Annotated in this window: 50 protein-coding genes and 1 riboswitch (1 of these 51 running past the window's edge); of the genes, 13 read left to right on the forward strand and 37 right to left on the reverse strand. The window is 74.8% G+C overall.

Annotated elements, in window-relative coordinates; all coding sequences use genetic code 11:
- Positions 1–463: 463 nt before the first annotated feature.
- Together D5H75_RS19960 and D5H75_RS19965 are read right to left on the reverse strand one after the other, a co-directional pair.
- Positions 464–949: an anthrone oxygenase family protein gene (locus tag D5H75_RS19960; RefSeq protein ID WP_119928008.1), complete on the reverse strand. Its 486-nt coding sequence runs from the start codon at positions 947–949 to the stop codon at positions 464–466.
- 29 nt (positions 950–978) lie between these two features.
- Positions 979–1,803 carry a Rossmann-fold NAD(P)-binding domain-containing protein gene (locus D5H75_RS19965; RefSeq protein ID WP_202638327.1) on the reverse strand — a complete coding sequence of 275 codons (825 nt, stop codon included), beginning with the start codon at positions 1,801–1,803 and terminating at the stop codon, positions 979–981.
- A gap of 80 nt (positions 1,804–1,883) precedes the next feature.
- Here D5H75_RS19965 and D5H75_RS19970 point away from each other — a divergent pair, with 80 nt between their 5' ends.
- Positions 1,884–2,828, forward strand: coding sequence for an AraC family transcriptional regulator (locus D5H75_RS19970; protein WP_119928010.1), 945 nt, complete (start codon positions 1,884–1,886; stop codon positions 2,826–2,828).
- A gap of 102 nt (positions 2,829–2,930) precedes the next feature.
- On the opposite strand, the gene cutA is transcribed toward D5H75_RS19970, so the two are convergent.
- From cutA to D5H75_RS19995, 4 genes are all read right to left on the reverse strand, one after another.
- Complete coding sequence (cutA, locus tag D5H75_RS19975; protein WP_119928011.1) at positions 2,931–5,288, reverse strand: aerobic carbon-monoxide dehydrogenase large subunit; 2,358 nt, start codon at positions 5,286–5,288, stop codon at positions 2,931–2,933.
- A complete protein-coding gene (locus D5H75_RS43260) occupies positions 5,289–6,836 on the reverse strand; it encodes an FAD binding domain-containing protein (RefSeq protein ID WP_242454376.1) in 1,548 nt (515 codons plus the stop codon).
- Positions 6,833–8,293, reverse strand: coding sequence for a uracil-xanthine permease family protein (locus D5H75_RS19990; protein ID WP_119928012.1), 1,461 nt, complete (start codon positions 8,291–8,293; stop codon positions 6,833–6,835). The genes D5H75_RS43260 and D5H75_RS19990 overlap by 4 nt, the downstream gene beginning before the upstream one ends.
- Positions 8,294–8,463: 170 nt before the next feature.
- Positions 8,464–10,035 carry a PucR family transcriptional regulator gene (locus D5H75_RS19995; protein WP_119928013.1) on the reverse strand — a complete coding sequence of 524 codons (1,572 nt, stop codon included), beginning with the start codon at positions 10,033–10,035 and terminating at the stop codon, positions 8,464–8,466.
- 110 nt (positions 10,036–10,145) lie between these two features.
- Between D5H75_RS19995 and D5H75_RS20000 the strand changes: the two genes are divergently transcribed.
- The 5 genes from D5H75_RS20000 to D5H75_RS20030 all read left to right on the forward strand — a co-directional run bounded on the left by D5H75_RS20000 (position 10,146) and on the right by D5H75_RS20030 (position 18,238).
- A complete protein-coding gene (locus D5H75_RS20000) occupies positions 10,146–11,009 on the forward strand; it encodes an oxamate carbamoyltransferase subunit AllH family protein (RefSeq protein ID WP_119928014.1) in 864 nt (287 codons plus the stop codon).
- Between the two features lie 220 nt (positions 11,010–11,229).
- Positions 11,230–13,020, forward strand: coding sequence for an FdrA family protein (locus D5H75_RS44180; RefSeq protein ID WP_277949958.1), 1,791 nt, complete (start codon positions 11,230–11,232; stop codon positions 13,018–13,020).
- Between the two features lie 50 nt (positions 13,021–13,070).
- Positions 13,071–14,465, forward strand: coding sequence for a YlbE family protein (locus D5H75_RS20020; protein ID WP_119928016.1), 1,395 nt, complete (start codon positions 13,071–13,073; stop codon positions 14,463–14,465).
- Positions 14,466–14,659: 194 nt separating this feature from the next.
- Positions 14,660–16,921, forward strand: a complete 2,262-nt coding sequence (locus D5H75_RS41760) for a serine/threonine-protein kinase (RefSeq protein ID WP_242454377.1) — start codon at positions 14,660–14,662, stop codon at positions 16,919–16,921.
- A 72-nt stretch (positions 16,922–16,993) separates the two neighbouring features.
- Positions 16,994–18,238, forward strand: a complete 1,245-nt coding sequence (locus D5H75_RS20030; protein WP_242454378.1) for an MFS transporter — start codon at positions 16,994–16,996, stop codon at positions 18,236–18,238.
- A gap of 140 nt (positions 18,239–18,378) precedes the next feature.
- Here D5H75_RS20030 and D5H75_RS20035 read toward each other — a convergent pair whose 3' ends face one another.
- The 18 genes from D5H75_RS20035 to D5H75_RS20120 form a co-directional block, all read right to left on the reverse strand.
- Positions 18,379–18,978 carry a nucleotidyltransferase family protein gene (locus tag D5H75_RS20035; RefSeq protein WP_119928018.1) on the reverse strand — a complete coding sequence of 200 codons (600 nt, stop codon included), beginning with the start codon at positions 18,976–18,978 and terminating at the stop codon, positions 18,379–18,381.
- Positions 18,978–20,132 (reverse strand): vWA domain-containing protein, encoded by a 1,155-nt coding sequence (locus tag D5H75_RS20040; protein ID WP_242454379.1) that lies wholly within the window; start codon positions 20,130–20,132, stop codon positions 18,978–18,980. The genes D5H75_RS20035 and D5H75_RS20040 overlap by 1 nt, the downstream gene beginning before the upstream one ends.
- Position 20,133: 1 nt before the next feature.
- Positions 20,134–21,033: an AAA family ATPase gene (locus D5H75_RS20045; protein WP_119928019.1), complete on the reverse strand. Its 900-nt coding sequence runs from the start codon at positions 21,031–21,033 to the stop codon at positions 20,134–20,136.
- A 73-nt stretch (positions 21,034–21,106) separates the two neighbouring features.
- A complete protein-coding gene (locus tag D5H75_RS20050) occupies positions 21,107–21,568 on the reverse strand; it encodes a PH domain-containing protein (protein WP_119928020.1) in 462 nt (153 codons plus the stop codon).
- Positions 21,569–21,603: 35 nt separating this feature from the next.
- A complete protein-coding gene (gene ribH, locus D5H75_RS20055; protein ID WP_119928021.1) occupies positions 21,604–22,089 on the reverse strand; it encodes a 6,7-dimethyl-8-ribityllumazine synthase in 486 nt (161 codons plus the stop codon).
- Between the two features lie 103 nt (positions 22,090–22,192).
- On the reverse strand, positions 22,193–23,500 hold the full coding sequence (locus D5H75_RS20060) for a bifunctional 3,4-dihydroxy-2-butanone-4-phosphate synthase/GTP cyclohydrolase II (protein WP_119928022.1): 1,308 nt from the start codon (positions 23,498–23,500) through the stop codon (positions 22,193–22,195).
- Entirely contained in the window at positions 23,497–24,129 is a 633-nt protein-coding gene (locus tag D5H75_RS20065; RefSeq protein ID WP_119928023.1) for a nicotinamide mononucleotide transporter family protein, read from the reverse strand. Before D5H75_RS20065 ends, D5H75_RS20060 begins: the two co-directional genes overlap by 4 nt.
- Positions 24,126–24,713 (reverse strand): riboflavin synthase, encoded by a 588-nt coding sequence (locus tag D5H75_RS20070; protein ID WP_119928024.1) that lies wholly within the window; start codon positions 24,711–24,713, stop codon positions 24,126–24,128. Before D5H75_RS20070 ends, D5H75_RS20065 begins: the two co-directional genes overlap by 4 nt.
- A gap of 4 nt (positions 24,714–24,717) precedes the next feature.
- Positions 24,718–25,815: a bifunctional diaminohydroxyphosphoribosylaminopyrimidine deaminase/5-amino-6-(5-phosphoribosylamino)uracil reductase RibD gene (gene ribD / locus D5H75_RS20075; RefSeq protein WP_119928025.1), complete on the reverse strand. Its 1,098-nt coding sequence runs from the start codon at positions 25,813–25,815 to the stop codon at positions 24,718–24,720.
- Positions 25,816–25,912: 97 nt separating this feature from the next.
- Positions 25,913–26,043, reverse strand: a riboswitch (FMN riboswitch).
- Between the two features lie 101 nt (positions 26,044–26,144).
- Positions 26,145–26,966, reverse strand: coding sequence for an oxygenase MpaB family protein (locus D5H75_RS20080; protein ID WP_119928026.1), 822 nt, complete (start codon positions 26,964–26,966; stop codon positions 26,145–26,147).
- 215 nt (positions 26,967–27,181) lie between these two features.
- The gene (rpe, locus tag D5H75_RS20085; protein ID WP_119928027.1) at positions 27,182–27,847 is read right to left on the reverse strand and encodes a ribulose-phosphate 3-epimerase; all 666 of its coding nucleotides are present in this window, start codon (positions 27,845–27,847) and stop codon (positions 27,182–27,184) included.
- Positions 27,848–27,896: 49 nt separating this feature from the next.
- Entirely contained in the window at positions 27,897–28,898 is a 1,002-nt protein-coding gene (locus tag D5H75_RS44185; RefSeq protein WP_119928028.1) for a phosphatase PAP2 family protein, read from the reverse strand.
- A 126-nt stretch (positions 28,899–29,024) separates the two neighbouring features.
- A complete protein-coding gene (locus D5H75_RS20095; RefSeq protein ID WP_202638329.1) occupies positions 29,025–30,689 on the reverse strand; it encodes an RsmB/NOP family class I SAM-dependent RNA methyltransferase in 1,665 nt (554 codons plus the stop codon).
- A 7-nt stretch (positions 30,690–30,696) separates the two neighbouring features.
- The gene (fmt, locus tag D5H75_RS20100) at positions 30,697–31,665 is read right to left on the reverse strand and encodes a methionyl-tRNA formyltransferase (RefSeq protein WP_119928029.1); all 969 of its coding nucleotides are present in this window, start codon (positions 31,663–31,665) and stop codon (positions 30,697–30,699) included.
- A gap of 3 nt (positions 31,666–31,668) precedes the next feature.
- On the reverse strand, positions 31,669–32,214 hold the full coding sequence (def, locus tag D5H75_RS20105) for a peptide deformylase (protein WP_119928030.1): 546 nt from the start codon (positions 32,212–32,214) through the stop codon (positions 31,669–31,671).
- Between the two features lie 168 nt (positions 32,215–32,382).
- Positions 32,383–33,054 (reverse strand): sulfotransferase family protein, encoded by a 672-nt coding sequence (locus D5H75_RS20110; RefSeq protein WP_119928031.1) that lies wholly within the window; start codon positions 33,052–33,054, stop codon positions 32,383–32,385.
- Between the two features lie 135 nt (positions 33,055–33,189).
- Complete coding sequence (locus tag D5H75_RS20115; RefSeq protein WP_119928032.1) at positions 33,190–33,783, reverse strand: hypothetical protein; 594 nt, start codon at positions 33,781–33,783, stop codon at positions 33,190–33,192.
- Positions 33,784–33,859: 76 nt separating this feature from the next.
- Positions 33,860–36,067: a primosomal protein N' gene (locus D5H75_RS20120; protein ID WP_119928033.1), complete on the reverse strand. Its 2,208-nt coding sequence runs from the start codon at positions 36,065–36,067 to the stop codon at positions 33,860–33,862.
- A 267-nt stretch (positions 36,068–36,334) separates the two neighbouring features.
- Between D5H75_RS20120 and D5H75_RS20125 the strand changes: the two genes are divergently transcribed.
- A complete protein-coding gene (locus D5H75_RS20125) occupies positions 36,335–36,721 on the forward strand; it encodes a hypothetical protein (RefSeq protein WP_119928034.1) in 387 nt (128 codons plus the stop codon).
- A 222-nt stretch (positions 36,722–36,943) separates the two neighbouring features.
- On the opposite strand, the gene metK is transcribed toward D5H75_RS20125, so the two are convergent.
- From metK to pyrR, 13 genes are all read right to left on the reverse strand, one after another.
- Entirely contained in the window at positions 36,944–38,137 is a 1,194-nt protein-coding gene (metK, locus tag D5H75_RS20130; RefSeq protein WP_119928035.1) for a methionine adenosyltransferase, read from the reverse strand.
- Between the two features lie 285 nt (positions 38,138–38,422).
- Positions 38,423–39,607 carry a bifunctional phosphopantothenoylcysteine decarboxylase/phosphopantothenate--cysteine ligase CoaBC gene (gene coaBC, locus D5H75_RS20135; RefSeq protein ID WP_119928036.1) on the reverse strand — a complete coding sequence of 395 codons (1,185 nt, stop codon included), beginning with the start codon at positions 39,605–39,607 and terminating at the stop codon, positions 38,423–38,425.
- Complete coding sequence (rpoZ, locus tag D5H75_RS20140) at positions 39,608–39,871, reverse strand: DNA-directed RNA polymerase subunit omega (protein ID WP_119928037.1); 264 nt, start codon at positions 39,869–39,871, stop codon at positions 39,608–39,610.
- Position 39,872: 1 nt separating this feature from the next.
- The gene (gene gmk / locus D5H75_RS20145; RefSeq protein ID WP_119928038.1) at positions 39,873–40,472 is read right to left on the reverse strand and encodes a guanylate kinase; all 600 of its coding nucleotides are present in this window, start codon (positions 40,470–40,472) and stop codon (positions 39,873–39,875) included.
- Between the two features lie 99 nt (positions 40,473–40,571).
- On the reverse strand, positions 40,572–40,895 hold the full coding sequence (mihF, locus tag D5H75_RS20150; protein WP_119928039.1) for an integration host factor, actinobacterial type: 324 nt from the start codon (positions 40,893–40,895) through the stop codon (positions 40,572–40,574).
- A 613-nt stretch (positions 40,896–41,508) separates the two neighbouring features.
- A complete protein-coding gene (gene pyrF / locus D5H75_RS20155) occupies positions 41,509–42,219 on the reverse strand; it encodes an orotidine-5'-phosphate decarboxylase (RefSeq protein WP_119928040.1) in 711 nt (236 codons plus the stop codon).
- A gap of 83 nt (positions 42,220–42,302) precedes the next feature.
- Entirely contained in the window at positions 42,303–43,247 is a 945-nt protein-coding gene (locus D5H75_RS20160; RefSeq protein ID WP_119928041.1) for a dihydroorotate dehydrogenase, read from the reverse strand.
- On the reverse strand, positions 43,237–44,046 hold the full coding sequence (locus tag D5H75_RS20165) for a dihydroorotate dehydrogenase electron transfer subunit (protein WP_119928159.1): 810 nt from the start codon (positions 44,044–44,046) through the stop codon (positions 43,237–43,239). The genes D5H75_RS20160 and D5H75_RS20165 overlap by 11 nt, the downstream gene beginning before the upstream one ends.
- Before the next feature lie 336 nt (positions 44,047–44,382).
- Complete coding sequence (gene carB, locus D5H75_RS20170) at positions 44,383–47,676, reverse strand: carbamoyl-phosphate synthase large subunit (protein ID WP_119928042.1); 3,294 nt, start codon at positions 47,674–47,676, stop codon at positions 44,383–44,385.
- Complete coding sequence (gene carA / locus D5H75_RS20175; protein WP_119928043.1) at positions 47,669–48,784, reverse strand: glutamine-hydrolyzing carbamoyl-phosphate synthase small subunit; 1,116 nt, start codon at positions 48,782–48,784, stop codon at positions 47,669–47,671. The genes carB and carA overlap by 8 nt, the downstream gene beginning before the upstream one ends.
- Positions 48,781–50,058, reverse strand: coding sequence for a dihydroorotase (locus D5H75_RS20180; protein WP_119928044.1), 1,278 nt, complete (start codon positions 50,056–50,058; stop codon positions 48,781–48,783). Before D5H75_RS20180 ends, carA begins: the two co-directional genes overlap by 4 nt.
- 17 nt (positions 50,059–50,075) lie before the next feature.
- Positions 50,076–51,011, reverse strand: a complete 936-nt coding sequence (locus D5H75_RS20185) for an aspartate carbamoyltransferase catalytic subunit (RefSeq protein ID WP_119928045.1) — start codon at positions 51,009–51,011, stop codon at positions 50,076–50,078.
- Entirely contained in the window at positions 51,008–51,583 is a 576-nt protein-coding gene (gene pyrR / locus D5H75_RS20190) for a bifunctional pyr operon transcriptional regulator/uracil phosphoribosyltransferase PyrR (protein WP_119928046.1), read from the reverse strand. Before pyrR ends, D5H75_RS20185 begins: the two co-directional genes overlap by 4 nt.
- Positions 51,584–51,761: 178 nt before the next feature.
- On the opposite strand from pyrR, the gene D5H75_RS20195 reads away from it, so the two are divergent.
- The 6 genes from D5H75_RS20195 to D5H75_RS20220 form a co-directional block, all read left to right on the forward strand.
- Entirely contained in the window at positions 51,762–52,670 is a 909-nt protein-coding gene (locus D5H75_RS20195; protein ID WP_119928047.1) for a F0F1 ATP synthase subunit gamma, read from the forward strand.
- Between the two features lie 93 nt (positions 52,671–52,763).
- Positions 52,764–54,227 carry an amino acid permease gene (locus D5H75_RS20200; RefSeq protein ID WP_119928048.1) on the forward strand — a complete coding sequence of 488 codons (1,464 nt, stop codon included), beginning with the start codon at positions 52,764–52,766 and terminating at the stop codon, positions 54,225–54,227.
- A gap of 76 nt (positions 54,228–54,303) precedes the next feature.
- Positions 54,304–55,539, forward strand: coding sequence for an arginine deiminase (locus D5H75_RS20205; protein ID WP_119928049.1), 1,236 nt, complete (start codon positions 54,304–54,306; stop codon positions 55,537–55,539).
- Positions 55,540–55,567: 28 nt separating this feature from the next.
- A complete protein-coding gene (gene argF, locus D5H75_RS20210) occupies positions 55,568–56,572 on the forward strand; it encodes an ornithine carbamoyltransferase (RefSeq protein ID WP_119928050.1) in 1,005 nt (334 codons plus the stop codon).
- A gap of 5 nt (positions 56,573–56,577) precedes the next feature.
- Positions 56,578–57,513 (forward strand): carbamate kinase, encoded by a 936-nt coding sequence (arcC, locus tag D5H75_RS20215; protein WP_119928051.1) that lies wholly within the window; start codon positions 56,578–56,580, stop codon positions 57,511–57,513.
- A gap of 2 nt (positions 57,514–57,515) precedes the next feature.
- Positions 57,516–57,671, forward strand: partial view of an amino acid permease gene (locus D5H75_RS20220; RefSeq protein WP_119928052.1) — the 5' end (the start) only. 1,257 nt of this gene lie beyond the right edge of the window; the window shows 156 of its 1,413 coding nt (coding positions 1–156); its start codon is at positions 57,516–57,518; its stop codon lies beyond the right edge, outside the window.

A 57,671-nucleotide genomic window follows, 5' to 3' on the forward strand; every position in this document is an offset into this window, starting at 1 on the left:
CATTCTGGACGTCGGCGTCATCACGGCCGGCGGAGGACGCGTACTCCGGCGCGCCCCGCGAGCACTTCCCGTCGCGGCGCGCGTTGCCGGGACCCGGCCCGCCGTCCCCGGAACACGCGGGTTTCTTCACGCCGCCCGGACGCGAAGAGGTTCACGGGCGGCGACTTCACGCGTTCTGGCGGGGCGGGATCCGCTCGATTTGCGCCCGGGAGGCCCGCGCTATCGCCCGACTTCGTGATTCCCGCGCCTATCCGGCCGCGCTCCCGCGCTTCTCCTCCCGGCCCCCGCGCGTCTCCGGCCCGCCTCCGCGCGTCTCCGCCCCGTCCCCGGATTCCCCCGCCCCGCCGTACGGCATGGCGGCTCGCGGGGCGGGGAGCGGCGGCCGGCCAGCGCCGTACGGCGGGCGAACGACGAACGGGCCGCACCCCCCGGGGAGGGGGTGCGGCCCGCGGTGATCCCGGGGTCAGGGCTGGGCGACCAGCGCGAGGACGAGGCAGGCGGTGGCGGCGAGGGCCGCCACCGTGCGGACGTGGTTCCAGGCGGTCCAGACGGAGGCGTAGCGGGCCCAGGCGCCGGCCGAGGCCGGGTCGGACGGGTCGAGGGCCGCGAGCGCGTTGTTGCGGGGCACGTGCACGACCGCCGTCTCCACGAAGACGCCGACGAGGTAGAGCGCGCAGCCGGCGAGGAGCCAGGCCATGCCGTGCTCCAGGCCGGTGACCAGGGCGGTGACCGCGGTGGCGGCCGTGAGCAGCGTGGTCCCCATGAATCCGGCCATGAAGCCCGGGGTCACCGCCGTGACGTTGATCGACTGCATGGCCGCCAGTCCCCGCTCGGGCGGCAGCGCCGTCAGCCCCCGCATCACGAAGCTGGAGAAGGCGTAGAACGCGCCCGCCACCAGCGCACTCCCCAGCGCGGAGATCAGGGTCAGGGTGAAGAGCAGTGCGTTCATGAGATCCTCCTCGGGGGATTGACGGGGGTTCAGCCGCGCCAGACGCCGGTGGCGGCGGTACGGCGCGCGTAGTCGGCGAAGTCCGCGGGCTCGCGCCCGAGCGCCTGCCGCACACCGTCGGACAGGTGCGCGTTGCGGCCGTCCAGCACGCGCGTGAACAGGCCGGTGAGCGCCTCGGCCTCCTCGGCGGGCACGCCGTGGCCGATCAGCGCCTTCGTGTACTCATCCGGTGAAACCGGGACGTACCGTACCGCGCGCCCGGAGGCGGCCGCGATCTCGGCGGCGGCGTCGGCGAAGGTCAGCAGGCGCGGCCCGCTCAGCTCGTAGACCCGCCCGGCGTGCCCGTCCTCCGTGAGCGCGGCCACCGCCACGTCGGCGATGTCGTCGGCGTCCACGAACGGCTCCGGCACGTCCCCGGCCGGCAGTGCGATCTCGCCGCTCAGCACGGGCGCGAGAAGATGGCTCTCACTGAAGTTCTGGTTGAACCAGGCCGCCCGGATCACCGTCCACTCCGCGCCGGACCCGGTGACGCCGCGCTCGCTGACCCTGGCGTCCTCCTCGCCGCGGCCCGACAGCAGCACCAGCCGCCGCACGCCGGAGGCGACGGCGACCCGCGACGCCGCCTCGATGGCCTCGGCCGCGCCGGGGAAGGCCAGGTCGGGCTGGTAGGTGACGTACGCCGCGGTCACGCCGCGGAACGCCGCCTCCCAGGTGCCCGGATCGTTCCAGTCGAACGGCGGCTCGCCCGAGCGGGAGCCGATGCGCGTGTCCAGCCCGCGCGCCGTGAGCCGCTCCGCCACCCGGCGGCCGGTCTTGCCGGTGCCGCCGACAACCAAGATCGTGTTCTGCGTCATGTCTTCAGTCTTCAACGGATCACTGAGACGGACCATGGCCAGGAGACTCGTGCGCATAAGCGAGCGTCTACAGTGGACGCATGGACGCACTCGCGGGATTGCTCGACGGTCCTCGCGCCCGGGGCGCCTTCCTGTTGCGGGCGGTGCTCAGCCCGCCGTGGTCCATCCGGGTCCGTGACGAGGCCCCGCTCACGCTGATCGCGCTGACCGCCGGCGAGGCCTGGGCCGTCCCCGACGCCGGCGACCCCGTACGGCTGCGCCCCGGCGACGTGGCGATCATGCGCGGTCCCGGCCACTACACGGTCGCCGACGACCCGGAGACCGAACCGCAGGCCATCGTGCACCCGGGCGGGCGGAGCACCACGCTCGACGGCGAGGAGCTGTGCGAGGCGCTGAGCCTGGGCGTCCGCACCTGGGGCCACAGCCCCGACGGCGGCACCAGCATGCTGATCGGCACCTACCAGCTCCCCGGCGAGATCAGCCGCCCCCTGCTGCGCACGCTCCCGCCGCTGCTCGCCGTGCCCTCGGACGCCCTCCGCAGCCCGCTCATCCCCCTGCTCGCCACCGAGATCTCCCGCGACGAGCCGGGCCAGCAGGTCGTCCTGGACCGCCTCCTCGACCTGCTCCTCATCGCCGCCCTCCGCGCCTGGTTCGCCGCCCCCGAGACCGACGCGCCCACGTGGTACCGCGCCTACGGCGACCCGGTCGTCGGCCGCGCCCTGCGCCTCCTGCACCACAACCCCGCGCACCCCTGGACCCTCGCCGAACTGGCCGAGCGCTCCGGCGTCTCCCGCGCCGCCCTCGCCCGCCGCTTCTCGGCCCTGGTCGGCGAACCCCCCATGGCCTACCTCACGGAATGGCGCCTGTCCCTGGCCGCCGACCTCCTGCGCGACCCCGGCACGACCCTCGACTCCATCGCCCACCGCGTCGGCTACGGCAGCGGGTTCGCCCTCAGCGCCGCCTTCAAGCGCGTCCGCGGCCTGTCCCCCCACGAGCACCGCTCCCAGGCCACCGCCGCCTCCTGACCCGCGCCCGCCGTACGGCCCCGCACGCGCCGTACGGCCTCGCCGGGCCTCGCTCATGCCGTACGGCTGTCGCGCGCGCGGCCCCGCGCGGGACGGGCCGGGTCAGGGGGGCGGGGCGTGGCGGAGGTGGTGGAGGTCGGCGGGGGACAGCGGCATCCGGGTGATCGGCAGGTCTTCGGCGTCCTCGATCGCCGAGGCCAGGACCGCGCTCACGGGGATGACGCCCGCCTCGCCCGCGCCCTTGACGCCGAGCGGGTTGAGCGGACTCGGGGTCTCCAGGTGGGCGGTCTCCACGTGGGGGATCTCGGTGGCGTAGGGCATCAGGAAGTCCATGAAGGAGGCGTTGAGGAGCTGGCCGTGGTCGTCGTAGGCCATCCGCTCGTAGAGGGCGCCGGCCACGCCCTGGGCGACGCCGCCGTGGATCTGGCCCTCGACGATCATCGGGTTGATGAGGCGGCCGCAGTCGTGGACCACCGCGTAGCGCAGGACGCGGATCTCGGCCGTGTCCTGGTCGGTCTCGACGACGGCGGCGTGCATGCCGGCGGCGAACGTGGAGCGCACCGGGGAGTAGTAGCCGCGCGCCTCCAGGCCGGGCTCCCCGGTGAGCGGCGGCTCGTCGGGCGAGGCGGGGGCCGCGAACTGGGTGGCCCGGGCCGCCTCCTCGTCGAAGGCGTACCGCAGGGGGTTGGCCAGCACCGCGACCGTGGCCAGGGGGACGCCGCTCCCCGGGACGCCGGCCACGCGCACCTCTCCGCCGGCGATCTCCAGGTCGCGCGGGTCCGCCTCCAGCGCCTCGGCGGCGACGCGCAGCGCCTTCTCCCGCACCTCGCGCGCCGCGAGCGCGATCGCGTTCCCGCTCATCACCGCCGCGCGCGAGGCGAACGTGCCCACGGCGTACGCGAACCTGCGGGTGTCCCCGGTGACCACGGTGACGTCCTCGACCGGCACGCCCAGCTCCTCCGCCACGATCTGGGCGAACACGGTCTCGTGGCCCTGGCCCTGGGAGGTGAGGCCCGTGGAGACGTGCACGCGCCCGTCGGTGGTGACGTGCACATGGCCGCCCTCGTACGGCCCGACGCCCGTCCCCTCGACGTAACAGCCCAGGCCGATGCCCAGCCGCCGTCCCTCGCGCGCCGCGGCCGCCTTGACCTCGGGGAACCCGTCCCAGCCGATCAGCTCCTTGAGCATGCGCAGCGCCTCCGGGTAGTCGCCGGAGTCATAGATCAGCGGCCGCCCGTCCTGGAAGGTCAGCCCCTGGTCGTACGGGAACTCGTCGGGCCGGATGAAGTTGGCCTCGCGCACCTCCGCCCGGTCCAGCCCCAGGTGGGCGGCTATCCGGTCCATCGTGCGCTCCATGCAGAACACCGCCTGCGGCCGCCCCGCGCCCCGGTACGGCGTGACGATCACGGTGTTCGTGTAGAGGGAGGTGAACTCGACCCGGTACGCCCCGATCTTGTACGGCCCCGGCACCTGGGTGGACGTGATGATCGGGACGATCAGGCCGTACGGGATGTAGGCCCCGTTGTCGTGCAGGATGTTCACGTCGAGCCCGAGCACCCGGCCCGCGTCGTCGAACCCGACCCGGACGTACTGCACCTGCGCCCGCTCGTGCGCCGACGCCACGAAGTGCTCCCGGCGGTCCTCGGCCCACTTGACCTCGCGCCCGAGCCGCATCGCCGCCCACGGCACGAGCACCTCCTCCGGCCACGGGTGCATGATCTTCACGCCGAACCCGCCGCCGACGTCCGGCGCGATCACCTCCACCTTGGGCAGCGGCAGCCCCAGCTTGGCCGCGAGCGCCATCCGGACCGAGGTGGACGTCTGCGTCGAGGAGTACACCCGCAGCGAGGCGTCGTCGGCGTCCCAGCGGGCGTACACGCCGCGGCCCTCCAGCGGCGTCGAGGCGCTGCGCTCGATGTCCAGCCGGAACGCCAGCGTGTGCGGCGCGGCCTCGATCGCCGCCCGCGCGTCGCCGTTCTCCTGCGTCATGCGCGCGGCCACGTTCCCCGGCACGTCCCCGTGCACCAGCCGCTCGCCCGCCGCCGCGTTCTCCACGCCCACGACCGGCGGCAGCGGGTCGTACCCCACCTCGACGAGCCCGGCCGCGTCCTCGGCGAGGTACCGGTCCCGCGCCACCACCATCGCCACCGGCTCGCCCACGTGCCGCACCACGTCCCGGGCCAGCGCGTACGGCGTCCGCCCCGCCGTCAGCTCCGGATGCGGGATGAGCAGCGGCAGGGGTTCGGCGACCGGTCCCTCCAGGTCCTCCCACGTGTAGATCGCGACGAGCCCGTCCACGTCCAGGGCACCCGACACGTCGATCCCGGTGATCCGCGCGTGCGCGTGCGGCGACCGCACGAACGCCGCCGCGAGGGCGTCGTGCCCCAGGTCGTCCAGGAACCGCCCCCGCCCGGTGAGCAGCCGCGGGTCCTCCTTGCGCCGCACCGGCCTGCCGAACATCTACCCCTCCCCGGCCATCAGCTCGGCGGCCCGCCGTACGGCGCGCAGGATGTTCTGGTAGCCGGTGCACCGGCACAGGTTCCCGGACACGCCCTCCAGCACCTCCTCCTCGGTGGGCCGGGGGTTGTCGCGGAGCAGCGCGGTCGCCGTGCACAGGAACCCGGGCGTGCAGAAGCCGCACTGGAGCGCGTGGCACTCCGCGAAGGCCCGCTGCACCGGGGACATCTCCTCGCCGTCCGCCAGGCCCTCCACCGTGGTGATCGCCCGCCCGGTCACGGTCACCGCCAGCGTCAGGCACGACCGCACCGGCTCCCCGTCCAGCAGCACCGTGCAGCACCCGCAGACCCCGTGCTCGCACCCCACGTGCGTCCCGGTCAGCCGCAGGTCATGCCGCAGGAAGTCCGAGAGCAACCGCCGCCCCGGCACCCGCGCCCCCCGCACCACCCCGTTCACCTCGACGACCACGGAATGCCCCTCCCCCGTCCCGCCAGGGGCCACGGCTCCCGGGCCCGCCCCCTCGGACCCGGCGTGGAGCGAGACTTCCGCGTGCGGGAGCGTTCCCCCGGCGCCGGCGGGCGGCGCGGGTGGTCCTTCGGCGGGGCGGAGGAGGGCGGCCTCCGGCCCGGCGGCCGGCGGCGCTGAGCCGGGGCGGCGGGAGGTGGGAGTGGGGGGAGGAACCGCGGGGTGGGCGCGGGCCCTGGTGGTGGCGGCTCTGAGGGCGCGGCCGGTGAGGACGGCCGTGAGGTGGCGGCGGTAGTCGGCGGTGGCGTGGATGTCCGTCTCGGGCGCGATCGCGGCCTGTACGGCTCGCGCGGCGTGCCGCCAGTCCGGCTCGCCCGCCGGGGCGGCGGCGCCGTACTCCGTCACGTCCAGACGGATCGGGACCGGGCCGACGCCGACGCAGGTCACGGCGGCGTGGGTCACGTGGCCGCCGGGGTCCAGGGTGACCCTGGCGGCGACTCCGGCCAGGGCGAAGTCGCCGTGGCGGCGCGCGATCTCCTCGAAGGCGGTGCCCGTCCCCGGCCGCAGGGCGGGGAAGAAGACCGAGTTCACCAGCTCGCCGGGCTCCGCCGACGACTCCAGCGGGCCGGTGAAGAAGTCGGCGGCGGCGACCGTGCGGCGGCCGCCCCGCCGTACCAGCTCGACCGTGCCGTCCAGGAGGACCAGGACGGCCGGGATCTCGGCGGCGGGGTCGGCGTGCGCGACGCTGCCGGCGAGGGTGCCGCGGTTGCGGATCACCGGGTGGGCGACGAGGCGGAGGGCCTGGCGGAGCAGCGGCTGGAGCGCGTGCACGCCGGGGTCGCGTTCGGCGCGGCTGTGGCGCACCAGCGGGCCCGCCGTCACGCCGCCGTCCAGGCGCAGGGTGTCCAGGCCCGCGACGCGGTTGATGTCCACGATGTGCGCGGGCGCGGCCAGGCGCATGTTGAGCAGGGGGATCAGGCTCTGCCCGCCCGCGAGGATCTTGCCCTCGGGCCCGGCCTCGGCCAGCGTCTCCAGCGCCTCGTCCAGCGTCGCGGGCGCGTGGTACACGAACGGCGGCGGCTTCACCCGGCCCCCCGGCCCGCCGCCCCCTCCGGCCCGGCGGGCCCGTCGCGGTCCCCGGGCGGCACGGCCGCGCCGCCCTCGCCCCGCCGTACCGGATCGGCGGCGGGCGGCGGCGCGGGGTCGCCCGGCGGGCGGGCCGAGGTGCCCCGGGCGCGGGCGACGACGCGGAGGAGGTGGTAGCCGGCGAGCAGGACGATCGTGCCCAGGGCGATGCCCTCCAGGGCGAACTCCCCGCCGATCTCGTGGCTGACCGGGCCGATGGCGAGGATGATCCCGGCGCCGATCGGGACCATGTTCACCGGGTCCGCGAAGTCCACCCGGTTCTCCACCCAGATCTTCGCGCCGAGCAGGCCGATCATTCCGTACAGGATGACCGTGACGCCGCCGAGCACCCCGCCGGGCGTGGCCGCGACCAGCGCGCCGAACTTCGGGCACAGGCCGAACAGGATCGCGATCACGGCCGCGATGTGGTACGCGAGCGTGGAGTAGACGCGGGTGGCGGCCATGACGCCGATGTTCTCGGCGTAGGTGGTGGTGGGCGAGCCGCCGACCGCACTGGCCACGGCGGTCGCGACGCCGTCGGCGGCCACGGCGCGGCCGAGGTAGGGGTCCACGTCGGTGCGCGTCATCTCGCCGACGGCCTTGACGTGGCCGACGTTCTCGGCGATGAGGGCGATCACGGCGGGCAGCACCAGCACGACCGCGCCGAGCCTGATGTCGGGCGCGTGGAAGTCGGGCAGGCCGATCCACGGCGCGGTGGCGACCTGGTCCAGCGAGACGCGCGGGTGCTCGTCCACGCGCTGGGTGGCCGGGTTGAAGGAGGTGATCGGGCCGAGGGCCAGGTCCGCGAGCCAGGAGAGCGCGAATCCCAGGATCAGCCCCAGCAGAATCCCGACACGGCCGGCGAACCCCCGGAACGCCACGATGATCAGGAAGGTCGCGAACATCGTGATCATCGCGATCCAGTGGTCCTGCGGCCAGTACGTCCGCGCGACGACGAACGCCAGCCCGAACCCGATCAGCATGACCACGGCCCCGGTCACCACCGGGGGGAACACCGCGTGGATGAACCGCACCCCGAGGACGTGGATCGCCACCCCGGCCAGCGCCAGCACCAGCCCCGCGACGAGGATCGCCCCGGTGACCACGGCGTCGCTGTCCTGGACGGCCCGGATCGCGACCACCCCGCCGACGAACGAGGCGCTCGTGCCCAGATAGGACGGGATCCGCCCGCGCACGATCAGCAGGAACAGGATCGTGGCGACCCCCGACATCATCACCGCGACGTTGGCGTCGAGCCCCATCACCAGCGGGAACACGAAGGTCGCGCCGAACATCGCGATCACGTGCTGCGCCCCGAACCCCACCATCCGCGGCATCGACAGCCGCTCGTCGGGGCGCACCACCTCCCCCGGCCCCAGCGTCCTCCCGCGATCCCGCACCTTCCAGCCGAACGCCATGGCCAGCCCTCCCGCACGCCGCCGCCCGGAGAGCCCCCGCCCCTCCTCCCCGGCACGCTAAACCCCCCGCCCCACCTGGCACACCGTCCAGATCTGCCAATCCTCTCCCCGCCCTTCGGCACCGCCCGGCGGGACGCCGGGGCCCGGCGCCGCCTGGTGGCGGGGCGGGGTCAGATGCCGCGCATGCGGAGGACGTGGAGGGCGAGGGTGAGGTTGAGGCGCAGGTGGGGGTCCTCGGTGAAGGGGCCGAGGAGGCGTTCGAGCTTGCCGATGCGGTAGCGGAGGGTGTTGTAGTGGAAGTGGAGGCGGCGGGCGGTCTCGGCGACGTTGAGGTTGGTCTCCAGGAGGACCTGGAGGGTGCGGCGCAGGTCCGGGTTCTCGGGGTCGGCGTCGCCGGCCAGGGGCCCCAGGGTCTCCTGGACGAACGCGTGGAGCTCGCCGGTGTCGTTGACCAGGGAGAGGAGCCGGTAGACGCCGAGTTCGTCGAAGTGGGCCACGGCGCCGGGCCCGTGGAGCTGGCGGCCCACCTTCACCGCCTTGCGGGCCTGGGCGTACGCCTCCGGGAGGGAGCCGGGTGAGGCGGCCACGCGGCTCATGCCGGTGCAGAAGGTGGTGTCGGTGAACGCGGCGGCGGCGTCGCGGGCGACCCTGGCGGGGTCCAGCGAGGCGCCGACGATGGCCACGACCTCGTGGGAGAAGCCGGCCACGGCCCCGGCGGGGTCGTGGCGGCGCACGGCGGAGGTCCAGGCGGCGAGGAGCCGGTCGGCGGCCGGGCAGTCCTCGTCGAGCTCGGCGGTCACGACGGTGACGGGGCGGGCGAGGTCCCAGCCGAAGGCGCGGCTGCGCGCGGCGACGCGCTCGCGCCCCCCGGCCCGGTCGGTGAGCACGTCGCGGAGGAAGTCGGCGCGGTACTTGCTCTCTACGGCGGCGATCGCCTCCTGGCGGGTGATGACCAGGGCCGCGACGGTCGCGGCGCGTTCGAGGATGCTCACGTCGCTCTCGCGCAGCGCCCCGGCGGGGCTGTGGGCGACGATGCGGCCGTGGTGGTGGCCCGCGGCCACGATCGGCACGACGCAGTGGTGGGCGCTGTGCTCGGCCGGGTCCGCGGCGCGGAGCGCGGCCAGGTCCTCGCGCGGGCCGCTGGCCGCCAGCACCTGGCCCGACCCGTCGGTGGCCACGACCGCGACCTCCAGCAGCGCCGCGACCTCGGCGGTCACCTCGCGCAGCCCGCCCCCGGCCAGCACGACCTGCACCAGCGCCCGGTGCGCCTCCTCGGCGCGGGCCAGGATGCCGGCCTGCCGGTTGAGGATGTCGGTCAGGACCTGGTTGAGGATGTCGTCGAAGGCGACGTCGTTGGGCAGCAGGATCAGCGGGAACGCCAGCCGGTCGGCCTGCTCGGCCATCTCGGCGGGCAGCTCGTCGAGGTAGCGACCGAGCTTGATCGCCAGCGCCGCCAGGCCCCGCTCGTCCAGGTCGGCCACCAGCCGGCCGAGCGACTGCGGCGTGTTGCGCAGCGGGTATCCGGTCGTGAGCAGCAGCTCGTGCGGCTTCACGAACGCCAGGATGTCGGGGACCTCCATGACGTTGAGCCGCTGCACGATGCGGCCCAGACCGGCCTCCCCCGCGATCAGCCGGGCGTCGGCGAGCGAGGACCCGCCGAGCACCTCTCCCACGGACACGCCGTGCAGGATCGTGCCCGTGGTCGCGAGCCGCATCGCCGGGGGGAGCGGGTCGCTGCTCATAGGCGGATTGTGCACCGGAATCCGACTGTCAGGAAGAGCCAAGCATCGGCCGCACCCTTGGCAGCTTTCTCCGTACGGACCGATCACGGCCTCGGCATAGCGTCACCTCCATGAGGACGTCCCTGCGCCGGGCCCCCGCCCGCGTCCGGATCAACGGGGCGGCGAGCGCGGCTCTCCGCGCCCCGCTGGACTTCCCTCGCCGGCCGGGGCGGGTGCTCGCGGCCTTCTCCCTCGGGGTGTACGTCGAGGTGCGCGCGGAGGCCGAGCCGTACGTCATCGCGGTGCTCGACAGCGCGGCGACCCGGCTGCCCAACGCCGTGGTGATCGGCGGGGGGACCGCGATCACCGCGGACGTGGGCGACGAGGCGGCGGTGGGCGACGGCCGCCTGCTGGTGGGCGACGCCGAGATCCGCGTGCGGCGCTGGTGGGACCCGGCCCCGGTGGTCGCCCCGGTCGCCCCGGCCCGGCTCGCGGCCGCGATCGAGATCATGGCCGCCGTCTGCGACCGCTCCCCCCGGCGGCCCGGGCTGGGCGATCACTCGTCGGCCCTGCGGCTGGCGGCCGCGTGCGCCGGCGACGACCTTCTGGGCGCCACCGTGGCCGCCGAGGAACTCGTCGGCCTCGGCCCCGGGCTGACCCCGAGCGGCGACGACATGCTCGCCGGCCTCCTCCTGGGCCTGCGCGCCCTCGGCCGCGCCGCCGGCGCCCCCCGCGCGGCCCGGCTCGCCGACTGGCTGGGCGCCGCCGTCACCTTCGACGCCCGCGCCCGCACCACCGCGATCTCGGCGACCCTGCTCACCTGCGCCGCGCGGGGCGAGTCCTGCGCGGAGGCCGCCGCCGTCCTGCACGCCATCCCCGGCCGCGCCCCTCTCCTCCCGGCCCTCCACCGGCTCCTCCACGTCGGCCACACCTCCGGCGCCGACCTCGCCTGGGGCCTGCTGACGGCGGCCCGCGCCGTGAGAGCGCTCGCATGACCCCTGCCTCACCCGGCGCCGGGACCACCGGCTCCGGAGGGGAAGGCGGGGGCGGGCACGCCCGGGCGGCGGATGAGGTGCTCGGTGCTCTGTTCGGTGCTCTGTTCGGCATGAGGCCAGGGGACCACGCGGAGCCCGCGGGCCACTCGGCCGAACGGCGTTCTGTGGACAAGTCCCCGATGAACGCAATTCTGTGGACGGCCGGCGGGCGGGGGACGGCATGAGCGCGTTCGTGGAGGTGCGCGGGGGGATCTACCGCGACTCGGTCGGGTTGCTGCGGATCAGCCGGGAGCTGCGGGAACGCGACGGGGTCGAGACCGCGCTGGTGGCCATGGCGACCGGGCTGAACCGGGCGATGGCCGAGGGCATGGGGTTCGCCGTGCCGGAGGGCGCGGGACCCGGCGAACTGCTGGTGGCGATCCGCGCGCGGGACGACGCGGCGCTGGAGGCGGCGCGGCAGGCCCTCGACGCGATGCTCGCCGAGCGGCCCGCGGCGTCCGGGGGGAACGGCGACGAGCCGCCCCGGACCGTTCGCGCGGCGGCCCGGCGCGGAGGCGGGAACCTCGTGCTGGTGTCCGTTCCCGGGGAGCACGCGTTCGCCGAGGCGCTGGACGCGGTCGAGGCGGGGCTCGACGTGATGGTCTTCAGCGACAACGTGCCGGTCGCGCAGGAGGTGGCGCTGAAGCGGCGCGCCGCCGAGCGCGGGGTGCTGGTGATGGGCCCGGACTGCGGGACCGCGATCGTCGGCGGCGTGGGCCTCGGCTTCGCCAACGTGGTGCGGCCGGGCCCGGTCGGCGTCGTCGCGGCCTCCGGCACCGGGGCGCAGCAGGTCGCCTGCCTCCTGGACCACGCGGGCGTGGGCGTCAGCCACGTGCTCGGCGTCGGGGGGCGCGACACGTCGGCGGAGGTCGGGGGCGCCTCCACGCTCCGCGCGCTCGACCTGCTGGAAGCCGATCCCGCCACCCGCCTCATCGTCGTGGTGTCCAAGCCGCCCGCCCCCGGGGTGGCCGCCGAGGTGCGCCGCCGCGCCGCCGCCATGGCCACCCCCGTCGTGCCCGCCCTGCTCGGCCCCGGCGAGGACGACCTCACCACCGCCGTCGAGAAGGCCCTGCGCGCGCTCGGCGCCCCCGTCCCCGCCTGGCCCTCCTGGCCCGCCCCGCCGTACGGCGACGCGCCCCGCCCGCCGAAGGCCCCGCGCCCCGCACCCCGAGCCCCCGCCTCCCCGCCCCACAGTCCCGGCTCCGCGCAGCTCAACCCCGGCTCCGCGCCCCACTCCCCCGGCTCCGCGCCCCACTCCCCCGGCTCCGCGCCCCACTCCCCCGGCTCCGCGCCCCACTCCCCCGGCTCCGCGCCGCACTCCCTCGCCTCCCCGCCCCGCGGTCCCGGCTCCGCGCCGTACGGCGGCGCCGGGGCGGGCGTTCCGCCGTACGAGGGGGTCCGGGTCCCGGAGCGGAGGGGGCTGCGCGGGCTGTTCGCGGGCGGGACCCTGTGCGCCGAGGCGGAACTGATCGCCCGGGAGGCGCTGGGCGAGGCGGCGGGATCGTTCACCGACTTCGGGGACGACGCCTTCACGCGCGGCAGGCCGCACCCGATGATCGATCCCGGACCGCGGCTGGAGCGGCTGGCGGCGGACGCGGACGACCCGGCGTGCGGCGTGCTGCTGCTCGACGTGGTGCTGGGCCACGCCGCCGAGGAGGACCCGGCCGCCCGGCTCGCCCCCCTGGTCACGCGCGCCCGCCGCAACGGCGCGCACGTGGTGATCTCCCTCTGCGGCGCCCGGGGAGACCCCCAGGACCTGGCCCGCCAGGCCCGGGCGCTGAACGACGCCGGCGCCGCCGTCTTCGCCTCCAACGCCGCCGCCGCCCGCCACGCCGCCCTCCTGGCCACCCCCGCGAAGACCCCCTCGCCCCCTCCCGCCCCCGCTCCCCCCTCCCCCGGCGAGCCGCCTCCCGGCGGTGGCCCGCTTCTCGGCCCCGGGCCGCCGTCCGCCCCGGGTCCCGGCGGCGGATAGGTCTCCGGGGCGGGCGGGGCGGGCGGGTCGGTCTCAGACAGGGAGGTTCGGTGTTCGGTCAGGAGCCGCGGGTGATCACGGTGGGGGCCGCCGTGCTGGGGGAGGCGCTGGACCGGCAGGCGGTCCCGCGCACGGCGGTCGAGTGGCGGCCTCCGCTGGACGGGACGCGGGAGGCGGTGGCGCGGGTGCTGGCCGATCCGCGGCACGCGCCGGCGAACCGGGTCGCGGTGGAGCGGCTGCTGAACGCCCGGCCGGTGCTCATGGACGTGTGCCCGGCGCGGGAGGCGCTCGGGCTGGGCGGGGGCGAGTTCCTGCACGCCGGCCCGCCGATCGGGTGGGAGCGGGCGTCCGGGCCGCTGCGGGGCGCGCTGATCGGGGCCGCGCTGTACGAGGGGCTGGCGGCCACGCCGGAGGAGGCGGGGCGGCTGCTGGAGCGCGGCGCGGCCCGCTGGGAGCCGTGCCACGGCCACCGGGCGGTCGGGCCGATGGCCGGGGTGGTCAGCCCCTCGATGTGGGTGGCCGAGGTGCGCGACGCCGAGGGCGGCGGCACGGCGTACTGCTCGCTCAACGAGGGCCTGGGCCGGGTGCTGCGGTACGGCGCCTACGGGCCCGAGGTGATCGGCCGCCTGCGGTGGATGTCGGAGGTGCTCGGCCCGGCGCTGCGCGAGGCGGTCCGGGCGTACTCCGGGGACCGCGGCCCGCTGGACCTGCGCAACCTGATGGCGCAGGCCCTCCAGATGGGCGACGAGCTGCACAACCGCAACCGGGCGGCGACGTCGCTGCTGATCAGGGAGCTGGCGCCGTACCTCGCCCAGCGGCCCCGCGCCCGGGAGGTCCTGGAGTTCGTCCACGGCAACGACCACTTCTTCCTCAACCTGGCGATGGCCGCGGCCAAGGCGAGCGCCGACGCCGCCCGCGACGTGCCGGGATCGTCGCTGGTGGTGGCGATGGCCCGGAACGGCACCGACTTCGGCGTCCAGCTCTCGGGGACCGGCGACCGCTGGTTCACCGCCCCCGCGGGCACCCCGGACGGCCTGTACCTCGGGTCGTACGGCCCGGCGGACGCCAACCCCGACATCGGCGACTCCACGATCACGGAGACGGCGGGGCTGGGCGGGTTCGCGATGGCGGCGGCGCCGGCGATCGTGCGCTTCGTGGGCGGCGAGGTGGGCGACGCATTGGCGGCCACCCGGCGCATGTATGAGATCACTTTCTCCGAGCATCCCGCGTATCAGATCCCCATCCTGGGCTTCCGCGGCACGCCCGCCGGTATCGACGCCGTCATGATCGCCAGAACCGGTTTGCTGCCCGTTGTCAACACGGGAATCGCCGGGCGCGTCGCGGGGACCGGCCAGGTGGGCGCGGGCCTCGTCGAGCCTCCGGCGGCGGCGTTCGCGCAGGCGGTGACCGCCCTGGCGGAGGCCGTACCCTCACAGGAGGGCTGACTCTGGCATTACCGTCAGAGGTCACTTAGGTGTCGTGCTTCACATTGTGGAAGAATTCGCCGCCGGAGGGGATCGAACGTGCGCGAATTCATGCTCAGGCACAGAAGCAGCGAATTGGGTGACCGCGGATGACGCGGGATCCTTCTATGGATAAGGTCCGCTCTATGCCTGAGGGCCAAGGGCGGATGGGGGCCATGCCGGAAGGACAGGGCCGCCTCGTCGGCCGCCGATACCGCCTCCTGTCACCCGTCGGCCGGGGCGGCATGGGGGTCGTGTGGCACGCCCACGACGAGCTCCTCGACCGCGACGTCGCCGTCAAGGAACTGATGCTGCCCTACGGCCTCGACGCCGGCGAGCAGGCCTCGGCGCACCGCCGCATGCTCCGCGAGGCGCGCTCGGCCGCGCGCCTGAGCCACCCGTGCATCATCACCGTGCACGACGTGGTCGAGGAGGACGGCCGCCCCTGGATCGTGATGGAGCTGGTCCGCGCCTGGTCCCTGGAGCAGGCCATCCGGCGGAGCGGCCCGCTGCCGGTCCCGCAGGTCGCCGAGATCGGCGTCCGGGTGCTGGACGCGCTGCGGCACGCGCACGCCGCCGGGGTGCTGCACCGCGACGTGAAACCGGGCAACGTGCTGCTCACCTCCGACCGCGTGGTCCTCACCGACTTCGGCATCGCCGCGATAGAGGGCGACGCCACCATGACCCAGACCGGCCTGCTCATGGGCTCCCCCGCCTACATCCCCCCGGAGCGCCTGCAGAGCCGCACGATCACCCCCGCCGCCGACCTGTGGTCGTTCGGCGCGACGCTGTACGCCGCCGTCGAGGGGCGCCCGCCGTACGACGGGCACGACGGGGTCGCGGTGCTCGGCGCGATCATGACGCAGGAGCCCGCTCCGCCGGAGCGCGCGGGCATGCTCAAGCCGGTCATCCAGGGGCTGCTGCGCAAGAACCCCGCCGAGCGCATGAGCGCCGCGCAGGTCTCGGAGCTGCTGGACCGGATCGTGCGCACGGAGAACCGGGCCGCCGCCCAGGCCACCGCGCGGCAGCGCTCCCAGGCCACGACGACCGGCCCGACCTCGCTCGACATGATGCCGCCGCTGGACCCGCCCACGATGGGCGTGCCGTCGCGGGTGATCGAGACGCCGTCCGGCCCGGTGCGGGTGCCGCTGAACCCCGGCGACCCGCTGGGCTCCCCCTCCGGCGCTCACGGGCAGCCGGGCGACGTGCTGGCGGGCCCGCCGTACGGCGGGGACCTGCTGGCGGCGCCGCCGTACGGCGGGGACGTGCTCGCGGGGCCGCCGATCGAGGGCGGCTCCGACGTGCGCACGGGCGGGCAGGCGTACCCGGCCCCGCTCCCCGGGCACACGACCGGCGACGTGCTCGCCGCCCCTCCGGCCGCCCCGCGCCCCGCGGGGGCCAACCCGCCCGCGCCGCTCCCGCCGCCGCCCCCCGGCGGCCCGGGCCAGGCGGGTCCGGGCGGCCAGGCCGGCCCGGGCGGTCCCGGCCTGGCCGGCGGCCCCGGCGTCCCGGGCGTGCCCGGGGTCCCGGGCGCGGAGGCGAACCGAGCGGCCCCCGCTCCCGGCCAGGCGCCCGCCGCCGGCGAGGGCGGGCGGGGCAGGCGACGCCGCGACGGCGCCGCCGACGCTCCCTCCTCCCGCGACTACTCGCGCCCGCCGCGTGACGGCGCGCCGCTGTGGCCGACCGCCCCGCCCGGGACCGAGTCCGCCTTCGACGACTCGGGCGCCGACTCCGGCGAGCAGTCCCGCACCGGCGGCAGGCGCACGGGCGGGCGGCGGCGCAGCACGGACACGACCGGTTCCGTCTGGATGAAGGACGGCCGCCCGACGCAGCGCACGTGGATCGCGGCGGCGGGCGCGGCCGGGTTCGCGCTGTGCGTGGGGCTGGCGCTCGCGTTCAGCTCCGGCGGCGAGGAGACCCCGGCGGCCAAGCCCAGCGCCCCGGCGACCGCCCTGGAGGAGGGCGTCGCCGCCTCCGCGCCCGCCAAGTCCCAGCCGGGCCCCACCCCGCCGGGGTACACCCAGTTCTCCAACAAGGACTTCGCGCTCCTGGTGCCGGAGGGCTGGAAGCAGACCTCGGCGTACGGGCTGATGACGTTCAGCGGCCCGGCCGACTCCGGCAAGCGCATCGAGATCCAGCCGGTCCCGGCGACGCCCGGCGGCGAGCTGGCGACGCTGACCAAGGCCGAGAAGAACCTCAAGCTGACCGACTACTCCCGGCTGACGTTGGCGAAGGCGGACCACCACGGCCTGCCGGCCGCCGACTGGGAGTACACCTTCGTGGCCCTGAACGGCGACAAGCTGCACGTCCTGCGGCGGCACGTGACGGTCGGGGGCAAGCGGGCCTTCAACATCATGGTCCAGCTCCCCGACGCGGAGTGGGACAGCGAGCGGCGGATCGTCAAGACGCTGCTCGACCACTTCAAGCCGGTGAAGTAGGCGCGGCCCCGCGAGTGCCCGGGTCCGGATCGCCAGACCTGGGCATTCGCCCACATAGGGGATCATAAGTGGGTGACGACCCAGATCCCCCTTGAAGATGATGTTTCGGTATTCGCCCGGGTCCAGCGGCGCGTCATCGCCGTCCTCTGCTCGGCGCAGATCGTGGGCGGGATCGGCATGGCCGTCACGTTCGCCATCAGCCCCCTGGTCGCCGCCCGGCTGTCGGGGTCGGACATCATCGGCGGCCTCGCCGGCACCGCCACCACCCTCGGCGCGGCCCTGCTGGCCATCCCCACCGCCTGGGCCGCCTCGCGCGGCGGCCGCCGCGAGGGCCTGGCCTTCGCGTACGGCGCGGGCCTGGTCGGCGGGCTGATCTCGGTGGGCGCGGTCGCGATCGGATCGTGGCCGCTGCTGCTGGCCGGGCTCGTGCTGTTCGGCGGCGGCACGGCGGCCAACCTCGCCGGGCGGTACGCCGCGACCGACCTGTCCGCCCCCGGGCGCGGCGCGCGGGACCTGTCGATCGTCGTCTGGGCGACCACGATCGGCACCGTGCTCGGCCCCAACCTCGCCGCCCCCGCCGACTCCCTGGGCGTCTCGCTCGGCCTGCCCGCCGACGGCGCGCCGTTCGCGGTGTCCGCGCTGTCCTTCGTGGTCGCCGCAGTGATCGTCTTCGCCGGGCTGCGCCCCGACCCGCTGCGCCTGGCTCGCGGGCGCTCCGCCGTACCCGCCGGGCAGCGGCCGAAGGGGTCGGCCCTCGCCGTGCTGCGGACGTCGCGGGGGGCGCGCAACGCGCTGATCGCGATCACCGTCAGCCACACGGCCATGGTGTCGGTCATGTCGATGACCTCGGTGCACCTGGGGCACGGCGGGGCCCACCTGTCGGTCATCGGGCTCGTGCTGAGCCTGCACATCGCCGGGATGTACGTGCTGTCGCCGCTGGTGGGATGGCTCGCGGACCGGATCGGGCGCGAGCGCGTGGTCATGCTGGGCATGCTCCAGCTCATCGCGGCGGCCGCGACCGCGGGCACCGCCTCGCAGCACGACGTCGCCCAGGTCACGATCGGCCTCGTGCTGCTCGGCACCGGCTGGTCCTGCGGCCTGGTCGCGGGCTCGGCGCTGCTGACCGAGTCCACCCCGCTCGACCGGCGGCCCGCGGTGCAGGGCCTGTCGGACATGCTCATGAACGGCGGCGGCGCGCTGGGCAGCGCGGGCGCGGGCACGCTCGTCGCCGCGGCCGGGTACGGCGGGCTCGCCACCGCCGTGGGCGCCCTCGTCGCCGTGGCCCTCGCCTGGACGTTCCTCACCCGCGCCCGCTGACCGCCGCCCCCCGCGCCCGGACCCGTAACGGCCGGCGCCGGGCCGTACGGCGTCACGCCCGGCCGCCCCAGCCACGCCCGGCCGCCCCAGCCACGCTGGGCCGTACGGCTCGCGCCGGGCCGCACGGCTCGCGCCGGGTCTCAGGCGGTCGCGTCCGGCCGGGGGTGGCGGAGGAGGGTGCGCAGGGTGGCGAGGTCCTCGCGGGTGTCGATGTCGGCCGGGCTGGCGACGTCGTCGCAGGCCACCTCGGTGACCAGCGCCGGGTTGGCGCGCAGGAACGGCCGCGCCCCCACGTCCCCCTCCGCCAGTTCCGCCGCCTTCGCCCAGTGCTCCCGCGCGAGGAGGACCGGGTTGCGGCGCTTCCCGCCGTACGTCGCGACGGCGACCTCCGCGCCGGACCCGATCAGGCGGCGCACCGCCTCGGGCCCGACGAGCGGCTGGTCCACCAGGGCGATCACCACCGCCGTGACGTGGCCGGGGAGGGTCGCCAGGCCGAGGCGGAACGAGGAGCCCATCCCCGTGCGCCAGGCCGGGTTGTGCACGACCACCGCCCCCGGCACCTGGGCGTCGGCCGCGCCCAGCACCACGACCACGGGATGGCAGCCGGCCTCGTGCAGCGTGCGCACCCCCCGGTCCACCAGCCGGGTCCCGCCCAGCTCCACCAGCGCCTTCGGCTCGCCCAGCCGCGATCCCTCCCCGGCGGCGAGCAGCAGGCCCGCGACGTCATTCACGCGTTGCATCACCCCACTAAACCGGATCTGCCCCGCCGGGACGTGGACCCGCGCGCGCCTCCCGGCGGTTCACCCCCCGCCAGGACCTCCGCCAGCTCCTCGTACGCCGCCAGGCTGTGCCCGGCGACGAAGTGGTCGACGTGCGGCAGGGCGGCCCGCATCCCGGCCGTGAGCGGTTCGTACCCCGCGTGGCCCTTGTGCGGGTTCACCCAGATCACCCGGTACGCCAGCCGCGACAGCCGGGCCATCTCGCGCGAGAGCCGCGCGGTGTCCCCGCGTTCCCACCCGTCGGAGGCGATCACCACGAACGCGCCCCGGGCCGTCCCGCGCTGCCCGAAGGCGTCCAGGAACTCCTTCAGCTCCTCCCCCAGCCGCGTGCCGCCGCTCCAGTCGGGGATCGCCGCCGAGGCCGCCGCCATCGCCGCGTCCGGGTCCCGCGTGCGCAGCTCCCCGGTGATCCTGGTCAGCCGCGTGCCCACGGTGAACACCTCGGTCGCGCGCGGCTCCCGCCGTACGACGGCGTGGGCGAGGCGCAGCAGGGCGTCGGCGTAGGGCGCCATCGACCCGCTCACGTCCACGATCAGCACGGCCCGCCGCGCCCGCGAGCCGGGGGCCCGGCGGCGGACCGCCGTGATCTCGCCACCGCGCCGCAGCGCCTCCCGCACGGTCCGCGCGGGGTCGGGCCGGCCGCGCCGCGCGGGCCGCAGCCGCCGCGAAGGGCGTTCGGCGCGGCCGGCCGCCAGCAGCGCGATCATGCGGTTCACCTGGTCGCGCTCGGCCGCCGTCAGCCGCGACACGTCCCGGCGCCGCAGCACCTCGGCGCGGCTGGCGGTGGAGGCGACCGGCCGCTCCCGCCGCCCGCCCGCCCCGCCCGGCCCCGGCTCCGCCACGCGCCGGGTGACGGTCACCCGGGCGGGAGGACGGCGGGCCGGTCCCGCCCGCTCGCCGCCGAAGTACGCCGCGAACACCCGGTCGTACACCGCCAGGTCGTCGCGCCGCGAGCACAGCGTCACCCGCCCGGCCCAGTACACGTCCCGCGCGTCCAGCACGTCCAGGTGCTCCAGCGCCGCCATCAGCGTGTGCGCCCGCTCCGGGTCCGCCGCCACCCCCGCCGCCCGCAGCGTCCGCGCGAACCCCACCGCGGTCTCGACGAAGTCCCGCACGTCAGGAGCCGTTGGGGGACGGAGCGAGGAGCGCGCCGAGGGACCGCCGGATCCGGTCCTGGTCCTCGCGGTGCTTCAGGACCGCGCCGAGGGTCAGGGCCGCGGCGGCGGGGTCGAGGTCGCGGGCGCCCAGGGCCAGCAGGGCCTCGGTCCAGTCGAGGGTCTCGGCCACGCCCGGCGGTTTGAGGAGGTCCTCCGTGCGGAGGGCGCGGACGGCCCGGGCGACCCGCCCGGCCAGGCGCTCGGAGGCGGCGGGGAGACGGCGGCGGATGATCTCCACCTCGCGCTCGTAGGAGGGGTGGTCGAGCCAGTGGTAGAGGCAGCGGCGCTTGAGGGCGTCGTGGACCTCGCGGGTGCGGTTCGAGGTGATCACCACCGCGGGCGGGGTCCGGGCGCGGATGGTGCCCAGCTCGGGGACCGAGATCGAGAAGTCCGACAGCACCTCCAGGAGGAACGCCTCGAACTCGTCGTCGGCCCGGTCGATCTCGTCCACGAGCAGCACGCACTCGGTCTCCAGGGCGCGCAGCAGCGGCCGGGCGATCAGGAAGCGGCGGTCGTACAGCTCGGCCTCCAGCTCTGCCACGTCGCCCGCGCCCGCGCTCTCGGCCGCCTTGAGGTGCAGGATCTGCCGGGGGAAGTCCCAGTCGTAGAGCGCCTGGGAGGCGTCCAGGCCCTCGTGGCACTGCAGCCGGATCAGCGGCACTTCCAGCACCGCCGCCAGCGTCTTGGCCAGCTCGGTCTTGCCGACCCCGGCCTCGCCCTCCAGGAACAGCGGCCGTCCCATGCGCAGCGCGAGGAAGCACGCCGTGGCGAGCCCCTCGTCGGCGAGGTAGGCCCGCCGGTCCAGCAACGACCCCAGTGCCGCGGGCGACTCCACGCCCGGCGCCCAGCCCGTCATCATCTCAGGCTACGCGCCGCTCCCCCGCCGCGCCCGCCCCGATCTCGTACGGCGAGACGCCCGGCGGGCGGCCGGGTCAGAGGACGCCGTCGTGGCGGGGCTCGTCGGCCTCGCCGTACTTGCGGATCAGGGCGCGCAGGTCGGCGACGGCCTGGAGGGCGAGGTCCCCGTCGGCGCTCTGGATGCCCAGCGCGCCGAGGGTGTCCCCGTCCGACAGGTCGAACCGCGGCCAGGAGTCGCCCCGCACGAACCGCACGTCGACGATCTCCGCCCAGGCCAGCCGGTGCGTCCGCGTCGGGTTGACCACGGTCACGCCCTCGGCGGACGCCTCGACCCTGCTGCGGGCCAGCACGTGCAGCAGGCCCGCGACGAGCAGGCAGAACACGATGATGCCGAGCCGGTCGGGCAGATGGAACGAGGCCGGGAGCAGGAGCGCGAGCACGACCGACCCGGCCACGACGAAGACCGCGAAGCCGTACGACACGATCCTTCCCCTGCGGGGACGCCAGGTGACGGGCAGGGTCGGGACGTGCTCCATGGCTCTCGGTCAACCTCTCCGGTCTTCGGGTCCGGTCAGGGACGCGCCGGGGCGGCGCGCAGCTCCCGCAGGGTCAGCGCCGCGTCGAGCGCCGCCACGGTCGCCTCCCAGCCCTTGTCCTCGGAGGCCCCGGGCAGTCCGCACCGGTCGTACGCCTGCTCCAGGTTGTCACACGTGAGCACCCCGTTGCCCACGGGGGTGGCCTCGTCGAGCGCGATCCGCGTGAGCCCGGCCGTGACCGAGTCGCACACGTAGTCGAAGTGCGCCGTCTCGCCGCGGATCACCGCCCCGAGCGCGACCACCGCGTCGTGGGTGCGGGCGAGCTGCTGGGCCACCACGGGCAGCTCCAGCGACCCGGCCACGCGAACCACGGTCGCCGTGGCCCCGCACGCCTCGGCCGCCTCCACGGCCCGCGTCACCATCGTGCCGGTGATCTTCTCGTGCCACCGGGCCGCCACCACGCCGACGGTCATCCCGCGCGCGTCCACCGCGTCGGACGCCGCCCTTCCCTCGCCGCTCACTCGCCCCTCCTCGCCGTCGGATCCATGCTCGCGCCCCCGTGGTACGGCTGTCGCGCGCGGCTCGCCGGGCGGGCGTGCGCGGCGGCCGGGCCGGAGACGGCGCTCACGCCGTGCTCTCCAGCGACGGGCCGTCCAGGGCCGGGGCGGCGTTCCGGGCCGGGGCGGCGTCCAGGGCCGGGTCGTCCAGGACGGCGGCGGGGATCTCGTGGCCGAGCCGTTCCCGCTTGGCCGACAGGTAGCGGCGGTTGTGCTCGTTGACGCTGACCGGCATGGGCTCGCGGCCCAGCACCTTGATGCCGTAGCCGTCCATGCCGCGCACCTTGGCCGGGTTGTTGGTGAGCACCCGCACCGACTTCACGCCGAGGTCGGCGAGCATCTGCCCGGCGTTGGAGTACTCCCGGGCGTCGGCCGGCAGGCCCAGCTCCAGGTTGGCGTCCACCGTGTCGTGGCCGTCGTCCTGGAGGCTGTAGGCGCGCAGCTTGGCCAGCAGCCCGATGCCGCGGCCCTCGTGCCCGCGCAGGTACAGGATGACGCCGCGGCCCTCGGCGGCGACGGCGGCCATCGCGGCGTCGAGCTGCACGCCGCAGTCGCAGCGCATCGAGCCGAGAACGTCGCCGGTCAGGCACTCGGAGTGGGCGCGGACCAGCACGTCCTCGCCGTCGCCGAGGTCGCCGCGCTCGCCGTACACCAGCGCCAGGTGCTCGCCGCCGTCGAGGTCGCTGGCGTAGCCGTACGCCCGCCACAGGCCGTGCCGGTTGGGCAGGCGGGTCTCGGCGACGCGGCGCACCATGCGCTCGGAGCGGCGGCGGTACTCGATGAGCTGCTCGATCGAGACCAGCGCCAGGTCGTGCTCGTCGGCGAACTCGCGCAGCCGGGGCAGCCGCGCCATCGTGCCGTCGTCGTTGACCACCTCGGCCAGCGCGCCCGCCGGGGTGAGCCCGGCCAGCCGCGCCAGGTCCACCGACGCCTCGGTGTGCCCGGGCCGGCGCAGCACGCCGCCCTCGTGGTAGCGCAGCGGGAACACGTGCCCGGGGCGGACCAGCTCGTACGGCTCGGTCGCCGAGTCGGCCAGGGTCCGGATGGTCCTGGCCCGGTCGGCGGCGGAGATGCCGGTGCTGACGCCGTCGCGGGCGTCCACGCTGACCGTGTAGGCGGTGCGCATGCGCTCGCGGTTCTGGGTCACCATCAGCGGCAGGCCGAGCCGGTCCAGCTCCTCGCCCTCCATCGCGACGCAGATCACGCCGCTGGTGTGCCGGATCATGAAGGCGAGCAGGTCGGGGGTCGCCTTGGACGCGGCGAAGATGAGGTCGCCCTCGTTCTCGCGGTTCGCGTCGTCCACGACCACCACGGGCCGCCCCTCGGCGATCTCGCTGATCGCGCGCTCGATCGGGTCCAGTCTGATCTCGCTCATGCACGCACCGCCTCGGCGGCCTCGACGGTGCGCCGGTGCTCACGCCGCCAGCCGCGGTAGCCGATCATCACCATCACGAAGAACACCGCGTAGACGGCGCCCGAGACGTACAGCCCGGACGAGAACGCCAGCGGCACGCCGACCAGGTCCACCGCGACCCAGATCAGCCAGAAGTCGGTCAGCGCCCGGCTCTGCGCGAACGTCGCGACGGCGCTGCCGACGAAGATGTAGGCGTCCGGGAGCGGGTTCCACGACAGCGACGGGAACAGCGTGAACACCCCGGCCACGGCCAGCGTGCCCGCGACCATGGCGCCCAGCAGGACGAGCCGCTCACGCGAGGTGGCCGGGCGGACCGCCAGCGGCGCGCCGTCGCGCATGCCCCGCGTCCACCTCACCCAGCCGTAGACGGCCAGGACCGCGAACAGCACCTGCTTGAGCGCGTTGCCGGTCACGTGGGCGCCGACCGAGGCGATGAACAGCAGGATGGTCCCGGCGAGCTGGACCGGCCAGGTCCAGATCGTGCGCTTGTAGGCCAGCCACACCGTGGCCAGCGCTCCCGCGTTCCCGGCCAGGTCCGTCCAGAGCACCTTGTGCCCGAGGACGTCGAAACCCGCTTCCCACCAGTTCACCGTGTCACCAGCTTCTCGACGTACTTCGCGACGACGTCCACCTCGAGGTTCACCGGGTCGCCGGGCTTCTTGTGGCCCAGCGTGGTGAGGGCGAGCGTCGTGGGGATCAGCCCCACGCTGAACCCCTCGTCGTCAACAGCGACCACCGTCAGGCTGATTCCGTCCACCGCGATCGAGCCCTTCTCGGCCACGTACCTGTTGAGGCCGGCCGGCAGGGTGAACCGCACCACGTCCCAGTGCTCGGCGGGCTCCCGGGACACGATCACCCCCGTGCCGTCCACGTGGCCCTGCACGATGTGCCCGCCCAGGCGCTGGTCGGCGCGTACGGCGCGCTCCAGGTTCACCCGGTCGCCGGGCGCGAGCACCCCCAGCGACGTGCGGTCCAGCGTCTCCTTGATCACGTCCGCGGTGAACACGTCGGCGTCCACGTCCACGACGGTCAGGCACACGCCGTTCACGGAGATCGAGTCGCCGTGCTTCGCGTCGCCGGTCACCACCTTGCCGCGTACGGCGAGGCGCGCGGCGCCGGCGTGCGGCGTGAGCGCGACCACCTCGCCGAGTTCCTCAACGATTCCGGTGAACATGTCGTTACTCCTCTTCCTTCGCCGCGGGGACGGCGATGACCCGGAGGTCCGGGCCGACGGGGGTGACGTCCTCGATCCGCAGGCGGTGCGCCTCGGCGAGGGTGGCGACTCCGGCGTCGCCAAGCGCGGCCCGGCCGGAGCCGAGCAGCGTGGGGGCGAGGTAGGCCACGACGCGATCGACGTAGCCCCCCGCCAGGAACGACCCGGCGAGCGTGGGGCCGCCCTCCAGGAACACGCCGACCACCTCGCGGCGGTACAGCTCCTCCAGCAGCGCCCCGGGGTCGATCCCGCGGCCCGCCGCCCGCGGCAGTCGTACCACCGCCGCCCGGCACTCCAGCGGGCCGGGCTCGGCGTCCTCGGCGACCGCGACGAGCGTCGGGGCCTGCGCGTCGAGCACCCGCGCGGTCAGCGGCGTCCGCGCGTCCGAGTCGAGGACCACCCGCAGCGGGGCGCGGCGGGCGGCGCGGCCGGAGGGGCGGGCGGTGAGCAGCGGGTCGTCGGCGAGGACGGTGCCGACGCCCGCGACGATCGCGTCGGACTCGGCGCGCAGGCGGTGGACGTCCTCCCGGGCGGCCGGGGAGGTGATCCACTGGCTGGTGCCGTCGGCGGCGGCCGACCGGCCGTCCAGCGTCGCGGCGAACTTCCAGGTGACGTGCGGCCGGCGGGCCCGCGCGTAGGTGAGCCAGGCCGCGTTGACCCGCTCGGCCTCGGGGTCGGGCAGGAACTCGACCTCGACGCCGGCCGCGCGCAGGGCGTCCGCGCCCCCGGCGGCGACCGGGTTGGGGTCGGCCACGCCGTACACCACGCGGGCGATCCCGGCCGCGAGCAGGGCGGACGTGCACGGTCCCGTGCGCCCGGTGTGGGCGCAGGGTTCGAGCGTGACGACGGCGGTGCCGCCGCGGGCGCGCTCCCCGGCCCTGGCCAGGGCGGCGACCTCGGCGTGCGGGCCCCCGGCGTACGCGTGGTGGCCCTCGCCCGCGATCTCGCCGTCCGGGGTGAGGACGACGCAGCCGACGACGGGGTTGGGACTGGTGGAGCCGCGGCCGAGCGCCGCGAGCCGGATGGCGCGGCGCATCGCGTCGCGCTCGGCGGTGCTGATCACCCGGAGCCTCCTACTCGCCGGTAACCGATAGGTCGGCGAGCTCCGGGGGTGATACGAGAACGCACGGCCCGCGCTCCCCGAGGGGTGCGCCGACCGTGAGCGCGCTGCCTCCCATCCGGACTTTCACCGTCGGTCCCGGAATTTCACCGGGTCCACCGGCCGATGGATTCGGCCGGGTCGCGGACTGTCACCGCCGGTTCGGAATTTCACCGACCCCGGAGCACGCTTGCTCGGCTTTCAGTGTGCCACGTCCGTTTCGGGACTCCGACACACCCCCCACTTTAACTACCAAGCGCCCGCTTGGGAAGCGCCGGGGCCGATGAGCGCCGTCAGCCCGCGAGGCTCGCGGTGAGCTCGCGGGCGCGGCGGGAGTCGGGGCTGTAGCGCAGGCGGTCGGGCAGGATGAGCGTGCCGCGGTGGAGCGCGGACAGGGCCAGCGTGGCGCCCAGGTCGCCGACCGGGTTGCCGGGCAGGCCGTACAGCCTGCGCGCCCAGCGGGGCAGGGTGGCGAAGCCGAGCAGCGTGATCAGCGGGAACGCCGGCTTCAGCGGGGTCAGGCGCCGGGGCAGCGGCGCGTTGACCGACTGCCGCAGCGGGTGCGGGGCCTCGTCGACGAAGTACAGCCTCGGCCGCATCGAGCGGATGTACTCCCGCATCTCCCCCACCGAGCCGGGCACGTCCGCCGGGTCCAGCCCCACGACCTGCGCCGCGCGCCGCCACTCGGCCACGAACGCGTCGGCGTCCTCGTCGCTCAGCCGGACCCCCGCCCGCCGGGCGACGTCGAGGTAGGAGTCCACCTCGCCCACGTGCACCCACAGCAGGGCGTCGGGGTCGTCGAGGCGGAACCGCTCGCCGGTGTCCGGGTCGTACGCCGTGAGGGTCGCGTGGATCTTGCGGACGCGCGCCCCGGCCCGCTCGACCTCGGGCAGCGTGCCGTACGTCCGGACGCGCACGAACTCGACGGTCCGCTGGAGCCGCGCCCAGGACTCACGGGGGTCCATCAGCGAGGAGTTCTGCGCCACGCCCCGCATCGCGCGCGGATGCAGCCCCTGCATCAGCAGCGCCCGGAACCCGCCGATCACCTGGATCGGCTCGCCCATCACCCGCCAGGTCACCGAACCGGGTCCGAACAGCCCGTAGTCCTCGGCCATGCTCACCCTCCCGCCAGACCGGTCATGCAAGTGCTTACTTACCCTACCGAACGCGGGATCACTCCGAAGATCCCCCTCCGGTACGGCCCGCCGCGAACGCCACCGGGTCCCGGCGGGCGCGCCGCGACGGCCGTACGGCACGCGGAAGCCGTACGGCGCGGGCGGCGTGCCGTACGGCGAGCGGACGACGGGGGGAGGCGGGGAGGCCGGCGTGGTCAGGAGGCGGCGGTGGCGCGCTCGGCCTGGGCGCGGAGGTTCTGGACGGCCTGGGCGGGGTCGTCGGCCCCGTAGACGGCGTTGCCCGCGACGAAGACGTCCGCGCCCGCCTCGGCGCAGCGCTCGATGGTCTCGGCGGAGACGCCGCCGTCCACCTGGAGCCACACGCCGCGGTCGCCGATGAGCCTCCTCGCCCGGCGGATCTTGGGCAGCACGATGTCGAGGAACCTCTGCCCCCCGAAGCCCGGCTCCACGGTCATCAGCAGCAGCATGTCGATCTCGGGCAGCAGGTCCTCGTACGGCTCCACGCCCGTTGCGGGGTTGAGCGCGAGCCCGGCCCGGGCCCCGGCGGAGCGGATGGCGCGCAGCGTGCGCACGGGGGCGCGGGCGGCCTCGGCGTGGATGGTCACGCTTTCCGCGCCCGCCTCGGCGTACTGCGGGGCCCAGCGCTCGGGCTGCTCGATCATCAGGTGGCAGTCGAGCGGCAACGAGGTCGCCTTGAGCAGCGCCTCGACGATCGGGAGGCCGAGCGTGAGGTTCGGCACGAAGTGGTTGTCCATCACGTCGACGTGCAACCAGTCGGCCGCGCCGGCGACCGCGGCCGCCTCGTCGGCCAGCCGGGCGAAGTCCGCGGACAGGATGCTGGGCGAGATCTGTACTGCCATGATGCGAAAGTCTATTTCCGCCGGACATGCGCGCACGCCCCGGCCCTGGTCATCCGCGCGGTTCCGCCGCGATCGACCGGGCGCCGGGCCCCACGAGCCCCAGGCGGAGGAACAGCAGCGGGGCCCCGAGCTGGACCCAGAGGGTGAGCAGGGCGTAGCGCGCGTAACGAAGCACGTCGGCCAGGACCGAGTCCCCGTCCGGCAGGACCGCCTTCAGCCCGGCGTAGATCACCGCGACCCCGGCGGCCCCGACCACCAGGCGCAGCAGCCGCCGCCAGAGCGGGCCCGAGGCGTCGAACCAGCCCAGCCGGTCCATGTACGCCGCCCCGGCGAGCATGCCGAACAGCGCCCCGCCCATCGCGATCAGGCTCTCCAGGCTCTCCGGGTCCACGGCCTTGGCGCCCGTCCAGGTCGCCGGGAGCCGCCACCCCTCGTACGCCGCCAGGGCCAGCGCGCCCGCCAGGATCAGCCCCCAGGAGACGCCCGCCGCGAGCGCGAGGCGCCCGGCCGTCCCCAGCCCGCGCCACCACGCGACCGCGCGCTCCTCCAGGGCCAGGAACGCCCACAGCGTCAGCAGCCCGAGCGCGAACCCGGCGATCACGTCCGAGATGAAGTGCACGCCCAGGTAGATCCGCGACAGGCCGATGACCAGCGCGAACGACGCCGCCCCCGCCCACGCGGCCCGCCTGCGGGTGAGGGCGGCCACCGCGCCCCACACGTTCGCCGAGAGCTGGGCGTGGCCGGACGGCATCCCGAACGACGACTCGGCCGACAGCGGGAGGACCCGGGGATCGATCCAGTACGGCCGGGGCGCGTGCGCGGCGAGCTTGGCCACCGCGTTCAGCCCGCCCGCGACCAGCACGATCAGCCCGACGCGCAGGCCGGCGGCGGGGCTGACGCACCAGTAGAGCACCGGCAGCAGCACCAGGAAGAACGTCTCGGTCCCGAAGAACGAGGCGGTCTCCATCACCGGTTCGAGCCAGGCGCCCCATCCCTGGATCCAGACGATCGGGTCGATCTCGGCCTCGCGCAGCCCGTCCAGCAGGTCCATCGGCCCACGAGATCACATCCGCCGAACCACGTTCAAGAGCGGCGGCTCCCCCACGTCGTCGCCCGGAGTCGGCGGCCCCCCGCGTCGCCCGCGGGCGCGGGCGTCCCGCCGGCGTGGGCGGCCCCGTCAGCCCGCCGTTCGGCGGAGCAGCGCGAGGAACATCGCGTCGGTGCCGTGCCGGTGCGGCCAGAACTGGGCGTACGGCCCCGGCCCGAGGCCGGTGACCTCGGGGAGGTACTCCCGCGCGTCCAGCACCTCCACGTCGCCACGCGCCTCCGCCACGTCCGACACCACGACGCGGGTCTCGGCCAGGTGCGGCGAGCAGGTCACGTAGGCCACGACCCCGCCCGGCCGCACGGCGTCCAGACCGGATTCGAGCAGCCGCCGCTGGACCGGGGTCAGCTCCGCGACCGAGGCGGGGTCGCGCCGCCAGCGCGACTCGGGCCGGCGGCGCAGCGCGCCGAGCCCGGTGCAGGGCGCGTCCACGATCACCCGGTCGAACGCCCCCGCGCGCCACGCGGGCACGGCGCCGTCGGCCACGATCGCCGGGCCGCGCGCCGCCCGCCCGGCCATCCGCGCCCGGTGGAACTGCAGGTCGGCGCCCAGCACCCGGGCTCCTCGCCCGGCCGCGACCGCGCCGAGCAGCCCGGCCTTGCCGCCGGGGCCCGCGCACATGTCCAGCCAGGCCCGGTCGTCCCCCTCGACGGGGACGCGGGCCAGCGCGAGCGCGACCAGCTGGCTGGCCTCGTCCTGTACGGCGGCCCGCCCCTCGCGCACCGCCGGGATGTCCCCCGGATCGCCCTCGGGCAGGTAGGCGGCGTACGGGGAGAACTCCCCCGGCTCGGCCCCGGCGGCGACCAGCTCGTCCACCTCGGCCAGGCCCGGCCTCGCCACCAGCGTCACGCGCGGGCGCGCGTTGTCGGCCGCCAGCAGGTCATCGATCTCCCCGGCCCCCACGGCGTCGCGCAGCGCCGACACGATCCATTCCGGATGGCTGTGCACCACCGCGAGGTGCCCCACCGGGTCCCGCCCGGCGTCCGGGGCGAGGACGTCCAGCCAGGCGTCCAGGTCCCGCGCCGCGATCTTCCGCAGCACGGCGTTGGCGAACTTCGCCGGGCCCTGGCCCACGCGCCGCCGTACCAGGTCCACGGTCGCGCTCACGGCGGCGTGGGCGGGGACGCGGGTCCGCAGGAGCTGGTGCGCCCCCAGCCGCAGCGCGTCCAGCAGCGGCGGGTCCATCTTCCGCAGCGGCCGGTCGCTGCACGTCGCGATGATCTCGTCGTAGGTCCCCAGCCCGCGCAGCGTCCCGTAGGCCAGCTCGGTCGCGAAGGCCGCGTCCCGGCCGCCGATCCCGCGCTCGCGCAGCAGCCCCGGCAGCAGCAGGTTGGCGTACGCGTCCCGCTCGTCCACCGCCCGCAGCAGGTCGAACGCCGCCTCCCTGGCCGGGTCGCGCGGCGTCCGGCCCCCGGCCTTGCCGCCGCGGCCCGCACGGCCCGAGCCCGCGCGCGGACCCGGCGCGCCCGATCCGGTACGGCCGCGGGCCCGGCCCTCCCCCGCGCCCGCGCGGCCGGGAGTGCCGCCGGTGGCGTCCTCGCGCGTGTCGGCGCGGCCGCCCGCCGTACCGCCGGAGCGGGGGGTGTCCCGGTCCCGGCGCGGGGTGTCGCCGCGCCCGGTGTCACGGCGCGGGGTGTCGCGGCGCGGGGTGTCGCGGCGCGGGGTGTCGCGGTCGGTCGCGCCGCGGTCGCGATTCGTGTTCGCGCGGCGGGTGGGGCGGTCGCCTCGGTGGTTCATGATGTGATCAGGCCAGTCGGTCGTCGTCGGTGAGGCGGGTGCCGCGGGCCCATTCGGCGGCGGTCATGCGGCGCTTGCCCTGCGGCTGGACCTCGCCCAGCTCGACCGGGTGGGTGCCGGTGCCGATCAGGACGGAGTTCTTGCCGACGGCCACGCGGCCGGGCTCCAGGCCGTTGCAGCCGGAGCCGGAGCCCAGGTCGTTGCCGGGGCCGGGGATGTCGGGGCGCGGGCGCACCGGGCCCAGCTTGATCCGGGTGTCGCGGAACGTCGTCCACGCGCCGGGGGCCGGGGTGCAGGCGCGGATCAGCCGGTCCACGCGCATCGCGGGGGCCGTCCAGTCCACGCGGGCGTCGTCCACCTCCAGCTTCGGGGCGAGCGAGACGCCCTCGGCGGGCTGTGGCCGGGCCTCCAGCGCGCCGTCGGCGATGCCGTCGAGCGTGGCGGCGAGCAGGCCCGCGCCGGACACGGCGAGGCGGCCCAGCAGCTCGCCGCTGGTGTCGGTCGGGCGGATGGTCTCGGTGGTCACGCCGTAGACGGGCCCCGCGTCCAGCTCCTTGACGATCTGGAACGTGGTCGCGCCGGTGATCTCGTCGCCGTGCAGGATCGCGTGCTGCACGGGGGCCGCGCCGCGCCACGCCGGCAGCAGGGAGAAGTGCAGGTTGATCCACCCGTGGCGGGGGATGTCCAGCGCGACCTGCGGCAGGATCGCGCCGTAGGCCACCACGGGGCAGGCGTCCGGGGCGATCTCACGCAGCCGGTCGAGGAACTCCGGGTCCCGCGCCTTGGCCGGCTTGAGCACCTCCAGGCCCGCCTCGGCCGCGCGCGCCCCGACCGGGCTCGGCAGCAGCCTGCGCCCGCGCCCCGCGGGGGCGTCGGGGCGGGTGACGACGGCGACCACCTCGTGCCGCTCGGACTCGAGCAGCGCTTCGAGGGCGGGCAGGGCGATCTCGGGTGTCCCGGCGAAGACCAGACGCAACGGTTACAGCGCCTTCCCTTGGGTGGAGTGCGGCGAGAACTTGACCGTCGGCGCGCTCAGCCCGGACCACTCCGCCTCGCGGATCGCCCTCATCGCGGCCTTGCGCTGCTCGGGGTCGAGCCGGTCGATGAACAGGATGCCGTCGAGGTGGTCGGTCTCGTGCTGCACGCAGCGCGCCAGCAGGTGGGTGCCCTCGATGGTGACGGGTTCACCGTACATGTTGAAGCCCTTGGCGACCGCGCTGATCGCCCGCGGGGTCCTGAACGCCAGCCCGGGGATGGACAGGCAGCCCTCGTCGTCCTCCTCGATGTCCTCGGAGAGGTTCAGGTCGGGGTTGATCAGGTGCCCGAGCTGGTCGTCCACGTAGTAGGTGAAGACCCGCAGGCCCACGCCGATCTGCGGCGCGGCCAGCCCGGCCCCGGGCGCGTCCAGCATCGTGTCGGTGAGGTCCTTGACGAGCTTGCGCAGCTCCTTGTCGAAGGTCTTCACCGGCTCCGCGGGGGTGCGCAGCACGGGATCGCCGAACAGGCGGATCTCCTGGATGGCCACGGGGGCTCCGTTTCACGGTCGTACGTCGGAACGCCCCCAAGTCTACGGTCCCGCGAACGCCCCGCCGCGCCTCCCTCGGCGGCCTGGGCCGCGCCGCACGGCCTCACACCACGGCCTCACACCACGGCCTCACATCGCGGCCTCACATCGCGGTCTCACATCACGGCCTCACCTCATGCGCCCGCCGGCCAGGACGCGGAGGAACCGGCGGCGGAACTCGCGGGCGTCGTTCCCGCGCGGGAAGGGCGCGTCCGGCACCGGGACGCCGAGGAACGCGCACAGCGGCTCCCAGCCCTGCCGTACGTCGTAGACCAGGAGGCGGTCGGCGGGCACCCCCGCCAGGACGGCCTCGTTGTGCGCGACGAACCACGCGATGGCCCCTTCGCGGTCGAAGCGGGTCATCCCGATGTCGCGCCCCACGGCGTCCATCATCGAGAACAGCCCGCGCGGCGTCGGGTGCAGCGTGACCAGCGCGCGCAGCGGCGGGCCGGCGACCGGGCGCCGCGTCAGCAGCGGGATCCGGAAGATCGTCTTCCGCGCGCTCTCGTACCACTCCTCCGGGTCGCGGGTGGTGTGCACCACCTTCGCGTCCGGATACCGCTCCATCAGCGGCCGCCAGTACGCCCCGGCCGGGAAGTCGGTGGTCGAGCGGTACCCCCGGAACACCTCCTCCCAGTCCACCGGCCTCCCCCGCGCGACGTCGATCCAGTGCCGGTACCGCTCGGGCCGCCCGATGACCTCCTTCATGTGGTACGTCGGCCCGAACCCGAGCAAGTCCAGCGCCCGCCGCAGCGAGTCCGTGCCCGTCCGCCCGTGCCCCGAACCGATCACCTCGAGCACCGCGCTCCTCCTCCCGCCGCCGTCCCTCCCCGGATCATCCACCCGCCGGGCCGCCCGGGGAACCTCCCCCGGACCCGGCGCGGCCTGTCGATCCCGCGGCCGGCCCCGCGCGGGCGGGTGACGCGGCCCCGGGGGTCAGGACCCGGGGGCCGTGAAGGCGCGGCGGAGTTCGGCGCGTACGGCGGTGCGCCCGAGGGGGGTCAGGCCCACGCCGGTGGCGGCGCGGCCGACGAGGCCGCAGTACGCGAGGACGTCGAGGGCCTGGTCGATGGCCTCCGGGTGGCCGAGGCGGGCGACCGGGACCGGCTCCCCCTCGGCGTACAGCATGGTCAGGAGGTCCACGAGCCCGGCGTCGATCTCGGCGGAGCCGGTGAGGCCGAAGTCGGCGCGGTCGAGCACGTCCATGACGACCTCGTCCCAGAAGGCCAGGAGCTTGTCGGGCTCGCCCACGGCCAGCTCGCCGACGCGGGGGCCGGGGCGGGCGACGCCGCGCTCGACGCGGACCAGGCGGGTGTTGACCACGACCACCCAGAGCACGTGGGGCGGGCGGGGGCGGGCCAGTTCGTCGGCGGGGAAGCGCAGGCCGAGCGTGCGCACGGCCTCGGCGGCGTCCCCGGCGCTCAGCACCCCGGCGGGGGTCAGCGGCCGTTCCCCCGTCCACACCGCGAGCCGCCAGGCGTCCTCCACCAGCGGCACACGCAGCACGCCCCGCGCCAGCTCAGCCGTCATCCGATCTTCCGCCCCTCCGTCCCGGCGTACGTCGTCGCGACCACCGAACCTATCGTCAGACGGGGGCGCGCGTGCGTCAGATGAGGTCCAGCGGGTCGATCCGCACGCGCACGACCTCGGGGGCCTTCCGCGCCGACCGCACGCCGGAGGCCCCCTTCAGCGCGCGCGCCAGGGCGGTCCCGGCGGAGCGCGGCACCCGGACGAGCGCGCGTTCCTGTCCCGCCTCGCCGACCGGCACCGGCCCGAGCACCTGCGCCTCGGGCGGCAGCCGTACCTCCGTCAGCAGGTCGCGCACGCCCTCGGGCGAGCCGGTCAGGGTGGCCATCCGCACCGCCGGGGGGAAGCCCAGCTCGGCGCGGTCGGCCAGCTCCCGCTCGGCGTGCGTGACCGGGTCCCACCGCAGCAGCGCCTGCACCACCGGCAGCGCGCCGTCCGCGAGCACCACCAGCGGCGCGCCGGGCCGGGCCAGCGCGCCCGCGTTGAGCCAGCGCCGCAGCGCCTCCTCGTTGACGCGCAGGTCGGGCCGGCCGAGCAGCGCCCAGCCGTCCAGCAGCACGCACGCCGCGTAGCCGCCCTCGGCCACCGGCTCGGCCCCCGGCGTCGCCACGATCAGCGCGGGCTCGGGCCCGACCCGGTCGACCACCGCGTCCCGCCCCGAGGTCCGCACCTTCGTGCTCGGGAAGGCCCGCCCCAGCTCCTCGGCCGTACGGCGGGCGCCCACGACCACCGCGCGCACGTGGTGCCCGCCGCAGGAGGGGCAGCGGAAGGCGCCCTCGATGCGCCCGCACCAGCGGCAGTACGGCGCGGCGTGCCCGCCTCTGAGCGCCAGCGGGCCCCGGCAGTGCGCGCAGCGGGCGGCGGCCCGGCACCGCCGGCAGGCGAGCGCGGGCAGGTAGCCCCGGCGCGGCACCTGCACGAGGACGGGCCCCTTCTCCAGGCCCGACTTCAGCGCCCGCCAGGCCATGGTGGGCAGCCGCGCCGCGCGGGCGGCCCCGTCCCGGGCCAGCTCCGCGTCGTCGCCCAGCGGCACCACCCGGGGGGCCCGCGCCCGCAGCCTGGAACGGTCCGGCGTGATCGCGTGCGCCCATCCGGAGGCGACGAGCTGCGTCCCCTCGGCCGTGCGCGCGTGCCCGCCGACGAGCATGCCCGCCCCCGCCCGGTGCGCCCGCAGCCCCAGCACCTCCCTGGCGTGCGGGTAGGGCGCGTGCGGCTCGGCGTGCAGGTCGTCCCCGTCGTCCCAGATCACGGCCAGCCCCAGGTCCCTGACCGGCGCGAACATGGCCGCGCGGGTCCCCACGACGGCCCGCGCCTGCCCGCGCAGCACCTTCAGCCACCGCCGGTACCGCTCGGCGGGGCCCAGGTCGGCGGTCAGCGCGACGTGCCCCGTGCCCCGCAGCGCCTCGTCCACGAGCGCGACGTCCCGCCCGTCGGGCACCACGACGACGGCGCCGCGCCCCCCGGCGAGGGTCGCCCGGACGGCGACGGCCACGGCCTCGGCCCATCCGCCGGGCAGCGCCGTCCACACCGCGCGCGGCCCGCGGCCCTCGGCCAGCGCGCGCAGGAACGACGCCCCCGCGGGGTACTCGGCCCACGGCCCCGGCCCGGGCGGCGCGACGTCCTCCGCCCGCGCGGCGTCCGCCCCGGGCTCCGGACCGCGCTCCCCGTCCTCCTCCTGCGCCGGCCCCGGATCCCCGCCCGGCCGCGCGCCGCCGCCCGGGCGCTCCCCCGGTACGGCGTCGCCGGCGGCGGCCTCCGGCCGTACGGGCCCGGCGGCCTGGGCGGCGGCCCGGGCGGCCTCGGCCTCGACGCGGGCGTGGCGCGGGGGCACGGCGAGGCGGAGCACGTCGGCGAGCGTGCCGGCGTAGCGGTCGGCGACCTCGCGGGCCAGCGCGGCGATCTCGGGCGTCAGCACGGGCTCGGGCGAGATGACGCGCTCCAGCCGGGCCAGCCGCCCGTCGTGCCCGCTCTCGGCCGCCCGCTCCAGCAGGAACCCGTCCACGAGCTTGCCGGCGAACCGCACCCGCACCCGGCATCCGGGGACGGCGGCCTCCGCGAGCGACGCGGGCACGAGGTAGTCGAAGGGCCGGTCGAGGTGGGGCAGTTGCGTGTCCACCACGACCCGCGCCACGGGCAGCTCGGCCGCGACCTCGCCGCCCGGCCCGCCGGCCCGGGCGGCCCGCCCGCCCGCGACGCGCCCCTCGCGCGCCGCGCCCTTCGCCCGGCCCCCCTCGGGCACGGCGAGCAGCGCCTCCTGGGCTCCGGGCTGGGACGTGGGCTCGCTCACCCCCCTGTGATACCAGACCCCCCGCACCACCCGATCCGGTCCGGGCCCGGGACCTGCGGGGACGAGGGATCACGGGAGCGCGGGCGCCCCGGGACCGGCCTTCGGACCCGGTGCCGGGGCGCGGGTTCACCGGGACCGCGCGGCTACCGGATTCCTATCTTTGGGCGGCCGGAAAGCGAACAATCGGTCGGTCCCCTTCCCCTCCGGGCACGCGGCGACACAAGATCGACGACAGCGGCGCCGCGAACCGTTCCAACGAGAGGGGTAATGATGAAGAACCTGATCAAGACGGCTGTGGCGGGCATCGGTGTGATGGCCGGGAGCCTGCTCCTCGCGCAGCCGGCCTCGGCCGCCTCGTTCACCTGGAACGTCGGTGACGGCCAGGTCGTCTACAACGACAGCACGGACCAGATCTGCGCCCAGGCCTTCAACACGGAGGGCCCGCGCTGGGTCGAGGTGCAGCTCGCCCCGGTCAACGGCGGTGGCCCCTCCTACACGTGGAAGGACTACAACAACTCCTACGGCAACCCGGGCAGCACCTGCCGGAGCCTGGCGACCGCGTACGAGGACACCCAGTACCGCGCCACCGTCCGGACCTACTGGGGCGAGCGCGGCACCACGGTGAGCCGCGGCTCCCGCACCTTCTACAGCTGATCCCGGCCTCGCCCGGTCACCCGGACTCCCCGTGCGCCCCGGCGCGCGGGGAGTCCCGCGTTTCCGGGGCTCTTACAGGGCACTCAGCCCCGGAGCCCCTCGCCCCCGGAACCCCTCAGCCCCGGAGTCCCGCGGGCCCCGGCGCCGGAGGGCGGGGCGTGGAGACGGCGACGGCCGTCCCCGGGGCGGGGACGGCCGTCGTACGCGGGACGAGGGGGCGGCTCAGACGCCGGTGGCCTGGCGCAGGGCGTCGGCGCGGTTGGTGAGCTCCCAGGAGAAGTTCGGCTCCTCGCGGCCGAAGTGGCCGTAGGCCGCCGTCGGCGAGTAGATCGGGCGGAGGAGGTCCAGGTCGCGGATGATCGCGGCGGGCCGCAGGTCGAAGACCTGGAGGACGGCGTCCTGGATCTTGGTGACCGGGATCTTCTCGGTGCCGAAGGTCTCGACGAAGAGGCCGACGGGCTGGGCCTTGCCGATGGCGTAGGCGACCTGGACCTCGCAGCGGTCGGCGAGGCCGGCCGCGACGACGTTCTTGGCGACCCAGCGCATGGCGTAGGCGGCCGAGCGGTCCACCTTGGACGGGTCCTTGCCGGAGAAGGCGCCGCCGCCGTGGCGGGCCATGCCGCCGTAGGTGTCAATGATGATCTTGCGGCCGGTGAGGCCGGCGTCGCCCATCGGGCCGCCGATCTCGAAGCGGCCGGTCGGGTTCACCAGCAGGCGGTAACCCTCGGTGTCGAGCTCCAGGCCGGCCAGCACCGGGTCGACCACGTGCTCCTTCATGTCCGGGGTCAGCATCTCCTTGAGGTTGATCTCGGGAGCGTGCTGGGTGGACACGACGACGGTGTCGAGGCGGACGGCGCGGTCGCCGTCGTACTCGATCGTGACCTGGGTCTTGCCGTCGGGGCGCAGGTAGGGCACCGTGCCGCTCTTGCGCACCTCGGAGAGCCGGCGGGCGAGCCGGTGGGCCAGCGTGATCGGCAGCGGCATCAGCTCGGGGGTCTCGCGGCAGGCGTAGCCGAACATGAGGCCCTGGTCGCCGGCGCCCTGGCGGTCGAGGTCGTCGGCGCCCTCGCCCTCGCGGATCTCGTAGGCGTCGTCCACGCCCTGGGCGATGTCCGGCGACTGCGCGCCGATGGACACCGACACGCCGCAGGAGGCGCCGTCGAAGCCCTTCTTGGACCCGTCGTAGCCGATCTCCAGGATCTTCTCGCGGATGACCCCGGGGATGTCGATGTAGGTCTCGGTCGTCACCTCGCCGGCGACGTGGACCTGGCCGGTCGTGATCATCGTCTCGACTGCGACCCGGCTCTTCGGGTCGTCCTTGAGCATGGCGTCGAGGATCGCGTCACTGATCTGGTCTGCCATCTTGTCGGGGTGACCCTCGGTGACAGACTCCGAGGTGAACAGGCGACGGGACAACTGGGAAGCTCCTCATGCAGCGGCTGCTGGCGATTCTCCGGGGGGCGAGCCTCCGCCGTGACGGAGATCTACCCACGATGCTGGCCCGAGTTTAGCCCCAAAGCCCAGGCCGCCGCGTATCCCTCCCCCAAACCGGACACCCGCCCGCGCGCGGCGCGGTACCCCGCGGGGACCGCGTGAACCCCGTCCCCGCCGGGCTTCCCGGCCTCCCCGCCCCCGGATCGGGCTTCTCGAGATCGCGTACGGCGGGCGCCCGCCGTACGGCCCGCGCGGGGGCGGGAGGGGTCACAGGCGGGGGGCGACCAGGTTCCAGACGGCGTCGGCCAGGGTGTCCTTGGGGCCGCGGGGGACCTCGACCGGGTCACCGCCCGCGACCAGGATGGTGGCGGCGTTGTCGGGGGTGCCGAAGGCCAGGCCCGGGCCGACCTGGTTGACGACGAGGAGGTCGCAGCCCTTGCGGGCGAGCTTGGCCTGCCCGTTGGCGAGCACGTCGTCGGTCTCGGCGGCGAAGCCCACGATCACCTGGCCGGGGCGGGGCCGGGCGGCGGAGATCTCCGCGAGGATGTCGGGGTTCTCGGCGAGCTCGATCGGCGCGGGACCGGCGGCCGTCTTCTTGATCTTGCTCTCGGCCCGGGAGACCGGGCGGAAGTCGGCGACCGCCGCGGCCATCACGACCGCGTCCGCCGACGCCGCCGCCCCGACGACCGCCTCGCGCAGCTCCAGCGCCGACTCCACGCGCACCACGCGCGCCCCGGCCGGGTCGGGCAGGGCGACGTTCGCCGCCACCAGGGTCACGGTCGCGCCGCGGGCGACGGCCGTGCGCGCCAGGGCGTACCCCTGCAGCCCCGAGGAGCGGTTGCCGATGAAGCGGACGGGGTCGATGGCCTCGCGGGTGCCCCCGGCGGAGACGACGACGTGGCGGCCCTCCAGGTCGCGCGGCGCGCCGCGCAGCACGGCCAGGCAGGTCTCGAAGATCGCGGAGGGGTCGGGCAGCCGGCCCGGGCCGGTGTCCGCGCCGGTGAGGCGGCCGGACGCGGGGTCGATCACGATGGCGCCGCGTGAGCGCAGGGTGGCGACGTTCGCCCGCGTGGCCGGGTGCTCCCACATCTCGGTGTGCATCGCCGGGGCGAACACGATGGGACAGCGCGCGGTGAGCAGGGTGTTCGTGAGCAGGTCGTTCGCCAGGCCGTGGGCGGCGCGGGCGAGCGTGTCGGCCGTCGCGGGGGCGACGACGACGAGGTCGGCGTTCTTGCCGATGCGGACGTGCGGGACCTCGTGGACGTTCTCCCACACGTCGGTGGCGGCCGGGCGGCCGGACAGCGCCTCCCAGGTGGGCGCGCCGACGAACTTGAGCGCGTCGCGCGTCGGGATCACCTGGACGTCATGCCCGGACTCGGTGAAGAGCCGCAGCAGCTCGCACGCCTTGTAGGCGGCGATTCCGGCGCTGACGCCGAGGACGACCTGGGGCAACTAGCCCTCGATGGGCTCGGAGGTGAGCAGACCCTCGCGGACCTCGCGGAGCGCGATCGACAGGGGCTTCTCCTGCGCGTGGGTCTCCACGAGCGGGCCGACGTACTCCAGCAGGCCCTCGCCGAGCTGGGAGTAGTAGGCGTTGATCTGGCGCGCGCGCTTGGCGCCCATGATCACGAGGCTGTACTTGCTGTCGACGACCTCAAGGAGCGAGTCGATCGGCGGGTTGGTGATGCCTTCGGCAACCGGGGCAATGCCTGCCACGTCAGACCTTTCCTTGATGATGCGCGGATGCTGGAGCGACGTCCTCCGACGCCGCGGTCACCAAGGTTATCAGCCGCAGCAACACGTCCTGGACGGACGTGTTGACCAGGGTGACGTCGAACTCCTTCTCGGCGGCCAGCTCCTCGCGGGCGGCCTCCAGGCGGCGTTCGATCACCTCGGGCGGCTCGGTGCCGCGCCCGACGAGCCGGCGCACCAGCTCCTCCCACGAGGGAGGCGCGAGGAAGACGAACCGGGCCTCGGGCATGACCTCGCGGACCTGCCGCGCGCCCTGGAGGTCGATCTCCAGCAGCGTCGGCACCCCGGCCGCGAGCTTCTCCTCGACGGCCCTGCGGGGCGTGCCGTAACGGTTGCCCGCGAACTCGGCCCACTCCAGCAGCTCGCCGGCCTCGACCATGCGGTCGAACTCGGCGTCGTCGGCGAAGTAGTACTCCACGCCGTGGGTCTCACCCGGGCGGGGAGCCCTGGTCGTCACCGAGACCGACAGCCACACCTCGGGGTGTGCCCGCCGGAGCTCGGTGACGACCGTGGACTTGCCCACGCCCGACGGCCCCGAGAGGACCGTCAGGCGAGTCGGGGGCATGCCGGGATCGCGATTCGTCCCACCTGCGCCGGAGTCGGTACGGCCCCGTTCAGGCCAGGACACCTCGGTCACCCTGCTACCCCCCGAATTCGTTGCGGCTCAGCGGTCGCCGCCGCCGAACTCGCGCTCCAGAGCGGACCGCTGGTTCGCGCCGAGACCCCGCACGCGGCGGGACTCGGCGATGCCGAGCCGCTCCATGATCTGCTTGGCACGGACCTTGCCCACGCCGGGGAGCGACTCGAGAAGCGCCGACACCTTCATCTTGCCGATGACGTCGTCGGCCTGCCCATCTTTGAGCACCTCAGCCAGAGAAACCGCACCGTGCTTGAGCCGGTTCTTGACCTCGGCACGCTCTCGGCGGGCCTTGGCAGCCTTCTCAAGGGCTGCGGCGCGCTGCTCAGGGGTCAGGGGAGGAAGAGCCACGCCGGGTCACCTCGAATTTCTGTCGATGTACTCGGACGGGAGGGGAAACTAGCTGCTCTATGCCCTGTCAGGCAACGTCAAGACCTGTTTCTCTCATCACAAAATCTACTTCATGACTCGGTGGAGCGGTTCCGTTACGCTGTGTCGATGAAAACGGCCTCTTGAAGACGTTTTCCCGAGCCAGACGCCCAACGCGGGCTTCTGGCTCGGCGTGTCGCGACACGCCGACGACACGCCGGAGGACACCGGTTCGCCCCCGGCCCGCCCGGGCGGACCCCCATGACCCGATCACTCCGGGCTTCGGGCACAATTACAAGATCGAAGCCGCCCGGCGGCCTCGCCGCGCGCCCCTGCCCTGGGGCTCCGGCGTCCCGGGCGCGCGCGGCATGCCGTACGGCTCGCGCTCGGTGACGGCTCGCGTGGCTCGTACGGCCCGCGTGGCGTGACCGCTGCGCGCCTTGCCGTACGGCTCACGCGGGGCGACCGCCCGCGCGGCGTGGGCCGCCCGGATGGCGTGCCGGACGCCTCGCGGCGTGGCGCGGGCGCGGAAGGGCCACGGCGTCCCGGGGCGCGCGGCGGCGGGGGCCGCACGCCCCAGGACGCGGGCCCGGCGTCAGCGGGCGGGGGCGGCCGGGGTGCGGCGGATCGCGGCGGCGATGGCGGCCGCGGCGGCGCCCGGATCGGCCGCGCCGGTGATCGGGCGGCCGATGACGAGGAGGTCGGCGCCGTTGGCGAGCGCCTCCTCGGGCGTGGCCACGCGCACCTGGTCCTGCGTGTCCGCGCCGGCGGGGCGCACTCCGGGGGTGATGAGCGTGATCTGCGGGCCGACCTCGGCGCGCACGGCGGCGACCTCGTGCGGCGAGCACACGAGCGCCCGCGCGCCCGCGCCGACCGCCAGGACGGCCAGGCGGCGCACGGCGTCGCGGGCCGGGCCCAGGAACCCGACCGCCTCCAGATCGGGCTCGGAGATGGACGTCAGGACCGTCACGGCGGCGATCTGGGTCTGCGGCGCGGCCTCGGCCGCGGCGCGGATCATCGCGGCCCCTCCGGCCGCGTGGACGGTCAGGTACGACGGCCGCAGGCGGGCCACGGCCCGGGCCGCCCCGGCGACGGTGTTCGGGATGTCGTGCAGCTTCAGGTCGAGGAAGACCTGGACCCCGCTGGCGCCCCGGACGGAGGCGATCACGTCCGGGCCGTAGCGAAGGTACAGCTCCAGGCCCACCTTGACGGTGCTGACGTGCGGGGTGACCAGACCTGCCCAGGTGGCGGCGGTCTCCAGGTCGGGGGCGTCCAGGGCCACGGCGATCGGCGCGGGCGAGCTCACTTCGGTGCCTTTCGGTGTGTTTCCTCGCCCCGGCGAGCGCCGGGGCGTCTGTCGTCGGCGGGCGCGCTTGCCGCGCGCCCGGTTCAGCGGGGCTGTCGCTCGGAGGGGCGGTGGGCGAGGCCGATCGCCTCGGCGGCCCGTTCGATCCCCCGGGCCGTCAGGGCCTCCTCCAGCTCGCGCAGGATGCGCGGGCAGGCGAAGGGGTCCTGGAAGTTGGCCGTGCCCACGGCGACCGCGCAGGCGCCCGCCAGGATGAGCTCCAGGGCGTCCCTGCCGGTCATGACGCCGCCCATGCCCACGATGGGCACGCCGGGGAGGGCGGCGTGGACCTGCCAGACGCACCTTACGGCAAGGGGCCGTACGGCGGGCCCGGACAGCCCCCCGGTCACGGCCGCGAGCGCCGGGCGGGCGGCGTCGACGTCGATCGCCATGCCCGGCACGGTGTTGATCAGGGACAGGCCCTCGGCGCCCGCGGCGACGCACGCGCGGGCGATCGCGACGACGTCGGGCACGTCCGGGGCGAGCTTGGCGAACACCGGCACGTCGAAGCGGGCGGCGGCGCGCACGGCCGTGATGACCTCGGCGCTCGCGCTCGCGTCGGCCGCGAAGGGCCTCCCCCGGTCCTCCATGCTGGGCCAGGAAAGATTCACCTCCAGGACGCTGACCCCTGGCTGCTCGGTGAGGCGCTTGGCCAGTTCGACGAACTCGGCCACCGAGCCGCCCGCGATCGAGACCACCGCCCGCGCGCCCTGCTGGAGCAGCCAGGGCAGGTCGGACGTCAGGAAGGCGTCCACGCCCGGCCCCTGCGCCCCCACGGCGTTCAGGACGCCCGAGGGCGTCTCGGCGGTGCGCGGGGTGGGCCTGCCCGCCCTGGGGGCCAGCGTGATCGAGGGGGTGGTCAGGGCGCCGAGCCGGGACACGTCGTAGAAGACCGACAGCTCCCGGCCCGAGCCGCCGCACCCGGCGGCGGTCAGGATCGGGTTCGGCAGCTCCACGTGGGAGAGCCGGGTCCGCATGTCAGCGCTCACGGAACCCCTCCACAGGGCCGCGCGCCCCGGGGGCGCCGAGCGCGTCGAACGGGATCGTGCCCACGTCGTCGAAGCGCAGCCGCTCGCCCCGGAACACCGGGCCCTCGACGCAGCTCCGCACCATGCGGGTGATCCCGTCCTCCCCGATCACGGGCAGCACGCAGGACATGCACACCCCGGTGCCGCAGCCCACGATCTCGCGCACCGCCACCTGCGACGGGATGGCGAACTCGGTCGCCACCGCCGCCACCGTCCGCAGCATCGCCATGGGCCCGCAGGCGTACACCACGTCGCCGCGCGCGTCCTCGATGACCTGCGGCAGCACGTCGGTAACCCGGCCGCGGACGCCGAGCGAGCCGTCCTCGGTCGCGAGCGTCGCGGTCTGCCCCATGCGGCGGGCCCGCAGCGCCCCGAACACGCGGTCGGCCGAGGTCGCCCCGAGCACGAAGTCCACCCGGCTGCCGCGCTGCTGGAGCCGGTCGGCGAGCATGAAGAGGCCCGCCGAGCCGTACCCGCTGCCGACGAGCACGCAGTGGACGGGGTCGCGCGGCACGGGAAAGGGCCGGCCGAGCGGCCCCACCAGGTCGAGCGAGTCGCGCACCCGGCGCTCGGCGAGCCAGCCCGCCCCCGGCAGGTCCGCGGGGAACACGAACTCGACCGTGCCGCCGTAGTCGGGCTTGACGTCGTGGATGGGCAGGCCGCGCCGCATCAGCATGGGAGAACCCGTTCCCCCCACGGAGATCGCCACGAACTGGCCCGGCCGGAAGCGCTCGGCGATCGCGGGCGCCACCACGGTCATCGCGTGGTAGGCGTCCACCTGCCGAATCGTCAGCACGGTGCCCGTCACCCGAACCGGCGTAGCGACCGTCGCCCTCACCTCCGTCAGCCCAGCCCCATCCCCCAGACTGCCCGCTGAACACGTACTCGGGCCAGCGCCCACGCAGCGCCATTTGCCAATCCCCGCCCTCACCGCGCCCACCCCGCGCCGATCATGCGGTTTTGATCACATCCTGTGACCGAACGGCATGATCGGCGCGACGGCCGGAGCGGCGGGCGGCCCCTCCCCGCGGTGGTCACGCGGTCCCCGGGCACGGCCCGCGCGCGACCGCGTGACCCGCGGGAGGGGCGGGGCGCCTCAGGCGCCGCGGAGGCGGGCGGCGTGCTCCTGGAGGGAGCGGACGCCCACGTCGCCGCGCACGATGGCCTGGATGCCCTGTACGGCGGCCGCGAGGCCCTGGACCGTCGTCACGCACGGGACGCCGCGCAGGACGGCCGCGGTGCGGATCTCGTAACCGTCCAGGCGGGGGCCGGACTGGCCGGGGCTGCCGAACGGGGTGTTGATGATCAGGTCCACCTCGCCGTCGAGGATCCGGCGCACGATCGTGGGCTCGCCGTCCTCGCCGGGCCCGGCGCTGTGCTTGCGCACGACCGTGGCGCGGACGCCGTTGCGGCGCAGCACCTCGGCGGTGCCCTCGGTGGCCAGGATCTCGAAGCCCAGGTCGGCCAGCGCCTTCACCGGGAAGATCGCCGAGCGCTTGTCGCGGTTGGCGACCGAGACGAAGGCGCGGCCCTTGGTGGGCAGCTCGCCGTACGCCGCGGACTGGGACTTGGCGTAGGCGGTGCCGAAGACCTCGTCGATGCCCATGACCTCGCCCGTGGACCGCATCTCCGGCCCCAGGACGGTGTCCACGCCGCTGAACCGGTTGAACGGCAGCACGGCCTCCTTGACGGCGATCGGCGCGTCCAGCGGCAGCGTGCCGCCGTCGCCCTCGGCCGGGAGGATGCCCTCGGCCCGCAGCGAGGCGATCGTGGCGCCCATCGTGACGCGGGCGGCCGCCTTGGCCAGCGGCACCGCCGTGGCCTTGGACACGAACGGCACCGTACGGCTCGCGCGCGGGTTGGCCTCCAGGACGTACAGGACGCCCGCGGACAGGGCGTACTGGACGTTCAGGAGCCCGCGGACGCCCACCCCGGCGGCGATGGCCTCGGTGGCGGCGCGGATGCGGTCGATGTCGGCGCGGCCCAGGGTGATCGGCGGGAGCGCGCACGCGGAGTCGCCGGAGTGGATCCCGGCCTCCTCGATGTGCTCCATGACGCCGCCGAGGTACAGCTCGGACCCGTCGTAGAGCGCGTCCACGTCGATCTCGATGGCCTCGTCGAGGAACTTGTCCACGAGCACCGGGTGGTCGCTCGCGGCCCCCGCGCGCTCCATGTACGTCGAGAGCGTCTCGTCGTCGTACACGATGGCCATGCCGGCGCCGCCGAGGACGTAGGACGGCCGGACGAGCACGGGGTACCCGATCTCGTTCGCGATCTCCAGCGCCCCGGCCACGTCGGTGGCGGTGCCGTGCCTCGGCGCGGGCAGCCCGGCCTCGGCCAGCACCCGCCCGAACGCGCCGCGCTCCTCGGCCAGGTGGATCGACTCCGGCGAGGTGCCCACGACCGGCACGCCCGCGTCCTTGAGCGCCTGCGCCAGGCCCAGCGGCGTCTGCCCGCCGAGCTGCACGATCACGCCCGCGACCGGGCCGGTCTCCTGCTCGGCGTGCACGACCTCCAGGACGTCCTCCAGCGTCAGCGGCTCGAAGTAGAGCCGGCCGGAGGTGTCGTAGTCGGTCGAGACGGTCTCGGGGTTGCAGTTGACCATGACGGTCTCGTAGCCGGCCTCGGCCAGCGCGAACGACGCGTGCACGCAGGCGTAGTCGAACTCGATGCCCTGCCCGATGCGGTTGGGCCCGCTGCCGAGGATGATGACCTTCTCGCGGTCGCCGCGCGGGACCTCGGTCTCCTCGTCGTAGGTCGAGTAGAGGTACGGCGTGCGCGCGGCGAACTCGGCGGCGCAGGTGTCCACCGTGTTGTAGACGGGCCGCAGGCCCAGGGAGTGCCGCAGCGCGCGGACCTCCTCCTCCGAGCGCCCGGTGATCTCGCCGAGCTGCGCGTCGCTGAACCCGTGCCGCTTGGCCTCGGCCAGCACCGACGGGTCGGCCGGGGACGCGGCGACCGCGCGGGCGATCTCGTCGAGCGCCGCGATCTGGTCCAGGAACCACGGGTCGATCCGCGTGGCGGCGTACAGGTCCTCGACCGTGGCGCCGGCGCGCATGGCCTGCTGCACGGTGCGCAGCCGGCCGTCGTGCGGGGTCGCGGCGCGCCGCAGCAGCTCCTCCCGGTCGCCGGGCTCGCCGGCCCAGGAGAAGGACGAGCCCTTCTTCTCCAGCGAGCGCAGGGCCTTCTGGAGCGCCTCGGGGAAGGACCGGCCGATGGCCATGGCCTCGCCCACCGACTTCATGTGCGTGGTGAGCGTGCCGTCGGCGCCCCGGAACTTCTCGAAGGCGAACCGCGGCACCTTGACCACGACGTAGTCGAGCGCGGGCTCGAAGCTGGCCGGGGTCTCCTTGGTGATGTCGTTGGGGATCTCGTCGAGGGTGTACCCGATGGCGAGCTTGGCCGCGATCTTGGCGATCGGGAAGCCGGTGGCCTTCGACGCGAGCGCCGAGGACCGGGACACGCGCGGGTTCATCTCGATGACGATCATGCGCCCGGTCTCCGGGTGCACCGCGAACTGGATGTTGCAGCCGCCGGTGTCCACGCCGACCTCGCGGATGACCGCGATCGCGACGTCGCGCATGTTCTGGTACTCGCGGTCGGTGAGGGTCATCGCCGGCGCGACCGTGACGCTGTCGCCGGTGTGGACGCCCATCGGGTCGATGTTCTCGATGGAGCACACGATCACGACGTTGTCGTTGCGGTCGCGCATGACCTCCAGCTCGTACTCCTTCCAGCCGAGGATGGACTCCTCCAGGAGCACCTCGCTGGTCGGGGACGCGTCGAGGCCGGCCCCGGCGATGCGCCGCAGGCCCTCCTCGTCGTGGGCGAAGCCGGAGCCCACGCCGCCCATGGTGAACGAGGGCCGCACGACCAGCGGGTAGCCCAGCTGGGCCGCGCCGGCGAGCACCTCGTCCATCGTGTGGCAGATCACGCTGCGCGCGGAGGCGGCGTTCAGGCCGGTCTCGCGGGCGACCTTGGCGACGATCTCCTTGAACCGCTCGCGGTTCTCGCCGGCCTGGATCGCGTCCACGTCGGCGCCGATCAGCTCGACGCCGTACTTCTCCAGGACCCCGGCCTCGTGCAGCGAGATCGCGGTGTTGAGCGCGGTCTGCCCGCCCAGGGTCGGCAGGAGCGCGTCGGGGCGCTCCTTGGCGATGATCTTCTCGACGAACTCGGGGGTGATCGGCTCGACGTAGGTCGCGTCGGCGAACTCGGGGTCGGTCATGATCGTCGCGGGGTTGCTGTTGATCAGGATGACCCGGAAGCCCTCGGCGCGCAGGATGCGGCAGGCCTGGGTGCCGGAGTAGTCGAACTCGGCGGCCTGCCCGATGACGATCGGCCCGGACCCGATGACCAGGATCGACCGGATGTCCGTGCGCTTAGGCACTCTTCTTCTCCATCAGCTCGCAGAAGTCGTCGAACAGGCCGGCCGCGTCGTGGGGACCGGCGGCGGCCTCGGGGTGGTACTGCACGCTGAACCCGGGCGCGTCGAGCAGGCGCAGTCCCTCGACGCAGCCGTCGTTGAGGTTCACGTGGCTGACCTCGGCCCTGCCGTACGGCGTCGCGAAGGGGCCGTCGGCCGGGGCGTCCACGGCGAACCCGTGGTTGTGGCTGGTGATGTGGACCCGGCCGGTGTGGCGGTCCCGCACCGGCTGGTTCACGCCGCGGTGGCCGTACCGGAGCTTGTAGGTGCCGAGGCCGAGCGCGCGGCCGAAGATCTGGTTGCCGAAGCAGATGCCGAAGAACGGCACCTTCGCCTCCAGCACGCCGCGCAGCGCCTCGACGGCGTAGTCGGCGGTGGCCGGGTCGCCCGGGCCGTTGGAGAAGAAGACGCCGTCGGGGTTCACCGCGAGGATGTCCTCGGTGGTCGAGTGCGCCGGCAGGACGTGCACCTCGCAGCCGCGCTGGGCCATCCGGTACGGCGTCATCGCCTTGATCCCCAGGTCCACCGCGGCCACCGTGAACCGCTTCTCGCCGTGCGCCTCCACGACGTACGGCTCGGCGGTCGAGACCTCGGGCGCGAGGTCGGCGCCGACCATCGACGGGCTCCGCCGCACGCGCTCGACCAGTTCCTCCCCGGCGGCCAGGGCGTCGCCGCTGAACACGCCGGCGCGCATGGCGCCGCGCTCGCGCAGGTGGCGGGTGAGGGCGCGGGTGCCGGGCATGGCGATGCCCACGACGCCCTGCTCGCGCAGCGCCTCGTCCAGGGTGCGCCGGGAGCGCCAGTTGGACGCGACGCGCGCGGGCTCGCGCACGACGTATCCGGCGACCCAGATGCGGCCGCTCTCGGGGTCCTCGTCGTTGACGCCGGTGTTGCCGATGTGCGGCGCGGTCATCGCGACGATCTGCCGGTGGTACGACGGGTCGGTCAGGGTCTCCTGGTAGCCGGTCATGCCGGTGTTGAAGACCATCTCGCCGAAGGTCTCGCCCTCCGCGCCGTAGGCGGAGCCGCGGAAGATCCGGCCGTCCTCCAGGACCAGTGCTGCCTCGGTCACGCGATCTTCCCTTCGAGGACGGTGGGGCGGCCCCGCAGGAACGTCGCCACCACGCGTCCGGGGAGCGACATGCCGATGTAGGGGGTGTTGCGGCTCCTGGAGGCGAACGCGGTGGGGTCCACCGTCTCGCGCACCGAGGGGTCGTAGAGGGTGATGTTGGCCGGGGCGCCCGCCTCGATGGCGCGGCCGTGGCCGGTCAGCCGGCCGATGCGGGCCGGGCGGTAGGACATGCGGTCGGCCACGCCGGCCCAGTCGAGCAGGCCGGTGTCCACCATGGTCTCCTGCACCACCGACAGCGCGGTCTCCAGGCCGATCATGCCCATGGCGGCCGCCGCCCACTCGGTCTCCTTGTCCTCGACCGGGTGGGGGGCGTGGTCGGTGGCGACGCAGTCGATCGTGCCGTCGGCCAGCGCGGCGCGCAGCGCGGACACGTCCTCGGCGGTGCGCAGCGGCGGGTTGACCTTGTAGATCGGGTCGTAGGTCTCGGCGCGCTCGTCGGTGAGCAGCAGGTGGTGCGGGGTGACCTCGGCGGTGACGTTCCAGCCCTTGGACTTGGCCCAGCGGATGATCTCGACCGAGCCCGCGGTGGAGACGTGGCAGACGTGCAGCCGGGAGCCGACGTGCGCGGCCAGCAGGCAGTCGCGCGCGATGATCGCCTCCTCGGCGGCGGCGGGCCAGCCGGCCAGGCCCAGCCGGCCGGAGACCTCGCCCTCGTTCATCTGCGCGCCCTCGGTGAGCCGGGGCTCCTGGGCGTGCTGGGCGACGACCCCGTCGAAGGCCTTGACGTACTCCAGGGCGCGGCGCATCAGCACCGCGTCGTTCACGCACAGGCCGTCGTCGGAGAAGACGCGGACACGGGCGGCCGAGTCGGCCATCGCGCCCAGCTCGGCCAGCCGCTCGCCCTTCAGGCCGATCGTGACCGCGCCGACGGGCTGCACGTCGCAGTGGCCGGCCTCCTGGCCGAGCCGCCAGACCTGCTCGACGACGCCGGCGGTGTCGGCGACCGGGGAGGTGTTGGCCATCGCGTGCACGGCGGTGTAGCCGCCGCGGGCCGCGGCCCTGGTGCCGGTCTCGACGGTCTCGGCGTCCTCGCGGCCGGGCTCGCGCAGGTGGGTGTGCAGGTCCACCAGGCCCGGCAGGGCCACCAGGCCGTCGGCGTCGACGGTCTCCCCGCCGCTCAGGCCGGTGCCGATCTCGGCGACGGCGCCGTTCTCGATCCGGATGTCGGCGGGGTCGCCGCCGAGGATCCGGGCGTTCTTGATCGTGATGCTCACAGCTTCTCCCCGGAGGCTCACAGGGTCCCCCCGATCGCGGGCTCGGACCCGCCCAGCAGCAGGTACAGGACGGCCATGCGGACGGTCACGCCGTTGGCGACCTGCTCGACGATGGTCGAGCGGGCCGAGTCGGCCACCTCGGCGGCGATCTCCATGCCCCGGTTCATCGGGCCGGGGTGCATGACGATCGCGTCGTCGTGGATCCGGGCCATCCGGTCCCGGTCCAGGCCGTAGCGGCGGCTGTACTCCCGCGCGCTGGGGAAGAACGCGGCGTTCATGCGCTCCTGCTGGACGCGCAGCATCATCACCACGTCGGACTTGGGCAGCACGGCGTCCAGGTCGTAGGACACCTCGCAGGGCCAGGCGTCCACGGCCACCGGCAGCAGGGTCGGCGGGGCGACCAGCGTGACCTGCGCGCCGAGCGTGTGCAGCAGCAGCACGTTGGAGCGGGCGACACGGCTGTGCAGCACGTCGCCGACGATCGCGACGCGGCGGCCGGCCAGGTCGCCCAGGCGGCGGCGCATGGTGAACGCGTCGAGCAGGGCCTGCGTCGGGTGCTCGTGGGTGCCGTCACCGGCGTTGACCACCGACCCGCTGACCCACTGGGTGAGGTTCTGCGGCGCGCCGGAGGCGCCGTGGCGGATCACGACCGCGTCGGCGCCCATCGCCTGGAGCGTGAGCGCGGTGTCCTTCAGGCTCTCGCCCTTGGACACGCTCGACCCCTTGGCCGAGAAGTTGATGACGTCGGCCGACAGCCGCTTGGCCGCGGCCTCGAACGAGATCCGCGTGCGGGTGGAGTCCTCGAAGAAGAGGTTCACGACCGTGCGGCCGCGCAGGGTGGGCAGCTTCTTGATCGAGCGCTCCGACACCTGGGCCAGCTCCTCGGCCGTGTCGAGGATGCGGAGCGCGTCCTCGCGGCTGAGGTCGGCCGCGGAGATCAGGTGCTTCTTCACTCCGCCTCCCCCTTCATGAGCAGTACGGCGTCACGCCCGTCGATCTCGCGGACGTGCACCTTCACGGTCTCGGACTTGGAGGTGGGGAGGTTCTTGCCCACGTAGTCGGCGCGGATGGGCAGCTCGCGGTGGCCCCGGTCGACGAGGATGGCGAGCTGCACGGCCGTGGGGCGGCCCAGGTCGTTCAGGGCGTCCAGGGCGGCGCGCACGGTGCGGCCGGAGAAGAGCACGTCGTCGACCAGCACGACGGTCTTGCCGTCGACGCCGTCCGGCGGGAGCTCGGTGCGGCCGAGGGCGCGCGCGGGGCGCATGCGCAGGTCGTCGCGGTACATCGTCACGTCGAGCGAGCCGTGCGGCACCGGGAGGCCCTCGACCCGCTCGATGCGCTCGGCCAGGCGCCGGGCCAGGATCGCGCCGCGCGTCGGGATGCCGAGGAGGAGGATGTTCGCGCCGCCCTTGGTGCGTTCGAGGATCTCGTGCGCGATGCGGGTCAGCGCCCGCTGGATGTCGGGCTCTTCGAGGACCGCGCGTTCGCGCGCCTCCGCTCCGACCTGATTCCGGGCATCAGACATGAAAAAGGGTCACCACCTTTCCCGCCTCACGGGACGGGCCTTAAAGGGGAACTGTCTCGACCACAGTATCAGGGGGTCCCAAACTCCCCCATGCCCACCTGCGGCGATGCCTTCCGGGAGGTGGCGGGGTTGCCGGGGCCCGGGCGGGGAAGGGGCCGGGCGTACTCGGGGAGGGAAGTTGGCGGCTCAGCTCAGGATCATCCGGCAGCGGATCAGGTCGGTCACGTCCACCGCGAAGATCACCCGGGCGCAGGAGCTCATCGCGACGGCCCGGGTGCCGCGGGCGCGGGACCGGCTGGAGGCCGCGCGGCCGTACACCAAGGCGATCACGGAGGCGGTGTCGGCGCTGGTGACGCACCATCCGGGGGTGGACCACGCGCTGCTGAACCTGCGGCCGGACGCCTCGCGGGTGGCGGTGCTGCTGATCGCCGGGGACCGCGGGTTCTGCGGCGGCTACAACCAGGCGGTGATCCGGCGCGGCGAGGCGCTGCGCCGGCTGCTCGCGGACGAGGGCAAGGACCCGGTGTTCTACCTGGCCGGGCGGAAGGTCGAGGAGTGGTTCAGGTTCCGCTCGCGGCCCTACGTCCGCGCCTGGACGGGGAACTCGGCCCAGCCCGCGTACGCCGACGCCGCCGAGATCGGGCGCGAGCTGACCGGGCTGTTCGACCGGCCCACGCGCGAGGGCGGGGTGGGCGAGGTGCACGTCGTCTACACGTCGTTCGTCTCGATGATCGCCCAGCGCGCGACGGCGCACCGGATCCTGCCGATCGAGATCGAGGAGCGCGAGGCGCCCGGCGGGGAGGGCGGGGCCGGGCCCGCTCCCCCGCCGCCGCAGTACGACTTCGAGCCGTCACCGCAGGCCGTCCTGGACCGGCTGATCGTGCAGTACGTCAGGGACCGCGTCTGGCACATGCTGCTGGAGTCGTCGGCGTCGGAGCACGCGGCCCGCCGTACGGCCATGATGTCGGCCACCGACAACGCCCACGAGCTGATCGGCCGGCTGACCCGCGAGGCGAACCAGGCCCGGCAGGCGGCCATCACCGGCGAGCTGACGGAGATCGTGAACGGCGCGGGCGCCCTCGGCTGATCGCGGCCGGCTGTTTCACGGCGGGCTCGGCGGGGAAGCGCTCACAGGGCGTGACGTGGGGGAACGCGGTTACACGTGTCGGGGGGCACGCGCATGGGAGAGCATCGACGGGGCAGCCCGTGGGCGGCCGGCGGGCCGGGGGCCACGAGGGCGGACGAGGCGGCGCGCGACGCCGATCGCGCCGTCCCCCGGCAGGTGGGCAAGGCGCCCAGCCCGCCGAGGAAGACCGTGGAGCCGCCGCGGCAGGGCGGCACGCTCGGCCTGCCGATGGCCACCGCGCTGGTCGTGGGCAACATCGTGGGCACGGGGATCTTCCTGCTGCCCGCGACGCTCGCGCAGTACGGCGTGGTCAGCCTGGTGGCGTTCGGGATCGTGACGATCGGGGCGCTGGCGCTGGCGGTCGTGTTCGGGCGGCTGGGCTCGCGCGTGCCGGCGGCGGGCGGGCCGTACGCCTACGCCCGCGACGCCTTCGGGGAGTTCCCCGGGTTCTGGACGGCCTGGTCGTTCTGGATCACCGCGTGGGCGGGCAACGCGGGCATCGCGGTGGCCTGGGTGGGCTACGTCAACTACTTCCTGCGCTGGGAGTCCACGCTCGGGCACATCGTGATCGGGCTGGTCGCGGTGTGGGTGCCCGCGCTGGTCAACCTGACCGGCGTGAAGAACGCGGGGAGCTTCCAGCTCGTCACCGCGATCCTCAAGTTCGTCCCGCTGATCCTCGTGGGCGTCGTCGGCCTGTTCTTCATGAGGGCCGAGAACTTCGGGCCGTTCAACGCCACCGGCGGCTCCCTGCTCGCGGCGATCTCGATCGCGGGGGCGGTGCTGCTGTTCTCGTACTCCGGCGTGGAGAGCGCGTCGATCGCCGCCGAGAAGGTGCGCGACCCGGCCCGCAACATCGGCCGGGCCACCATCCTCGGCACGCTCGCCTGCGCCGCGCTGTACCTGCTCAGCACGGTCGCGATCTTCGGCACCGTGCCGCACGGCCAGCTCGTGAGGTCCGAGCGGCCGTTCGCCGACGCGATCGACCACATGTTCGGCGGCGGCGTCTGGGGCGCTCTGGTCGCCGCCTGCGCGATCATCTCGGGCATCGGCGCGCTCAACGGCTGGACCCTGCTGGTCGCCGAGATGCCGCGGGCCGCCGCCGCGGACGGCCTGTTCCCGCGCGTGTTCCAGCGGCTCGAACGCGGCAACGTGCCGTTCGTCGGGATCATCGCCGGCGCGGTGCTGACCTCGCTGACGCTCCTGCTCAACTACCTCGGCGGCGGCGGCGACCAGGTGTTCCAGAACATCCTGCTGCTGGCCACCTTCACCACGGTCATCCCGTACTTCTTCGCCGCCTGCGCCCAGCTCTACTGGCTGACCACGGAGGGGCGGCGGGTCGACCACAGGCACCTGGCCAGGGACGTGATCCTCGCGGTGCTGGCCATCCTCTTCTCGCTGTGGATGGCCTACGGGGCGGGGCCGACGGCGGTCTTCCAGGGCGTGCTCATGCTGCTGGTCGGGGTGCTCGTCTACGTGTGGGTCAAGGCCGCCAAGGGCCGGTACGGCGCGGCCGTCTGATTCCGGCCGCCCGCCCGGAGGCCGGTTCCGGCCGGTCTCCGGGGGGGCGGGCCGGACGAGATCTGGGGAGGACAGCATGACATTCCACGTCGACTCCGAGGTGGGCACCCTGCGCGAGGTGCTCGTGCACAAGCCCGAGTTGTCGCTCAAGCGGCTCACGCCGACCAACAAGGACGACCTGCTCTTCGACGACGTGCTCTGGGTGCAGCGGGCGATGGAGGAGCACGAGGAGTTCCAGGAGGTGCTGCGCGGCCGCGGCGTGCGGGTGCACCTGCTGCTGGACCTGCTGACCGAGACGATGGACATCCCCGAGGCCCGCGCGCACGTCCTGGGCCAGGTGGTGGACGAGCGGTTCTTCGGCCCCGCGGCCGTGGACTCGATCCACGGCGCCCTCGCGGCGATGCCCGCGGCCGACCTGGCGCGTCACCTGGTGGGCGGGCTGACCAAGGCCGAGCTGCTGGAGCACGTGGACGAGCCGCGCAGCATCGTGCTGCGCATCATGGGCCCGGAGGACTTCATCCTCTCCCCGCTCCCGAACCACCTGTTCACGCGGGACACCTCGTGCTGGATCTACAACGGGGTCTCGATCAACGCCATGCGCAAGAAGGCGCGCATGCCGGAGACGGTCAACCTGGAGGCGATCTACCGCTGGCACCCGATGTTCGCCTCCGGGTACGGCAGGCCCGAGGGCTTCCAGGTGTGGAACGAGGGCCAGTCGTCGGCCCCGGCCTCGATGGAGGGCGGCGACGTGCTGGTCATCGGCAACGGCGCCGTCCTGGTGGGCATGAGCGAGCGCACGCAGCCGCAGGCCGTGGAGATGCTCGCGCAGCGGCTGTTCGCGGCGGGGTCCGCGACCCGGATCGTGGCGCTGCTGATGGCGAAGAAGCGGGCGTTCATGCACCTGGACACCGTGATGACGATGATCGACCGGGGCGTGTTCACCAAGTACGCCGGCATGGGGATGCTCCCCTCGTTCGTCGTCGAGCCGGGTGACGCGGAGAAGGAGCTGCGGATCACGCCGCGCCCGCCCGAGGACATGCACAAGGTGATCGCCGAGGCGCTCGGCCTGGACGAGATCAGGGTGCTCACGGCCAAGCAGGACGTGCACGCGGCCGAGCGGGAGCAGTGGGACGACGGCTGCAACGGGCTCGCGGTGGCCCCCGGCGTGATCGTCGCCTACGAGCGGAACACGACGACCAACAACTACCTCCGGGCCAGCGGCATCGAGGTGCTCACGATCAGCGGCAGCGAACTGGGGCGCGGGCGCGGGGGCCCGCGCTGCATGAGCTGCCCGCTGGTGCGCGAGGCCTGAGCGGCGGCGCGGGACGACAGGGGGGACCATGGCAGTCAACCTGCGGGGGCGCAGCTTCCTCAAGGAGCTGGACTTCACCGGCGAGGAGCTGAAGTTCCTCGTCACGCTCTCGGCCGCCCTGAAGGCGGCCAAGAACGCCGGGACGGAGAAGCCCCGGCTCACGGGCAAGAACATCGCCCTGATCTTCGAGAAGACCTCGACGCGCACCCGCTGCGCCTTCGAGACCGCGGCCTTCGACCAGGGCGCGAACACCACGTTCCTGGACCCGCAGTCCTCACAGATCGGGCACAAGGAGTCGGTCAAGGACACCGCCCGGGTGCTCGGGCGCATGTTCGACGGCATCGAGTTCCGCGGCAAGGCGCAGAAGCACGTCGAGGAGCTGGCGGAGTACTCCGGGGTGCCGGTGTGGAACGGGCTGACCGACGAGTGGCACCCGACCCAGATGATCTCCGACATGCTCACCATGCGGGAGCAGAGCCCCGGCAAGGACTGGCTGGACCTGTCGTTCGCCTACCTGGGCGACGCCCGCAACAACATGGGCAACTCGCTCACCGTCACCGGGGCCAAGCTCGGGCTGGACGTGCGCATGGTCGCCCCGCGCGACCTGTGGCCGGGCGACGAGGTGGTGGGCCCGGCGCGCGAGATCGCGGACCGGACCGGGGCGCGGATCACCCTCACCGAGGACGTCGCCGAGGGCGTGCGCGGCGTGGACTTCGTCTACACCGACGTGTGGGTCTCCATGGGCGAGCCCAAGGAGCGGTGGGACGAGCGGATCCGGCTGCTCAAGCCGTACCAGGTGAACCGGGACGTGATCGCGGCCACCGGCAACCCGCGGGTGAAGTTCATGCACTGCCTGCCCGCGTTCCACAACCGCGAGACCCAGGTGGGCGAGGAGATCTACCAGCACACCGGGCTGGACGCGCTGGAGGTGACCGAGGAGGTCTTCGAGGGGCCGCACTCGATCGTCTGGGACCAGGCCGAGAACCGGCTGCACACGATCAAGGCGATCATGGTCGCCACCCTGGGGAGCTGACGCGGATGCGGGTGGTGGTGGCGCTCGGCGGCAACGCCCTGCTGCGGCGGGGCGAGAAACCCGACGCCGACGTGCAGCGCCGCAACGTCGCGGCCGCCGTGCGGTCGCTGGCCCCGATCGCACGCGAGCACGAGCTGGTGGTGACGCACGGGAACGGCCCCCAGGTCGGCGTGCTGGCGCTGCAGAGCGCGGCCGACCGATCGCTGTCCCAGCCGTACCCGTTCGACGTCCTCGGCGCGGAGACCCAGGGCATGATCGGCTACTGGCTGCTCCAGGAGCTCCAGAACGAGCTGCCCGACCGGCAGATCTGCGCGCTGATCAACCAGACGCTGGTGTCGATGGCCGACCCCGCGTTCGGCAACCCGACCAAGTTCGTCGGGCCCGTCTACACCGAGCAGGAGGCCCGGACGCTGGCCGCCGAGCGCGGCTGGGAGGTGCGCAGGGACGGCGACCACTGGCGCCGCGTGGTGCCCTCGCCCCGGCCGCAGCGGGTGATCGAGACGCGGGTGATCCGGCGGCTGCTCGGCTCGGGCGCGATCGTGGTGTGCGCGGGCGGCGGCGGGGTCCCGGCGATCCGCAACGAGCGGGGCCGCCTGGAAGGCGTCGAGGCGGTCGTGGACAAGGACCTGACGGCCTCGCTGCTGGCCGAGGCGCTGGAGGCCGACGCGCTGCTGCTGCTCACCGACGTGCCGCGGGTGATGCGCGGCTTCGGCACCGACCACCAGGAGGAGATCGGCAAGACGACCCCGGCCGCGCTGCGCCGCGAGGAGTTCCCCGCGGGCTCGATGGGGCCCAAGGTGGACGCGGTGTGCCGGTTCGCCGAGCTGACCGGGGACATGGCGGCGATCGGGGCGCTGGAACAGGCGGCCGACATACTCGCGGGCCACGCGGGAACGATCGTCACGCCCACCGGTCGTTACCCGCAGACCCCGGAAGCCTGATCATGGCATCGACGTTGCGACGGCTCCTCCGCACCAAGCCCATCGACGAGATCGTCCAGGAGGGCGGCCAGGGCGAGGGCGGCGAACTGCGCCGCACCATGTCCCTGCTCCAGCTCACGATGTTCAGCGTGGGCGCCACCCTGGGCACGGGCATCTTC

Source organism: Bailinhaonella thermotolerans (assembly GCF_003594875.1).
GTDB classification, from domain to species: Bacteria; Actinomycetota; Actinomycetes; order Streptosporangiales; family Streptosporangiaceae; genus Bailinhaonella; species Bailinhaonella thermotolerans.

Excerpts from the sequence above, each read along its gene's own strand:
- D5H75_RS20200 (WP_119928048.1), top strand. The coding sequence starts at position 52,764 with ATGGGAGAGCATCGACGGGGCAGCCCGTGGGCGGCCGGCGGGCCGGGG.
- argF (WP_119928050.1), top strand. The coding sequence starts at position 55,568 with ATGGCAGTCAACCTGCGGGGGCGCAGCTTCCTCAAGGAGCTGGACTTC.
- D5H75_RS44185 (WP_119928028.1), bottom strand. The coding sequence starts at position 28,898 with ATGGACCTGCTGGACGGGCTGCGCGAGGCCGAGATCGACCCGATCGTC.
- D5H75_RS41760 (WP_242454377.1), top strand. The coding sequence starts at position 14,660 with ATGCCGGAAGGACAGGGCCGCCTCGTCGGCCGCCGATACCGCCTCCTG.
- D5H75_RS19965 (WP_202638327.1), bottom strand. The coding sequence starts at position 1,803 with ATGACGCAGAACACGATCTTGGTTGTCGGCGGCACCGGCAAGACCGGC.
- rpe (WP_119928027.1), bottom strand. The coding sequence starts at position 27,847 with ATGGCAGTACAGATCTCGCCCAGCATCCTGTCCGCGGACTTCGCCCGG.
- D5H75_RS20060 (WP_119928022.1), bottom strand. The coding sequence starts at position 23,500 with ATGAGCGAGATCAGACTGGACCCGATCGAGCGCGCGATCAGCGAGATC.
- D5H75_RS44180 (WP_277949958.1), top strand. The coding sequence starts at position 11,230 with ATGAGCGCGTTCGTGGAGGTGCGCGGGGGGATCTACCGCGACTCGGTC.
- D5H75_RS20050 (WP_119928020.1), bottom strand. The coding sequence starts at position 21,568 with ATGGAGCACGTCCCGACCCTGCCCGTCACCTGGCGTCCCCGCAGGGGA.
- D5H75_RS20125 (WP_119928034.1), top strand. The coding sequence starts at position 36,335 with ATGATGAAGAACCTGATCAAGACGGCTGTGGCGGGCATCGGTGTGATG.
- D5H75_RS20205 (WP_119928049.1), top strand. The coding sequence starts at position 54,304 with ATGACATTCCACGTCGACTCCGAGGTGGGCACCCTGCGCGAGGTGCTC.
- D5H75_RS19990 (WP_119928012.1), bottom strand. The coding sequence starts at position 8,293 with ATGGCGTTCGGCTGGAAGGTGCGGGATCGCGGGAGGACGCTGGGGCCG.
- D5H75_RS19995 (WP_119928013.1), bottom strand. The coding sequence starts at position 10,035 with ATGAGCAGCGACCCGCTCCCCCCGGCGATGCGGCTCGCGACCACGGGC.
- D5H75_RS20045 (WP_119928019.1), bottom strand. The coding sequence starts at position 21,033 with ATGATGACGGGCTGGGCGCCGGGCGTGGAGTCGCCCGCGGCACTGGGG.
- cutA (WP_119928011.1), bottom strand. The coding sequence starts at position 5,288 with ATGTTCGGCAGGCCGGTGCGGCGCAAGGAGGACCCGCGGCTGCTCACC.
- D5H75_RS19960 (WP_119928008.1), bottom strand. The coding sequence starts at position 949 with ATGAACGCACTGCTCTTCACCCTGACCCTGATCTCCGCGCTGGGGAGT.
- D5H75_RS20000 (WP_119928014.1), top strand. The coding sequence starts at position 10,146 with ATGAGGACGTCCCTGCGCCGGGCCCCCGCCCGCGTCCGGATCAACGGG.
- D5H75_RS20080 (WP_119928026.1), bottom strand. The coding sequence starts at position 26,966 with ATGGCCGAGGACTACGGGCTGTTCGGACCCGGTTCGGTGACCTGGCGG.
- arcC (WP_119928051.1), top strand. The coding sequence starts at position 56,578 with ATGCGGGTGGTGGTGGCGCTCGGCGGCAACGCCCTGCTGCGGCGGGGC.
- D5H75_RS20095 (WP_202638329.1), bottom strand. The coding sequence starts at position 30,689 with ATGAACCACCGAGGCGACCGCCCCACCCGCCGCGCGAACACGAATCGC.
- D5H75_RS20165 (WP_119928159.1), bottom strand. The coding sequence starts at position 44,046 with ATGACCGTGGTGGCGCCCGCGATCGCCGAGCGCTTCCGGCCGGGCCAG.
- gmk (WP_119928038.1), bottom strand. The coding sequence starts at position 40,472 with ATGCCCCCGACTCGCCTGACGGTCCTCTCGGGGCCGTCGGGCGTGGGC.
- D5H75_RS19970 (WP_119928010.1), top strand. The coding sequence starts at position 1,884 with ATGGACGCACTCGCGGGATTGCTCGACGGTCCTCGCGCCCGGGGCGCC.
- D5H75_RS20035 (WP_119928018.1), bottom strand. The coding sequence starts at position 18,978 with ATGCAACGCGTGAATGACGTCGCGGGCCTGCTGCTCGCCGCCGGGGAG.
- pyrR (WP_119928046.1), bottom strand. The coding sequence starts at position 51,583 with ATGTCTGATGCCCGGAATCAGGTCGGAGCGGAGGCGCGCGAACGCGCG.
- D5H75_RS20070 (WP_119928024.1), bottom strand. The coding sequence starts at position 24,713 with ATGTTCACCGGAATCGTTGAGGAACTCGGCGAGGTGGTCGCGCTCACG.
- D5H75_RS20115 (WP_119928032.1), bottom strand. The coding sequence starts at position 33,783 with ATGACGGCTGAGCTGGCGCGGGGCGTGCTGCGTGTGCCGCTGGTGGAG.